Source organism: Streptomyces diacarni (assembly GCF_003323715.1).
GTDB lineage: Bacteria > Actinomycetota > Actinomycetes > Streptomycetales > Streptomycetaceae > Streptomyces > Streptomyces diacarni.
In genome coordinates this window covers 1-57,318 of record NZ_QOIN01000019.1, presented here as the reverse complement: position 1 = coordinate 57,318, position 57,318 = coordinate 1, and the positions used below count along the sequence as shown (strand labels likewise).

The 57,318-nt window shown below is 72.9% G+C and carries 48 protein-coding genes and 2 pseudogenes (1 of these 50 only partly in view); 27 read left to right on the top strand and 23 right to left on the bottom strand.

Going from position 1 to position 57,318, the window contains the following annotated elements:
* A pseudogene (locus DTL70_RS00360) lies at window positions 1–752 on the top strand (SigB/SigF/SigG family RNA polymerase sigma factor) (its annotated part extends 82 nt beyond the left edge of the window); the annotation flags it as partial.
* Between the two features lie 657 nt (window positions 753–1,409).
* A complete protein-coding gene (locus tag DTL70_RS33350; RefSeq protein WP_181860704.1) occupies window positions 1,410–1,580 on the top strand; it encodes a hypothetical protein in 171 nt (56 codons plus the stop codon).
* A 24-nt stretch (window positions 1,581–1,604) separates the two neighbouring features.
* On the opposite strand, the gene DTL70_RS00355 is transcribed toward DTL70_RS33350, so the two are convergent.
* Window positions 1,605–2,114, bottom strand: coding sequence for a DinB family protein (locus tag DTL70_RS00355; protein WP_114019769.1), 510 nt, complete (start codon window positions 2,112–2,114; stop codon window positions 1,605–1,607).
* Window positions 2,115–2,331: 217 nt separating this feature from the next.
* Between DTL70_RS00355 and DTL70_RS00350 the strand changes: the two genes are divergently transcribed.
* Entirely contained in the window at window positions 2,332–3,090 is a 759-nt protein-coding gene (locus DTL70_RS00350; RefSeq protein ID WP_181860703.1) for a S1 family peptidase, read from the top strand.
* Between the two features lie 120 nt (window positions 3,091–3,210).
* Here DTL70_RS00350 and DTL70_RS00345 read toward each other — a convergent pair whose 3' ends face one another.
* Window positions 3,211–4,977 (bottom strand): PucR family transcriptional regulator, encoded by a 1,767-nt coding sequence (locus DTL70_RS00345; RefSeq protein WP_114019768.1) that lies wholly within the window; start codon window positions 4,975–4,977, stop codon window positions 3,211–3,213.
* Between the two features lie 126 nt (window positions 4,978–5,103).
* Between DTL70_RS00345 and DTL70_RS00340 the strand changes: the two genes are divergently transcribed.
* From DTL70_RS00340 to DTL70_RS00325, 4 genes are all read left to right on the top strand, one after another.
* Window positions 5,104–6,606 (top strand): CoA-acylating methylmalonate-semialdehyde dehydrogenase, encoded by a 1,503-nt coding sequence (locus DTL70_RS00340; RefSeq protein ID WP_114019767.1) that lies wholly within the window; start codon window positions 5,104–5,106, stop codon window positions 6,604–6,606.
* A gap of 43 nt (window positions 6,607–6,649) precedes the next feature.
* The gene (locus DTL70_RS00335) at window positions 6,650–8,005 is read left to right on the top strand and encodes an aspartate aminotransferase family protein (RefSeq protein ID WP_114019766.1); all 1,356 of its coding nucleotides are present in this window, start codon (window positions 6,650–6,652) and stop codon (window positions 8,003–8,005) included.
* 196 nt (window positions 8,006–8,201) lie between these two features.
* On the top strand, window positions 8,202–9,941 hold the full coding sequence (gene ctaD / locus DTL70_RS00330; protein ID WP_114019765.1) for an aa3-type cytochrome oxidase subunit I: 1,740 nt from the start codon (window positions 8,202–8,204) through the stop codon (window positions 9,939–9,941).
* 5 nt (window positions 9,942–9,946) lie between these two features.
* Entirely contained in the window at window positions 9,947–10,306 is a 360-nt protein-coding gene (locus tag DTL70_RS00325; RefSeq protein ID WP_245978858.1) for a hypothetical protein, read from the top strand.
* A gap of 135 nt (window positions 10,307–10,441) precedes the next feature.
* Here DTL70_RS00325 and DTL70_RS00320 read toward each other — a convergent pair whose 3' ends face one another.
* The 3 genes from DTL70_RS00320 to DTL70_RS00310 all read right to left on the bottom strand — a co-directional run bounded on the left by DTL70_RS00320 (window position 10,442) and on the right by DTL70_RS00310 (window position 12,040).
* Entirely contained in the window at window positions 10,442–11,263 is an 822-nt protein-coding gene (locus DTL70_RS00320; protein ID WP_114019764.1) for a rod shape-determining protein, read from the bottom strand.
* Entirely contained in the window at window positions 11,260–11,634 is a 375-nt protein-coding gene (locus DTL70_RS00315) for a TraR/DksA family transcriptional regulator (protein ID WP_114019763.1), read from the bottom strand. The genes DTL70_RS00320 and DTL70_RS00315 overlap by 4 nt, the downstream gene beginning before the upstream one ends.
* An 82-nt stretch (window positions 11,635–11,716) precedes the next feature.
* Entirely contained in the window at window positions 11,717–12,040 is a 324-nt protein-coding gene (locus DTL70_RS00310) for a TraR/DksA C4-type zinc finger protein (protein ID WP_114019762.1), read from the bottom strand.
* A gap of 319 nt (window positions 12,041–12,359) precedes the next feature.
* Between DTL70_RS00310 and DTL70_RS00305 the strand changes: the two genes are divergently transcribed.
* Both DTL70_RS00305 and DTL70_RS00300 read left to right on the top strand, forming a co-directional pair.
* Window positions 12,360–13,322 (top strand): HAMP domain-containing sensor histidine kinase, encoded by a 963-nt coding sequence (locus tag DTL70_RS00305; protein ID WP_114019761.1) that lies wholly within the window; start codon window positions 12,360–12,362, stop codon window positions 13,320–13,322.
* The gene (locus DTL70_RS00300) at window positions 13,315–13,971 is read left to right on the top strand and encodes a response regulator (RefSeq protein WP_114019760.1); all 657 of its coding nucleotides are present in this window, start codon (window positions 13,315–13,317) and stop codon (window positions 13,969–13,971) included. The genes DTL70_RS00305 and DTL70_RS00300 overlap by 8 nt, the downstream gene beginning before the upstream one ends.
* Window positions 13,972–14,031: 60 nt before the next feature.
* Here DTL70_RS00300 and DTL70_RS00295 read toward each other — a convergent pair whose 3' ends face one another.
* The gene (locus DTL70_RS00295; protein ID WP_114019759.1) at window positions 14,032–14,457 is read right to left on the bottom strand and encodes a hypothetical protein; all 426 of its coding nucleotides are present in this window, start codon (window positions 14,455–14,457) and stop codon (window positions 14,032–14,034) included.
* Window positions 14,458–14,654: 197 nt separating this feature from the next.
* On the opposite strand from DTL70_RS00295, the gene secD reads away from it, so the two are divergent.
* Window positions 14,655–16,928: a protein translocase subunit SecD gene (secD, locus tag DTL70_RS00290; protein ID WP_114019758.1), complete on the top strand. Its 2,274-nt coding sequence runs from the start codon at window positions 14,655–14,657 to the stop codon at window positions 16,926–16,928.
* 73 nt (window positions 16,929–17,001) lie between these two features.
* Here secD and DTL70_RS00285 read toward each other — a convergent pair whose 3' ends face one another.
* From DTL70_RS00285 to DTL70_RS00270, 4 genes are all read right to left on the bottom strand, one after another.
* Window positions 17,002–17,376 (bottom strand): hypothetical protein, encoded by a 375-nt coding sequence (locus tag DTL70_RS00285; protein WP_114019824.1) that lies wholly within the window; start codon window positions 17,374–17,376, stop codon window positions 17,002–17,004.
* A gap of 67 nt (window positions 17,377–17,443) precedes the next feature.
* On the bottom strand, window positions 17,444–18,031 hold the full coding sequence (locus tag DTL70_RS00280) for a roadblock/LC7 domain-containing protein (RefSeq protein ID WP_114019757.1): 588 nt from the start codon (window positions 18,029–18,031) through the stop codon (window positions 17,444–17,446).
* A 38-nt stretch (window positions 18,032–18,069) separates the two neighbouring features.
* Complete coding sequence (locus DTL70_RS00275) at window positions 18,070–19,299, bottom strand: hypothetical protein (protein ID WP_114019756.1); 1,230 nt, start codon at window positions 19,297–19,299, stop codon at window positions 18,070–18,072.
* The gene (locus DTL70_RS00270) at window positions 19,299–19,700 is read right to left on the bottom strand and encodes a hypothetical protein (protein ID WP_114019755.1); all 402 of its coding nucleotides are present in this window, start codon (window positions 19,698–19,700) and stop codon (window positions 19,299–19,301) included. Before DTL70_RS00270 ends, DTL70_RS00275 begins: the two co-directional genes overlap by 1 nt.
* Before the next feature lie 465 nt (window positions 19,701–20,165).
* Between DTL70_RS00270 and DTL70_RS00265 the strand changes: the two genes are divergently transcribed.
* Window positions 20,166–20,987 (top strand): endonuclease I family protein, encoded by an 822-nt coding sequence (locus DTL70_RS00265; protein ID WP_114019754.1) that lies wholly within the window; start codon window positions 20,166–20,168, stop codon window positions 20,985–20,987.
* A gap of 126 nt (window positions 20,988–21,113) precedes the next feature.
* Here DTL70_RS00265 and DTL70_RS00260 read toward each other — a convergent pair whose 3' ends face one another.
* The 7 genes from DTL70_RS00260 to DTL70_RS00230 all read right to left on the bottom strand — a co-directional run bounded on the left by DTL70_RS00260 (window position 21,114) and on the right by DTL70_RS00230 (window position 29,095).
* A complete protein-coding gene (locus tag DTL70_RS00260) occupies window positions 21,114–22,265 on the bottom strand; it encodes an FAD-dependent oxidoreductase (RefSeq protein WP_114019753.1) in 1,152 nt (383 codons plus the stop codon).
* Window positions 22,266–22,337: 72 nt separating this feature from the next.
* Window positions 22,338–23,027, bottom strand: coding sequence for a TetR/AcrR family transcriptional regulator (locus DTL70_RS00255; RefSeq protein ID WP_181860700.1), 690 nt, complete (start codon window positions 23,025–23,027; stop codon window positions 22,338–22,340).
* A 110-nt stretch (window positions 23,028–23,137) separates the two neighbouring features.
* The gene (locus DTL70_RS00250) at window positions 23,138–24,298 is read right to left on the bottom strand and encodes an NAD(P)/FAD-dependent oxidoreductase (protein WP_114019752.1); all 1,161 of its coding nucleotides are present in this window, start codon (window positions 24,296–24,298) and stop codon (window positions 23,138–23,140) included.
* Between the two features lie 159 nt (window positions 24,299–24,457).
* Window positions 24,458–25,915: a sodium:solute symporter family protein gene (locus DTL70_RS00245; RefSeq protein ID WP_114019751.1), complete on the bottom strand. Its 1,458-nt coding sequence runs from the start codon at window positions 25,913–25,915 to the stop codon at window positions 24,458–24,460.
* A 342-nt stretch (window positions 25,916–26,257) separates the two neighbouring features.
* Window positions 26,258–27,412, bottom strand: a complete 1,155-nt coding sequence (gene solA, locus DTL70_RS00240; protein WP_114019750.1) for an N-methyl-L-tryptophan oxidase — start codon at window positions 27,410–27,412, stop codon at window positions 26,258–26,260.
* 51 nt (window positions 27,413–27,463) lie between these two features.
* Entirely contained in the window at window positions 27,464–28,177 is a 714-nt protein-coding gene (locus DTL70_RS00235; protein WP_114019822.1) for a GntR family transcriptional regulator, read from the bottom strand.
* 228 nt (window positions 28,178–28,405) lie between these two features.
* Window positions 28,406–29,095, bottom strand: coding sequence for a FadR/GntR family transcriptional regulator (locus tag DTL70_RS00230; RefSeq protein WP_114019749.1), 690 nt, complete (start codon window positions 29,093–29,095; stop codon window positions 28,406–28,408).
* 197 nt (window positions 29,096–29,292) lie between these two features.
* Between DTL70_RS00230 and DTL70_RS00225 the strand changes: the two genes are divergently transcribed.
* From DTL70_RS00225 to DTL70_RS00205, 5 genes are all read left to right on the top strand, one after another.
* Entirely contained in the window at window positions 29,293–30,252 is a 960-nt protein-coding gene (locus DTL70_RS00225) for a dihydrodipicolinate synthase family protein (RefSeq protein WP_114019748.1), read from the top strand.
* On the top strand, window positions 30,249–31,205 hold the full coding sequence (locus tag DTL70_RS00220; RefSeq protein ID WP_114019747.1) for an ROK family protein: 957 nt from the start codon (window positions 30,249–30,251) through the stop codon (window positions 31,203–31,205). Before DTL70_RS00225 ends, DTL70_RS00220 begins: the two co-directional genes overlap by 4 nt.
* Complete coding sequence (locus DTL70_RS00215; protein WP_114019746.1) at window positions 31,202–31,879, top strand: N-acetylmannosamine-6-phosphate 2-epimerase; 678 nt, start codon at window positions 31,202–31,204, stop codon at window positions 31,877–31,879. The genes DTL70_RS00220 and DTL70_RS00215 overlap by 4 nt, the downstream gene beginning before the upstream one ends.
* A gap of 72 nt (window positions 31,880–31,951) precedes the next feature.
* On the top strand, window positions 31,952–33,427 hold the full coding sequence (locus tag DTL70_RS00210; protein ID WP_114019745.1) for a sialate:H+ symport family MFS transporter: 1,476 nt from the start codon (window positions 31,952–31,954) through the stop codon (window positions 33,425–33,427).
* Between the two features lie 97 nt (window positions 33,428–33,524).
* A complete protein-coding gene (locus tag DTL70_RS00205) occupies window positions 33,525–35,615 on the top strand; it encodes a prolyl oligopeptidase family serine peptidase (protein ID WP_114019744.1) in 2,091 nt (696 codons plus the stop codon).
* 21 nt (window positions 35,616–35,636) lie between these two features.
* On the opposite strand, the gene DTL70_RS33345 is transcribed toward DTL70_RS00205, so the two are convergent.
* The 3 genes from DTL70_RS33345 to DTL70_RS00180 all read right to left on the bottom strand — a co-directional run bounded on the left by DTL70_RS33345 (window position 35,637) and on the right by DTL70_RS00180 (window position 38,092).
* Window positions 35,637–36,626: an ABC transporter substrate-binding protein gene (locus DTL70_RS33345; protein WP_181860699.1), complete on the bottom strand. Its 990-nt coding sequence runs from the start codon at window positions 36,624–36,626 to the stop codon at window positions 35,637–35,639.
* Between the two features lie 153 nt (window positions 36,627–36,779).
* On the bottom strand, window positions 36,780–37,667 hold the full coding sequence (locus DTL70_RS00185) for an NAD(P)H-binding protein (RefSeq protein WP_114019740.1): 888 nt from the start codon (window positions 37,665–37,667) through the stop codon (window positions 36,780–36,782).
* Window positions 37,664–38,092, bottom strand: coding sequence for a nuclear transport factor 2 family protein (locus tag DTL70_RS00180; RefSeq protein WP_114019739.1), 429 nt, complete (start codon window positions 38,090–38,092; stop codon window positions 37,664–37,666). Before DTL70_RS00180 ends, DTL70_RS00185 begins: the two co-directional genes overlap by 4 nt.
* Window positions 38,093–38,186: 94 nt before the next feature.
* On the opposite strand from DTL70_RS00180, the gene DTL70_RS00175 reads away from it, so the two are divergent.
* Window positions 38,187–38,822, top strand: coding sequence for a TetR/AcrR family transcriptional regulator (locus tag DTL70_RS00175; protein WP_114019738.1), 636 nt, complete (start codon window positions 38,187–38,189; stop codon window positions 38,820–38,822).
* A 95-nt stretch (window positions 38,823–38,917) separates the two neighbouring features.
* Here the strand turns inward: DTL70_RS00175 and DTL70_RS00170 are convergent, their stop codons facing one another.
* Complete coding sequence (locus DTL70_RS00170) at window positions 38,918–40,561, bottom strand: amidase (RefSeq protein ID WP_114019737.1); 1,644 nt, start codon at window positions 40,559–40,561, stop codon at window positions 38,918–38,920.
* A 222-nt stretch (window positions 40,562–40,783) separates the two neighbouring features.
* On the opposite strand from DTL70_RS00170, the gene DTL70_RS00165 reads away from it, so the two are divergent.
* The 7 genes from DTL70_RS00165 (at window position 40,784) to DTL70_RS00135 (ending at window position 50,536) form a co-directional block, all read left to right on the top strand.
* Window positions 40,784–41,767 (top strand): SGNH/GDSL hydrolase family protein, encoded by a 984-nt coding sequence (locus tag DTL70_RS00165; protein WP_114019736.1) that lies wholly within the window; start codon window positions 40,784–40,786, stop codon window positions 41,765–41,767.
* 203 nt (window positions 41,768–41,970) lie between these two features.
* On the top strand, window positions 41,971–43,254 hold the full coding sequence (locus DTL70_RS00160; RefSeq protein ID WP_114019735.1) for an ABC transporter substrate-binding protein: 1,284 nt from the start codon (window positions 41,971–41,973) through the stop codon (window positions 43,252–43,254).
* 64 nt (window positions 43,255–43,318) lie between these two features.
* Window positions 43,319–44,269 carry a carbohydrate ABC transporter permease gene (locus DTL70_RS00155; RefSeq protein WP_114019734.1) on the top strand — a complete coding sequence of 317 codons (951 nt, stop codon included), beginning with the start codon at window positions 43,319–43,321 and terminating at the stop codon, window positions 44,267–44,269.
* A gap of 11 nt (window positions 44,270–44,280) precedes the next feature.
* Complete coding sequence (locus DTL70_RS00150; RefSeq protein ID WP_114019733.1) at window positions 44,281–45,108, top strand: carbohydrate ABC transporter permease; 828 nt, start codon at window positions 44,281–44,283, stop codon at window positions 45,106–45,108.
* Window positions 45,105–46,151 (top strand): LacI family DNA-binding transcriptional regulator, encoded by a 1,047-nt coding sequence (locus tag DTL70_RS00145; protein WP_114019732.1) that lies wholly within the window; start codon window positions 45,105–45,107, stop codon window positions 46,149–46,151. The genes DTL70_RS00150 and DTL70_RS00145 overlap by 4 nt, the downstream gene beginning before the upstream one ends.
* A gap of 60 nt (window positions 46,152–46,211) precedes the next feature.
* On the top strand, window positions 46,212–48,146 hold the full coding sequence (locus DTL70_RS00140) for a cellulase family glycosylhydrolase (protein ID WP_114019731.1): 1,935 nt from the start codon (window positions 46,212–46,214) through the stop codon (window positions 48,144–48,146).
* Window positions 48,143–50,536 (top strand): glycoside hydrolase family 3 N-terminal domain-containing protein, encoded by a 2,394-nt coding sequence (locus DTL70_RS00135; protein ID WP_114019730.1) that lies wholly within the window; start codon window positions 48,143–48,145, stop codon window positions 50,534–50,536. Before DTL70_RS00140 ends, DTL70_RS00135 begins: the two co-directional genes overlap by 4 nt.
* Window positions 50,537–50,692: 156 nt before the next feature.
* On the opposite strand, the pseudogene DTL70_RS00130 reads toward DTL70_RS00135, so the two are convergent.
* Window positions 50,693–51,157: pseudogene (locus tag DTL70_RS00130) on the bottom strand (SDR family NAD(P)-dependent oxidoreductase); the annotation flags it as partial.
* Between the two features lie 236 nt (window positions 51,158–51,393).
* Between DTL70_RS00130 and DTL70_RS00125 the strand changes: the two are divergent.
* Window positions 51,394–52,947, top strand: a complete 1,554-nt coding sequence (locus DTL70_RS00125; protein WP_114019728.1) for a DHA2 family efflux MFS transporter permease subunit — start codon at window positions 51,394–51,396, stop codon at window positions 52,945–52,947.
* Between the two features lie 98 nt (window positions 52,948–53,045).
* Here DTL70_RS00125 and DTL70_RS00120 read toward each other — a convergent pair whose 3' ends face one another.
* A complete protein-coding gene (locus DTL70_RS00120) occupies window positions 53,046–53,912 on the bottom strand; it encodes an SAM-dependent methyltransferase (RefSeq protein ID WP_245978855.1) in 867 nt (288 codons plus the stop codon).
* Between the two features lie 419 nt (window positions 53,913–54,331).
* Between DTL70_RS00120 and DTL70_RS00115 the strand changes: the two genes are divergently transcribed.
* Together DTL70_RS00115 and DTL70_RS00110 are read left to right on the top strand one after the other, a co-directional pair.
* Window positions 54,332–55,279: an AurF N-oxygenase family protein gene (locus DTL70_RS00115; protein WP_114019727.1), complete on the top strand. Its 948-nt coding sequence runs from the start codon at window positions 54,332–54,334 to the stop codon at window positions 55,277–55,279.
* Between the two features lie 38 nt (window positions 55,280–55,317).
* Window positions 55,318–57,012 carry an FAD-dependent oxidoreductase gene (locus tag DTL70_RS00110; protein ID WP_114019726.1) on the top strand — a complete coding sequence of 565 codons (1,695 nt, stop codon included), beginning with the start codon at window positions 55,318–55,320 and terminating at the stop codon, window positions 57,010–57,012.
* The last annotated feature ends 306 nt before the right edge of the window (window positions 57,013–57,318 follow it).

Below are 57,318 nucleotides of genomic sequence, written 5' to 3'. Positions count from 1 at the left end.
AGGTCTCTCCCCGGGACGCGCGCACGCTGACGCAGGAGTTCCTCGCCCGTCTGGACGCGCTGGAGGAGGGCACCCGCGAGTACAGCTACGTCCGCGACACGCTGATCGAGATGAACCTGTCCCTGGTGCGCTACGCCGCCTCCAGGTTCCGCTCCAGCGGCGAGGAGATGGACGACATCGTCCAGGTCGGCACCATCGGACTCATCAAGGCCATCGACCGCTTCCAGGTCTCCCGCGAACTGGCCTTCACCACCTTCGCGGTGCCCTACATCGTCGGAGAGATCAAGCGCTTCTTCCGCGACACCACCTGGGCCGTCCACGTCCCCCGCCGCCTCCAGGAAGCCCGCGCCCAACTCGTGCGCGCCGCCGAGGAACTGCGCTCCCGACTCGATCGCGAACCGACGGTCGCCGAACTGGCCGCGCTCATGTCACTGGCGGAAAGCGAGGTCGTCGAAGCGCAGAAGGCCTCCAACGGCTACACCACCTCCTCCCTCGACACCACCTCGACCGGTGACGACGACACCGCCCTCGCCCACCGCATCGGCTCCCCCGACCCGGCACTCGCACTGGTCGAGGACTTCCACGCCCTCGCCCCTCTCATCTCCGCCCTCGACGAACGCGACCGGAAGCTCCTCCACTACCGCTTCGTCGACGAGCTCACCCAGACCGAGATCGGCGAACGCCTCGGGGTCACCCAGATGCACGTCTCCCGCCTCCTGAACCGGCTCCTCGGCCGCCTCCGCGACGGCATGACGCCCGCCGGAGAGGCGACCACCCAGCCGCCGCACCGGCCCGGCACGGCGGCCGCCCCGCCGGCCGCGGCCGCGTCGCCGCCCGCCCCGCGCAGGGAGCCGGCCCCTTCCTCCGACGCGCCGGCCGCCGACGCCCGCGACGACGGGGATCTGGTGGGTCTGCGCCAGGTCCCCGCGCACCTGCCCGAGACCACGCTGGCGGCACTGCGCTGGGCGCGCGCCAACGATCCCGCCTTCCCCTCCGCGTCGGGCAAGCGCGGCAACGCGCTGCTCTACGGCCTCGGCGACCTGCGGCACTGGGCGGCCAACCGGCCCCGTGCGGGGGCCTCGGGCGGACACCGGCGCGGACAGCCGTCCGGCCAGGTGGCGGCGGAACCCGGGGAGGGTTCCGGGCGGGAGTGAGCACGGCCGCCGAGGTCAGGTGATCTCGCGGACGGTCCCGGCGGCGGCCGGGTGCCGCGCCGTGTCCGGCCGGGTGCCGCGCCGTGTCCACGAGGGCGACGGTGAAGGGGTGGCGCGGCGAGGCCGGCAGTCGCGCTCCGGGCACACGCATGCGCGCTCCCGTGCCAGGGCACCCGGTGTCCGCCGTACGAGGCGACGTGCGGTGGAACGGACGGCGAGACGTGAGGCGGAATCGCCGCGGAAAGGAGTACGCAGGTGAACGAGCACGACAAGCCCACGCGCACCGCGGTGGAGGAGACGGAGGAGGAAGTGTGGGAAGCGCTGACCCACGTCGAGGAGGAAGACGAGCACACCGGCGAGGCGGGGGACGCGTTGCGCCCCGACCGTGAGGCCCAGGAGCAGGCGTACGGGGAGCCGGACGACTGACCTCTCCGGCTCCTCCCCCGCGGCTCAGGCGCCGACGGTCCCGTCGACACCCTCACGCAGAAGGTCCGCGTGTCCGTTGTGGCGGCCGTACTCCAAGAGCACGTGCACCATCACCATCCGCAGCCACACCTCCTCGCTCCATCTGGGCTGATACCCGGACTGATCCAGGGACCGCGCCTCCCGCTCGATACGGCGCGAGGCGGCCACCTCCGCGTCCCAGGCAGCCAACGCCTCGCTTCTGGTCGACGCGCTCGCGTCGTACGCCGCCTGGAAGTCGGTGTCCTCGGACCAGACCATGGGCGCGCCGTTGTCCTCGAACACCCGGCGGAACCACGCACGCTCCACCTCGGCCATGTGCCGCACCAGACCGAGCAGCGACAGCGTGGACGGCGGCATCGACCGCTGCCGCAGCTCCTCGTCGGTCAGCCCCTCGCACTTCATGGCGAGGGTCGCGCGGTGGTAGTCGAGGAAAGCCCGCAGCATGGCGCGTTCGCTTCCGAAACGGGGCGGTCCTGTACGGGTCTGGCTGGTCATGTGCCGTGCTCCTCATCCGCGCCTGCGTCGATGGCCCCGTCTCCCGCTGACGGAGGCCGGAAGCACCGCTGTGGCCGCGGCACCCAAGCCCCGGCCCATAACGCGGCGTTATGAGAAAACGGTATTACCCGCGTCCCCTCGGTTTCCGGAATCCTGGGCCCGTATTCCCCTGGCCTCCACGCGCCGGACACAGGCGCGTCTTCGGAAACGAGGAATCTTGCGGATCACCAGGCTACTCCCCACACTCATAGCCGCCTTACTCGCGGCTCTCACCCTCCAAACCGCCGCGGCGGCCGAGGACCGCTCTGCCGACGAGGGGGCGCGGGCCGCCGTCGCGACGAAGGCCCACGATCTCCAGGACGGGCAGCAGCCGATCATCGGCGGCGGCTACGCACAGAGCGGACCGTGGGCGGCGCGGTTGTTCTCGGGCGGCAGGCAGACGTGCAGTTCGACGATCATCGCCCCCACCTGGATCCTCACCGCCAAGCACTGCGTCAGCGGCGGCGCGCTGTCCTTCCGCGTCGGCAGCCTCGACCAGACGAGCGGCGGCACCACGGCGAACGGTACGCAGGTGAGCACCCACCCGTCGGCCGACCTGGCGCTGGTCCGCCTCGACCGGTCCGTCTCGACGACCTACGCGACGCTCGGCGACCCGGGCACCGTCTCGGTCGGCCAGACGGTGCAGGTCTACGGCTGGGGTGCGACCTCGCGGTGCGGTCAGGAGATCAACTGCCAGTCCCGCTACCTCAAGGTGGCGAACGTGGTGGTGACCGGGGGATGCAGGGACGCCTACAACGGCTCGGCGATCTGCGCCCGCCGCGGTGACGGCATCACCGCGGGCGGCGACTCGGGCGGCCCCATGATGGCGGGCGGCGCCCAGGTCGGTGTCGCCTCCACCAGCGACCGGCAGACCACCACGGCGTACACCAACGTGACCCAGTACCGCTCCTGGATACGGTCGGTCGCCGGCGTCTGACCCTCGCACCCCGCCGGCACGCGCCTCCCCTCCCCGCCGGCCCACACCCTCCTTGCCCGCGGCCCGCGCTCCGACAGCTCCCGTACGCCCGTACGAAGGCCTCGCCAGGCCTTGTGCCGCTCACGGCGTGCGGGTGTGCGGAGCGACCAGGTCGCGGGTGAGGAGGGCCACGTAAAGGCAGGCACGCGACTCGGGGTCCTCCAGATCCACGCCGAGCAGGCGCTCGATCGCGGCGATCCGGGTGTACAGCGTCGGCCTGCTGAGCCGGGTGCGCCGCGCCAGGGCGTTCTTGTTGCCGTTCACCGCGAGGTAGTCGCGCAACAGGCCGAGCAGTCCCGGACCGTTGCGCGCCTCGTCCTCCAGGATCCGGTACAGCTCCGTCTCCGCGAACGCCTGGAGGTGCCGGTTGTCCCGCAGCAGGGACAGCAGCCCCCGCAGCCGCAGGTCCGCGCTGCGGTGGAAGGGCCGCTCCGCGCCGTCCATCCCGGCGGCGACCTCCGCGATGTGGGCGGCCTCCGGCAGCCGCCGTGCGGCGGCCACGAGCGAGGAGGCGCCGTGTCCCACGCCGATGCGCCGGTGCTGTCCGTCCCCGTGCTGCCCCGAGCCGGGGAGCTGCTGGTCCAGTAGCCCGGCGAAGCGCTCCAGCAGCCGGTCCTCCTGTGTCGGTGCCGCGCAGGAGAACAGCACGCGGATCTCGCCGGTGTGGTTCGCGGTGACCAGGGCGGAGATACCGGCGGCCTTGGCGGCGCGGATGACGGCCTCCAGATGGCGCCGGTCGCGGCGCTGGACGTCGAGCGGGTCGGCGGCCGGCGGGTGGGCGAAGCGCAGCGCCAGCGGAAGGTAGCGGGCGCCAGGGCGCAGTCCGACCGCCTCGGCGCGGGCCAGTGCCTCCGGCTCTCCCGGGACGCGGCCCTCGGCGAGGTCGTTGAGGAGCCCGCCCTGGGCCCTCCGCTCGACGTCGGCCTGGTCCTGCTCGGCCATCAGGCGCAGCGACAGCGCCTGGGCCGCCCGTTCGAGGACCATCCGCACCCGGGGCGCCCGGCCGCCGTCCGTCCCCCGGGCGTCCGGCATCACGAGCCGGCCCCACACCCGCTGGTGCACGACGACGGGTGTGTGCAGCCAGTCCTCGCCGCCGCCGATACCGGTGCGGTCCAGCTCGGGCACCAGCCGGGACCGCCTCTCCCAGCCCGTCAGCAGATCGACGGTGGAGCCGCCGGGGCCCGGGGTGGAGGCGAGCACGCGGTGGGCGACGTCCTCGAAGACGACGGCCGTGCCCGAGAGCGCGGCGGCGCGTCCCACGACCGTCTCCAGCGCGGCGTGTTCGAGGCTCAGCGTGGTGAACGCCTCGTGCGTCCGCTGGGCGAACTTGAGCTCTTCGTAGTGCTCGTTGACGATCTGGCTGTGCACGGCCTCGGTCACGTCCACGAAGCGCACCTCATGGCGCAGGAGGATCACGGGGAACCGCAGCCCTTCGGCGGCCCGCGCGAGGGCCGCCGCCCGGTCCTCTCCGTCCCCGCCGCCTCCGCCGTCCCCGTCCGCGCCGCTCCCGCCGCCCGGCGAGGGACCCGCGCCGCTTTCCGGCCGCTCACTCGACCCGGCCAGGTGGCCGCCCGCCGCGCCCACGGCCTCGATCACCACTCCTGCCGCCCCCGCCGCGTCCAGCCGGGCGAGGTAGGCGGCCAGGCCCGGCTCGTCCCGGGCCCCGGCGGGTCCCTCCGCGGTGGTGAGCACGAGCTCGCCACCGCGCAGCAGCCCCGTCAAATCGGTGAGCTGGCTCACGTGCACCCACCGCACCGGCCGAGAGAGGTGCTCGGCACCGGCGATGACCTGCGGGAAGCCCGCGCGCAGCGGCTCCAGCGCGAGGACGTCACGGACGAAGAGAGGCATTGCCACAGTGTAAAAGAACGTCCGCACTTTCTTACGCTGTGCAGGAGAACGGCAGCCCTCTCGGCGCCCATAGTGGCCCGTGCGGCCCGCGGAGAGTCCCGGCCGCACGGGCTTGGGAGGTCCTGGATGAGCACGACTGTCACGACGATTCCGCACTGGGTCGGCGGCGAGGAGTTCCTGCCCGCCGCCACCCGCACGAGCGAGGTCTTCGACCCGGCGACCGGTGAGGCCACCAAGAACGTGGCGCTGGCCACCGAGGACGACGTCGCGACGGCGGTCGCCGCGGCCCGTGCGGCGTTCCCGGCCTGGCGCGACACCTCGCTGGCGAAGCGCACCCAGGTGCTCTTCGCGTTCCGTGAGCTGCTCAACGCCCGCAAGGGGGAGCTGGCCCGGATCATCACCGCCGAGCACGGCAAGGTGCTCGACGACGCGCTGGGCGAGGTCACCCGCGGTCTGGAGGTCGTGGAGTTCGCCTGCGGCATCGCGCACCTGATGAAGGGCGGGATGACGGAGAACGCCTCCACGAAGGTGGATGTGGCCTCCATCCGGCAGCCGCTGGGCCCGGTCGCGGTCATCAGCCCGTTCAACTTCCCCGCCATGGTCCCGATGTGGTTCTTCCCCGTGGCCGTCGCGACGGGCAACACGGTGATCCTCAAGCCGTCCGAGAAGGACCCGTCTGCCGCCAACTGGCTCGCGGCGCTGTGGGCCGAGGCGGGGCTGCCCGACGGCGTCTTCAACGTCGTCCACGGCGACAAGACGGCCGTGGACGCGCTGTGCGACCACCCGGACATCAAGGCGGTCTCCTTCGTCGGCTCCACCCCGATCGCCCGGTACGTCTACGAGCGCGGCACCGCGGCGGGCAAGCGCGCCCAGGCGCTGGGCGGCGCGAAGAACCACATGGTCGTCCTGCCCGACGCGGACCTGGACGTGGCCGCCGACGCCGCCGTCAACGCGGGCTTCGGCTCGGCCGGTGAACGCTGCATGGCCGTCAGCGCCCTCGTCGCCGTCGGGAACATCGCCGACGAGCTGGTGGCGAAGATCGCCGCGCGCGCCACGGCGCTGCGGACCGGCGACGGGCGGCGGGGCTGCGACATGGGCCCACTCGTCACGGGCGCCCACCGCGACAAGGTCGCCTCCTACGTCCAGGCCGGTGCCGAGCAGGGCGCCACCCTCGTCGTGGACGGCCGCGAGGTGACGGCCGACGGCGGCACCGAGGGCTTCTGGCTCGGGCCGACCCTCGTCGACCACGTGACACCGGACATGTCCGTCTACACGGACGAGATCTTCGGCCCGGTGCTCTCGGTGCTGCGCGTCGAGTCCTACGACGAGGCGCTGGAGCTGGTCAACGCCAACCCGTACGGCAACGGCACCGCCATCTTCACCAACGACGGCGGCGCGGCCCGCAGGTTCCAAAACGAGGTCGAGGTCGGCATGGTGGGCATCAACGTGCCGGTGCCGGTGCCCATGGCCTACTACTCCTTCGGCGGCTGGAAGAGCTCCCTGTTCGGTGACACCCACGCGCACGGTGCCGAGGGCGTGCACTTCTACACGCGCGGCAAGGTCGTCACCTCGCGCTGGCTCGACCCGAGCCACGGCGGCATCGACCTCGGCTTCCCGCAGAACGTCTGACACCTCTCGCGGAAGAGAGCACCCGCGGAAAGAGAGCACCCGCATGACCGAACCCCTCATCGACACCGCCGCCGCGGCACGCGCGTACGAGCTCGACCGCGCCCACGTCTTCCACTCCTGGTCGGCCCAGGCCCGGATCGACCCCATGGTCGTCTCCGCGGCACGCGGCAGCTATGTCTGGGACGGCGAGGGCACCAGGTATCTGGACTTCTCCAGCCAGCTGGTCAACACCAACATCGGACACCAGCACCCCCGGGTGGTCGAGGCCATCAAGGCGCAGGCCGACCGGCTGTGCACCATCGCCCCGCAACACGTCAACGACCAGCGCTCGGAGGCCGCCCGGCTGATCTGCGAGCTGACCCCCGGCGCGCTCGACAAGGTGTTCTTCACCAACGGCGGCGCCGACGCCATCGAGCACGCCGTGCGCATGGCCCGCCTGCACACCGGGCGCTACAAGGTGCTCTCGGGCTACCGCTCGTACCACGGCGGCACGAGCACGGCCATCAACCTCACCGGGGACCCGCGCCGCTGGCCCAACGACTACGGGGCCGCCGGCACCGTCCACTTCTTCGGTCCCTTCCCCTACCGCTCCCCCTTCCACTCCAGCAGCCCCGAGGAGGAGACCGAGCGGGCGCTGCGGCACCTGGAAGAGGTCATCGCCTTCGAGGGGCCCGACTCCTTCGCCGCGATCGTGCTGGAGTCCGTGCCGGGTACGGCGGGCATCATGCCGCCGCCGCCCGGCTACCTGGCAGGCGTGCGGGCGCTGGCCGACCGGTACGGCATCGTCTTCGTCGCGGACGAGGTCATGGCCGGTTTCGGGCGCACAGGACGGTGGTTCGCCATCGAACGCGACGGCGTCGTCCCCGACCTGATGACCTTCGCCAAGGGCGTCAACTCCGGCTACGTGCCGCTGGGCGGCGTCGCGCTGGGCGACCGGATCGCCGACACCTTCGCCGAACGGCCCTTCCCCGGCGGGCTCACGTACTCGGGCCACCCGCTGGCCACCGCGGCGGCCGTCGCCACGATCAACGTCATGAAGGACGAGGGCGTGGTGGAGAACGCGGACCTGATCGGCGAGACCGTGCTGGGCCCGGGGCTGCGCGAGCTGGCTGAGCGCCACCCCTGCGTCGGCGAGGTGCGGGGCATGGGCGTCTTCTGGGCCCTGGACCTGGTCGGCGACCGGGCGACGAAGGAGCCGCTGGCCCCGTACGGGGGCACGAGCGCCGCCATGACGGAGCTCGTCGCCGCCTGCAAGGCCGGCGGGATGATCCCGATGACCAACTACCACCGTCTGCACGTCGTACCGCCGTGCACCATCAGCGCCGACGAGGCGCGAGAGGGCCTGGAGGCCCTGGACAAGGCGCTCACCGTGGCCGACCGCCACACGGTGGACGGCTGATCCGCCCCCGGCCTCCTGCGCGCCCACGAATGGCCGAATGAGCGCGCGGGAGGCCGGGACACGCTGTAGTTGCCCGCGAGCACTGCTGGGCGCGCCCCACGTGCGAGGGCGACGCGCCGCGCTTCAATCCCCCGCTTCCGGCCGCGCCCGGCGAACAGTCCGCAACGGGCATCAGGACACGGGAAGAGGGCGGAAGGTGGCAGTACACACGGAGGCGACGGAGGCACACACGCCTCGGGAGCCTCGGCAGCGGAAGCCCGGAAACGTCGTGGTCGCGTGGCTCACCACGACGGACCACAAGAAGATCGGCTCGCTGTACATGATCAGCGCGTTCGTCTTCTTCCTGCTGGGCGGGTTGATGGCGCTGTTGATGCGGGCGGAGCTCGCACGCCCCGGCACGCAGGTGCTCTCCAACGAGCAGTACAACCAGGCTTTCACGATGCACGGCACCGTGATGATGCTCTTCTTCGCCACGCCCCTGTTCGCCGGATTCGCCAACGCCATCATGCCGTTGCAGATCGGCTCCCCCGACGTGGCCTTCCCCCGGCTGAACATGCTCTCCTACTGGCTGTACCTGTTCGGCGGGCTCATCGCCATCGCCGGGTTCCTCACCCCGCAGGGCGCCGCCGACTTCGGCTGGTTCGCCTACACCCCGCTCTCCGACGCCATCCGCTCCCCCGGTTTGGGCGCCGATCTGTGGGTGATGGGCCTGGCGCTCTCCGGCTTCGGCACGATCCTGGGCGCCGTCAACTTCGCGACCACCATCATCTGCATGCGTGCCCCGGGGCTGACCATGTTCCGGATGTCGATCTTCACCTGGAACGTCCTGCTCACCAGCGTCCTGGTGCTCATGGCCTTCCCCGTGCTGGCCGCCGCGCTGTTCGCGCTGGAGGCCGACCGCAAGTTCGGCGCGAACGTCTACAGCGCCGAGAACGGCGGGCCGCTGCTGTGGCAGCACCTCTTCTGGTTCTTCGGGCACCCCGAGGTCTACATCATCGCGCTGCCCTTCTTCGGCATCGTCTCCGAGATCATCCCCGTCTTCGCCCGCAAGCCGATGTTCGGATACGTCGGACTGATCGGGGCCACCATCGCCATCGCCGGGCTGTCGGTGACGGTGTGGGCCCACCACATGTTCGTCACCGGGGGCGTACTACTGCCGTTCTTCTCCTTCCTCTCGTTCCTCATCGCGGTACCGACCGGTGTGAAGTTCTTCAACTGGATCGGCACCATGTGGAAGGGTTCGCTGTCCTTCGAGACGCCCATGCTGTGGACCACGGGCTTCCTGGTGACGTTCCTGTTCGGCGGGCTGACGGGCGTGCTGCTGGCCTCCCCGCCGATGGACTTCCACGTCTCCGACTCCTACTTCGTCGTCGCGCACTTCCACTACGTCGTCTTCGGCACGGTCGTCTTCGCCATGTTCGCCGGCTTCTACTTCTGGTGGCCGAAGTTCACGGGCAAAATGCTCGACGAGTACTGGGGGAAGGTCCACTTCTGGCTTCTGTTCGTCGGATTCCACCTGACCTTCCTGGTCCAGCACTGGCTCGGCGCGGAAGGCATGCCCCGCCGGTACGCCGACTACCTGGACGCCGACGGGTTCACCGCGCTCAACACCCTCTCCAGCATCGGCGCCTTCCTGCTCGGCGCCTCGACGCTGCCGTTCCTGTTCAACGTGTGGAAGACCGCCAGGACCGCCCCCGTCGTGGACCACGACGATCCGTGGGGCTACGGCCGCTCCCTCGAATGGGCCACCTCCTGTCCGCCCCCGCGCCACAACTTCCTGGCGCTGCCACGCGTACGCTCCGAGTCGCCCGCCTTCGACTTCCACCACCCCGAGGTCTCCCAACTCGACCAGGCGGAGTGGGCAGGCCGCCGCGACGCCGTCGAACCCGGCGCGGGTGTCGCACCACCGCTCGGCCGCGACCAGGACCGGGACTGAGACCGGTGCGCGCCACCGCCCCCACCGCGCGGCAGACCGCGGCGGACATCAACCGGATCGAGGGATACCTGCTGCTCCAGGCCGAACGCGGCGAAGCCGAGGCACAGGCCGAGGCCTTCGCCGCGCGCATGCCCTGGCTCACCGCCGGACAGCGGGAGGAGGTCGTACGCCTCTACACCGCGGACCGGATGGCCCTCACCCGCCGCGTGCTGCACGGCCTCACCGAGCGCTGCGCCGAACTGCGCGAGGAGTACACCGCCCGCTACCTCCAGCTCCGGCGCCGGGTCCTGGCCCGCGCGACGCTCGCGCTGCTGCTGGGCGGCGCGCTGGTCACCGGCGCGTGCTTTCTCGACGGGCTCCGCTGAGACGGGGCGGGGCCGCCACGGCGTCGGCGGCCCCGCGCCCCGGGCCGCGGCGATCCGATGCCGTTGCGGCTCACGGTCTCGGGGAGCCCGCGGTGGCTCGGCGGTCTCGTGGCGTCGCGGCCCCGCGGCCGGGCGTCAGTTCGCCGGTGTGGCCGGCGGTGCGGTGCCCCTGAGGGAGGGGTGGTTGCGGGCGGAGCGCAGCAGGGTGGCGGCGCCGCGGACGGCCGCGGTGTGCGGTGCGGGGACCGCCGTGACGCGGGCACCCAGCCCCTCGGCAAGGCGCGGGGTGATGCCGGGGGACAGTGCGCCGCCCCCGGCCAGCACGACACCCCGCTCGAGCGCGTCCGCGGCGTTCGAGGTGCCGTCCTGCTCGCGCATCGCCCCGACCATGGTGGCCACCGCGTCGATCAACTGGGTCGCGGTGGTCGTCCCGTCGAGGTCGCCGGTGCCCAGCGCGGCGCGGCGGGCGTCGAACACCGCTCCCCGGGCCAGCAGCACCGCTTCGGTGAGATGGGCACCGATGTCCACGACGAGCAGGGGGCGGCTCAGGTCGGCTCCGGCGGCCAGCGCGACGGCCCGTGCGGTGGGGATGGTCAGCACGGTGCGCGGCCGCAGGACCTCGACCGCGGTGCGCGCGTCGTTCCGGTAGGCCACCCCGTCCAGCACCGGAGCGGTCAGCACGACCAGGGGCCGGCCGAACCGGGGCAGTCGGCGACTGAGCATACGGTCGAGCAGCCGGGCCGTTCCCGCCGTGTCCACGATGGTGCCCCGCTGGATGGGCCGGCTGGCCGAGGTCCCGGGGAAAGCGACCGTGGGCACGTCGAGAACGCGCTGGCGTCCCGCCACCAGCGCGCGGGTACGGGCGCTGCCCAGATCGAGGGCGACACCCGAGCACCGCAGGCACAGCGGCCAGACACTGCCGGGTCCCGTGGGCGGTACCCGGTGCGAGGCGGTCATCGGTCCCCTCCCCTCACCTGCTGGCAGCGGCCGCAGTAACGGGCCTGCGGCACGATCATCAGGCGTTCCAGCGCGATGGCACGCCGGCACAGGTGGCAGGTGCCGTAGCAGCCCTCTTCCATCCGGTGCAGCGCCGCCTCCACGTCGACGAGAACCATCCGGGCGCAGGCGGCGAGCTGGCGGCGGACCTCGGCCTGTGCCGCCACCTGCCGTCCGGGCCGCGGGCCTCTCCAGGGAGCGGGGGCCGCCGCGAGCCGGCGCAGCTGCTCGCGGCGGAAGAGCCGCTGCTCGCGCAGGTTCGCGGCGAGCGTCGCCAGGTCGTCCGCTCCCAGGGCGGTCCTGCGGTCGTCGATGGATGTGTTGTGCACCACGTCACCCCTTGGACAGGGCGGGAGAGTCATCGGAAGGCGGGAGAGTCATCTGGAGGACAGAGCGCGGAGGGCCGGGAAGCGGTCAGTTCACACGGCCCTGGCAGCCGACGCAGAAACGGACGTAGGGAAGGATCTCAAGACGCTCAGCCGGAATGGTCTTCGCGCAGGACATGCAGGTTCCGTAGGTGCCGGCGTGCACCCTTCCGAAAGCGGCTTCGATCTCCGCCAGTACGCGCTCGATGGCCTCCTTCTGCACGGAGCCGAGGTGGGCGTCCGCGTCGGAGCCGGCCGCGTCGAGAGCCTTCAGCTGGGTGAGGCGTGCGTTGCGCTCGTGTTCGAGGCGCTGGCCGGCCTCCTGTGTGGTGAGCCGTGCGGCAGCGGCGGGCCGGGCTGTCTCGAACGACATGGCGGTTCCTTGTCTGCGGGTGGGGCGTGGCGCCCGGTCGGTGCTGCGGCACTGCTGTGCCGCCATTCCACCGTGACCGATGCGGGCGGAAAGTCCCATGGGGCGCGGCACCCATATCCGCCGCGGATCAGGACCCATCTGCACCGGCCCGGGTCGAAGGGCAGGCGCGTCGGCGGCCCTGAGCCGGGGCCATCGGCGCAGGTCCGGCGGGCTTCGGGGGCGAACGGTCGAGCACTCCGGGCGGGTGGGCGTGCGCCGTGCCCGCACGGCGATGACGGATAGTGGGTGCCGTACCCGCGAAGAAGGAGGCGTGAGCCCGGTGTCCCTGTTCTGGCGGATCTTCGCCCTCAATGCCGTGGTGCTCGGCACCGCCACGGCATTGCTGCTGTGGGCCCCCGTGACCGTCTCCGTCCCCGTGGTGCTGACCGAGGCGCTGATCCTGCTGGGCGGCCTGGCCGTGATGCTGGTCGCCAACGCGGCGCTGCTGCGCGTCGGACTCGCCCCGCTGGACCGGCTGACGCGGCTGATGACGACCGTCGACCTGCTGCGGCCGGGACAGCGGCTGCCCGTTCCGGGACCCGGCGGGATCGCCGAGCTGATCCGCACCTTCAACGCGATGCTCGACCGGCTGGAGAGCGAGCGTGCGACCAGCAGCGCCCGCGCCCTCGTGGCGCAGGAGAGCGAACGGCGCCGGATCGCCCAGGAACTCCACGACGAGGTCGGCCAGAGCATGACCGCCGTGCTGCTGGAGCTCAAGCGGGCGGCGGACCGCGCGCCCGAACCGCTGCGCGAGGACCTCCTGCTGGCCCAGGAGACCACGAGGGACAGCCTGGACGAGGTCCGCCGGCTGGCACGCAGGCTGCGCCCCGGGGTCCTCGAGGACCTCGGTCTGGTCAGCGCCCTGACCTCTCTCGCCGGCGACTTCGCCACCCACACCGGGCTGGGCGTACAGCGCCGTCTGGCCACCGACCTGCCGCCGCTGGACTGGGAGACGGAACTGGTCCTCTACCGCATCGCCCAGGAGGGTCTGACCAACGTGGCCCGCCACTCCGGAGCCGACCGCGCCGAGGTGGCCGTGGACCGCACGGGCGAGACGGTCGTCCTCTCCGTCACCGACAACGGCCGCGGTATGGGCGTGGCCACGGAAGGCGCCGGCATCCGCGGAATGCGCGAGCGTGCCCTGCTCATCGGCTCTCACCTGGACATCACCCCCGCCCCTGGCGGCGGGACCCGGATCCGGCTGACCGTCCCCACCACAGGAAAGCGCCCCGCCCATGTCTGACAACCAGGTCCGGATCCTCCTCGCCGACGACCACACCCTCGTCCGCCGCGGCGTGCGCCTGATCCTGGACGGCGAGCCGGACCTGAAGGTCGTGGCCGAGGCGGGTGACGGGGCCGAGGCCCTCGCTCTGGCGCGCACCGAGGAGTTCGACCTCGCGGTGCTCGACGTCGCCATGCCCCGGATGACCGGGCTGCAGGCGGCGCGGGAGCTGTCGGCGCTCAAGCCGGGCGTGCGGACGCTGATGCTGACGATGCACGACAACGAGCAGTACTTCTTCCAGGCGCTGAAGGCCGGAGCCTCGGGCTACGTCCTCAAGTCGGTCGCCGACCGCGACCTGGTCGCCGCCTGCCGTGCCGCGATGCGCGACGAACCGTTCGTCTACCCGGGCGCCGTGACCGCGCTCATCCGCACCTACCTCGAACACGTCCGCCGCGGCGACGAATCGCCCGACCAGGTGCTCACGGCGCGGGAGGAGGAGGTCCTCAAGCTCGTCGCGGAGGGGCACTCCTCCAAGGAGATCGCCGCGCTGCTGTTCATCAGCGTCAAGACGGTGCAGCGGCACCGGGCGAACCTGCTGCACAAGCTCGGTCTGCGCGACCGTCTGGAGCTCACCCGCTACGCCATCCGGTGCGGCCTGATCGAGCCCTGAGCCGCCGGTGCCCCGCCGCGTACGCCCCACGGGCCGCGGCGTGCGGCACACGATCCGACATCACCGTGCGAGTCCGCTGCGAGGGAGGGGGCGGGGAATGAGCCGAACGTCGCGCCCCGCGCCACCGCGTGGCCGCGCCTGCCGGGTGAGGGCGCTTCTCGCCCTGTTCGCGGCTTTCCTGGCGCTCTGGGCGGGCCTGGCCGGCGACGCGGGTACGGGGAACGGGCCGCGGCCCACCCCTGCCGCACCCGTCTCCGCCACCTCGGCCTTCGCTGCCGCCTCCGCCTCGTCCGCCCCTTCGGCCTCTCCAGCCGCCTCGGCCTTCTCCGTCCCCTCGGCCTCGCCCGTCGAGGAGGCGTGCACGCAGCCGGACGAGGAGTGCGCGGCCCCGCGCGCCGCCGCGGCGTGGGCCCACTCCGCCGGCGGCAGGGAGCGACCGCACTCCCCGCCCCATCCGGCGGCCGCGCTCCCCTCCGCGCCTCTCATCCGTCCCGCACCCCCGAGCCCGTGGCCGACGTCCTGCGCCCGTGACGTGCCGGACGGAGAACAGCAGCCCACGCACCGGGGCCGCAGCCCTCCCCCTCCTCCAGGCAGCTGAACCTTTCGCTCTTACCCCACTTTCCCCTTTCTTCCTTCTGCCGCTGCGCCCTGCCGTGGCCGCGGCATGCCTGTTGGAGATCCCTGTGACGCGTTCCCTGCGCGTGAGGGCGTTGTGCGCACTCGCCGTGCTCGCTCTCTCCGTTTTCATCGCCGCCACCGTGCCGGTCCGCCTCGGACTCGACCTGCGGGGCGGCACCCAGATCGTCCTGGAAACCCGCTCCACCCCCACGGCGGCCGCCGACAGCGAGGCGACCGACCGCACCGTGGAGGTACTGCGGGGCCGCATCGACGCCCTCGGCGTCACCGAACCCACGCTCACCCGGTCCGGGGACAACCGGATCATCGTCGAACTGCCCGGGGTGCAGGACCCCGAGAAGGCGACCGAGGTGCTGGGCCGTACCGCGCAGCTGACCTTCCACGAGGTCCTCGGCGCCGCCGAGAAGCCCGACAAGAGCGCACAGAAGGGCAAGGACCGCGGCCCGCACCGCGAGCGGGTGCTCAAGGACGACTCCGGCGATCCCCTGCGCCTGGCGGCTGCCTCACTGACCGGAGAGGACGTCAAGAGCGCCGACGCCCGCATCGACCAGCAGCGCGGTACGGGCTGGCACGTCACCGTCGACTTCGAAGGCAAGGGGCGTGCCGGGTGGGCCGGGCTGACCGGTCAGGCAGCCTGCCAACCGCCCGGCGATCCCGCGCGCCGGGTGGCGATCGTCCTCGACGACAAGGTCATCTCCTCGCCCCAGGTCGACCCGTCGGTCACCTGCCGTACCGGCATCACGGGGGGCTCCACCGAGATCACGGGACGGTTCAGCCACGAGGAGGCACGCGAGTTGGCGCTCCTCATCAACGGCGGGGCCCTGCCCGTGCCGGTCGAGACCGTCGAACAGCGCACCGTCGGTCCCACATTGGGCGCGGAGGCCATCGAAGCCAGCGCGTGGGCCGCCGTCGTCGGCACCGGGCTGACCGCGCTGTTCATCGTCACCGTCTACCGCCTCATGGGGGCGCTCGCCGTCGTCGCACTGGCCTGCTATGGCCTGCTGTCCTACGCGGCGCTGGCCGCTCTCGGCGCCACCTTGACCCTGCCGGGTCTGGCCGGATTCGTCCTGGCGATCGGCATGGCCGTGGACGCCAACGTCCTGGTGTTCGAACGAGCCAGGGAGGAGTACGCGGCCCGCAGCAGGCCCAGTACCCGCACCTCACTCGCGGCCGGCTTCCGCAACGCGTTCAGCGCGATCGCCGACTCCAACATCACCACGCTCATCGCCGCGGCGCTGCTGTTCTTCCTGGCCTCCGGGCCGGTGCGCGGCTTCGGAGTCACCCTGGGCATCGGCGTCATCGCGTCCATGTTCAGCGCCCTGGTGATCACGCGGGTGCTCGCCGAGTTCGCCGCCTCCCGGCGCGCGGTGCGGCAGCGTCCCCGGCTGTCGGGTATCGCGGGGGCGGGAGCGGTGCGGGCCCGGCTGCTGCGCCGCGACCCGCACCTGATGCGCCATCCGCGGCGGTGGCTGGCCGCCTCGGCGGCCGCCGTCCTCCTGGCCACCGCGGGCATCGCCGTCCGCGGCCTGGACCTGGGCGTCGAGTTCACCGGCGGCCGGCTCATCGAGTACACCACCACCGAGTCCGTCGACCCGGACAAGGCGCGGGCCGCCCTCGCCGACGCCGGCTTCCCGCGCGCGGTCGTGCAGTCCTCCGGGGACGACAACCTCACGGTGCGCACGGACGAGTTGTCCAACGCCGACGAGGAAGAGGTCACCGCGACGGTGAGCGGCCTGGCCGGGGAGGCGGAGAAACTGCGCGACGAGGTGGTCGGGCCCAGCATCGGCGAGGAACTGCGCCAAGGAGCGCTCATCGCCCTGGCGGTGGCCCTGGGCTCGCAACTCCTCTACCTCGCGGCGCGTTTCCGCTGGCTGCTCGGTTCGGCCGCGGTGGTCGCCATGGCGCACGATGTCCTCGTGCTCGTCGGGGTCTTCGCCTGGCTCGGCAAACCACTCGACGGCGTGTTCCTGGCCGCGCTCCTCACCGTCATCGGTTACTCCGTCAACGACTCCATCGTCGTCTTCGACCGGCTCAGGGAGCTGAGCCGGGGCCGCCGCACCGCGCCCTTCCCCGAACTGGCGAACCGAGCGGTGCTCCAGACGCTGCCCCGCACCGTCAACACCGGTCTCGGCGCGGTGTTCATCCTCTCCGCGCTGGCCGTCCTGGGCGGCGACTCCCTCACCGACTTCGCCCTGGCGCTGCTCATCGGGATCGTGGTCGGCACCTGGTCGTCCGTCTTCACCGCCACGCCCCTGGCAGTGACACTCACCGGCGACACCGGGAAGAGGTCCCGCTCGGCGAAGCCGGTGCGGCGCTCCTGAGCCCGCCCGCCACACCGCACCGCGCCTCCCCTACCCCGGCGGAAGGGGAGGCGCGGTGGGTTCCGCCGGTCTCTCACACCTCCAGGTGCGCCTCGATCCGGCGCAACTGGTGCCGCGCCATGGCGAGGTTGGACTTGCCCGCGTCCAGGGCGATGTAGAGGAACAGCCCGTTGCCGCTCTTGGCTCTCAGCAGGCGGATCAGGTGGTACTGCGTGCCGAGGGTGATCAGGATGTCCTCGATCTCGTCCTGGAGTCCGAGGTGTTCCATCGTGCGCAGCTTGGCGCGCACGACGTCCGTGTTCCCGGCGGCGGCGACCTCCAGGTCGAAGTTCTTGCCACCGCCGACGGTCCCCAGGGCCATGCCGCTGGTGTAGTCGACCAGGGCCACCCCGATCGCGCCGTCGATGCTGCCCATCGCTTCCTTGAGGGAGGCTTCGGTGTTGGCCATGACGCTGTGCTGCCTTTCGTCGGGTGGGTGGTGCGGTTCGCGGGTGGTGGTGCGGTGCGCCCGCACGTCACATCGGTGACGGCGGATTCCGTCTGCGCCTCTCGAGCGGTGGCCTGCGGGGCTCGTCCTCGGGAGGGGTGCGGGCGCCGCCGGCCTCGCCCCAGCCGCCGGCGGGAGCCGGGGGCGAGGTGGGCGGCGGGGGCGGTGAGTGCCGGGAGGCGGCGAGGGCTTCTCCGATGCGCCCCGCGGTGCGCCGCCCCTCCAGATGCAGACGGCCGACGTTGGCGCGGTCGTCCGCCAGGAGTGTGAGCACGGCGGAAGGGCCCGCCGCGTAGGTGGCGACATACCCCAGCTCCCCGTGGATCAGCAGCTCGCGGAAGGCGCCGCGCCCGGTCGCCTCGTTCATCCGGAAAGCCAGCCCCAGCGCGGCGGCGGTGAGAGCGGCCAGCGGTTCCGCGTCTGGTCGCTGCGCGGTCTGAGCGGCCTGCGCGGGCCGGCCGGTCTGTGCGGGCCGGCCGGTCTGTGCGGGCCGCGCGGGGCCGAGGGCCTCGGCGAGGACGAAGCCGTCGACGGTGGCCGCCAGCGCCCCGCCGATCTGCGGAGCCCTGGCCAGCAGTCCGTGCAGTTCCTCGCTCACGCCCGGCTCCGCCACCACGAGCACTCTCCTTTCGGCACGCTGCCTGAACCTGCTGATCACAGGGCCTCCAGTGCGTCCCTGAGCCTGCGCAGCAGCGCGACGTCCGGGTCGGGGAACACGGCGGGCGGCGCCACAGCGGCCCCCTCCCCCGGAGCGCCCGCGGGGGGTTCAGCCATCGTGGTCTGCGACGGTTCAGCCGCCGCGGCCCGCGGCGGGGCGAGCCTCGGGTCCGAGGGCGGAGCGATCGCCGAGGTCGGCCGCGGGGTGGCCTCCGGCGTCCGGACGGGCACGAGGTCAACGGGCCGGCCCCCGGTGTCCGTGCGGGCTCCGGCGCCCTGCGCTACGACCAGTCCCGCGGCCGCCAGTCTGCGCAGGTCCACGAGGGTGTGGAAGGCGGGTCGGCCCAGGGCCCGCGCCAAGTCGGTGGCGTTGCGCACGCCGTCGGCCAGTTCCAGCACCGCGAGGCGGCGTGCGGGCACCAGCCCGGCGCCGCCGCCCGCCGCCGTGCGCGCCGGGGCCCCGGACGCAGCCGGCGGCGTGTCGGTGCGGGCCACCGCCGCGGTCGGTACGGGCGGCAGGACGTCCAGGCGGGCGTCGGGCCAGATGCGGTCGAGAAGCGCCCGGCGGCGCGCCGTCTCCCGTTCCGCTGCCGCGAGTGTCACGGCACCGGCGGCGCCTGGGGTGCCCCCGAGCCAGTGCCGCACCCCTTTGCGGAAGCGTCCGGGACCGCCTGCGGACTCCAGCACGAAGAACGCCGCGTCGTACAGGGCGAGGCGCGCGCACAGCTCCAGCGTCCCGCCCGGCACGCGTCCCGCCTCGACGAGGCTCCGCATCGCGTGCGTGTCCATCTCAGCCGGTGGGGCGGAAGCCGAGGGGGCGACATCCGGTGGGGCCGCGGGGTGGCGCCGGCCTGTGCGGGAGGGACACCCGGCGCCCGTCAGCAGGAGTTCGAGCGCGGGCGCCGCCGGGCTTTCCGCGTGTGCGATCCGCCCTTCGACGAGGAAGAGGGTGCCTCCTGCCCGCGTGAAGGCGCCGGTGGCACGCTCGTGAGCGAGCCGGTGCAGCATCGAGGGGGCGCTGGTGCGGGGTACGGCGTCGCGCGGAGGGACGCCGTGAGCGGGTCCCGCCGGGGCCCGTTGCTCCTCGGGGGAGGGGACGCCGCCCGCACGGCGGGCCTGCGGCTGGGGACGGGAGGGGCGCTGCCGGCCGGACTCGGGCGGCATTCTCAGCAGTGGTGCGGCCGCGGGCCCGAGGACGGGGACGGGCAGTGGGACGGCGTAGCGCATCACAGCACCATCCGATCCGCTATCTCACCGAGCCGGATGCGCGCCAGTGCGAGGTTCCCCTCGTCGCGGGCGAGCCACAGGTGGAGGAAGAGGGTGCCTTCGAGCGCGCCGGTGACGAACCGCAGCAGGTGGTAGCTGTCGCTGTTCGTCGCGATGACGTCCTCGACGGACGGTGCGGTGTCGAACTCCTGCGGCGTCGGTGCGGCGAGCGGTCCGAACGAGCGGTTCTCGGCGACCATGCGGGCCAGTTCGGCCGTCTCGCAGGCGGCCGCCTCGTGGTCGCCTCCTGGCGCGTCCCCCGCGACCCCCAGTGCCAGCCCGCTGATCCAGTCGACGACGGCGGCACTGCGCGCACCGGGTAAGCGCATCACCTCGAGCAGGCATGCGTCGATTCCGGACACGCTGTACCCCCTCCCCGGAACGGCACGGAACAGAACGGCACAGCACGGCAGCGCCCTGCCCTGCCACGCCACGCCACGCGGACGACGGTTGATACCGCCCGGACACGGACGGTGAGGCTGACGCTACGCATTTGCATGCCAGGGGTCGCCCGTTCCGGCAAATTCCACGGGAACATGCCAGGGATGCGCGCAAAATGACCGGCACACTTTCGGAACTGACCACTCAGTGACCGCATTTGAACGCGCCGACGACCAGTGAGCGCACCCCGTGCGGACCCGTGCGGACCCGGGCCGACGCGCACCGCAGGCGCCGCCGGGGCACGCGCGAGACCCCACTGCGAACACGTGCCCCCTCTTGCACGTGTTCGAAAGTGTGGCAGGCTGCCCGGTCACATGCCCAATGCGGGCCGCTCCCGGAGCCGTTGACGCCCCGGAGGCGGAACCGCACCGTCGAGAGGACCCCCCATGCGTGCTCTTCGCGCTCCTCTGGCTGTCACCCTCGGTACCGCGACGCTGCTAGCGCTGGCCCAGGCGCCGGTGGCGGCGATGCCACTCAGCCCCGACTCCCCCCACTCCCCCGCGGCCTCCCCCTACGCCGCGCCCGACGACTACTACAACGACGCCGACGGCAAGACGGGCCCCGAGCTCAAGACGGCGCTGCACGGGATCATCAAGGAGTCCGAGACGCTCTCCTACGACCAGGTGTGGGACGCGCTCAAGGCCACCGACCAGGACCCGGCAGACTCCTCGAAAGTCGTCCTCCTCTACTCCGGCCGCTCGCAGAGCGCCGACGACAACGGAGGAGGCGCCGACCAGTGGAACCGTGAGCACGTGTGGGCCAAGTCCCACGGCGACTTCGGGACCTCGCCAGGGCCCGGCACGGACGTCCACCACCTGCGCCCCACGGACGTCAGCGTGAACAGCCAGCGCGGCAACAAGGACTTCGACGAGGGAGGCGAGGAAGTCGGCGAGGCGCCGGGCAACTTCACCGACGACGACTCGTTCGAGCCCCGTGACGAGGTCAAGGGCGACGTGGCCCGCATGGTGCTGTACATGGCCGTCCGCTACGAGGGCGACGACTCGCACCCCGACCTGGAGCCCAACGACAAGGTGGACAACGGCTCAGCGCCCAACCTGGGACGCCTGTCCGTGCTGAAGCAGTGGAGCGAGCAGGACCCGCCGGACGACTTCGAGAAGCGGCGCAACGACGTCATATACGACCAGTTCCAGCACAACCGCAACCCCTTCGTCGACCACCCGGAGTGGGTCGGCGAGGTCTGGTCCTAGAGCACCTCGCTCCGTCGGGACGTGGGGCGCCTCTCACCGTAGGCCGTGGGGCGCCTCTCACCGAAGGCGGCGGCCGGTCCTGAGCGGACCGCGGGATGCCCGCGGCGAAGGCCCCGGCGGTCCGCTTCAGGGCCTGCGCGGTTCCGCGTCGAGGCCGTCGAACATCTCCAGCAGCGGCCGGGGCGCGTCGGGGGAGAAGAGGATCTCCAGGCCCCGCGCGGATTCCCCGGCCGCGTGCGCCGCGCGCGAGAAGAGCGTCTCCTCGTACGCCGCCAGCGCCGCCTCGACGTCCCCCGGATGACCGGCCAGGCAGCGGCCGAGGTCGGCGCCGTCGATGAGTGCGAGGTTGGCGCCTTCCCCGGCGAACGGGGACATCAGGTGGGCCGCGTCACCGAGAAGGGTCACCCCCGGGACGCGGGCCCACCGGTGCCCGACGGGCAGCGCGTGGATGGCGCGCGGCACGGGACGGCCGTCCGCCTCGGCGACGAGCCGGCGCAGGGCGGGGTCCCAGCCCTCGAAGTACCGCAGGAGGGTGGTCTTCACCGTGTCGCCGCCGTCGGTGCGGTCGAGGGCCGCCAGCCAGGCCTCGTCCGCCCGGAGGGCCACGTAGATGTGCAGGCAGCCGTCGGTCTCGCGGTGGGCGAGCAGCCCCTTCTCCTCACCGAGCGCGAAGAGCATGCCGCGGCCGATCGTCTCGGCGCACGCGGGGTGGCGCGCGTCCGCGTCCAGCAGGTCGAGTTCGACGAAGGAGACCCCGGTGTAGGCAGGCGTCGCCCCGCTGACGAGGGGGCGGACCCGGGACCAGGCCCCGTCGGCGCCGACGAGCAGATCCGTGGTGAACGCCGTGCCGTCGGCCAGCGTCACCTCGTGCCGGCCCTCCCCCAGTGCGCGGCAGGAGAGCACCCTGGCCTTCCAGCGCACGGTGTCCCCGGGCAGTGAGGACAGCAGCAGGTCGCGCAGGTCGCCCCGGTCGATCTCGGGCCGTCCTCCCGTGTCGTCGCCGTCCTCGCGCAGGACGCGGCCGTGTTTGTCCATGACGCGCAGCTCCTGGCCTCCGGGGTGCACCTTCGCCAGGAAGTCCTCGTGCAGACGCGCCGCACGCAGCGCCGCCTGTCCGGTGTCCTCGTGGATGTCGAGCATGCCGCCCTGGGTGCGGGCGCGCGGGGAGGCGTCGAGGTCGAAGACGGGCACGTCGATGCCGTGGACGTGCAGCACGCGGGCGAGCGTCAGGCCGCCGAGCCCGCCTCCGACGACGGCGATGGGGAAATGAGGGGTCATGTGCTGGACCTTTCTGGGGCGGTGCGTTCGGTACGGGGATTCAGGTCGGTGCTCGTTCCGCCGGGGCGCGGGTCAGGTCGCCTCCCGTGGTGTGGCCGACGTGCCGTTGACGACCGCCTGGAAGATCCAGCGCAGGCGCTGGTGCGGGGTGCCGGAGGTGAGGTCGTCGCCGAGCGCGGCGATCCGGGGGTGGGTGCCGGGCGGCGCCTCGGCAAGCGCCCGCACCAGTGCGTGGTGCTCCTCTTTGGCCGCGTCGTCGTCCTGGCGTGCGGACTGTTCGGCCGCGGTGGCGGTGGCCACCTGGAGGAGCACGTCCACGCCCCACGCCGCCTGCCCCCCGGGGACGCCTCCCTCGTGGAGCAGCGCCAGCACCCCCTCGACCAGGGCCAGGTAGTGGGGCCCCGCAGGGCGGGCCACGAGGGCCGAGTGCGCGAGCTCGGGGTGGGCGAAGAGCACGCGGGTGTAGGAGACGAGCACGGCGGCGAGCCGCTCGCGCCACTCCCCCGGAGCCGCCACGGGGCCGAGGTCCACCTCGCCCAGGAGTTCCTCCAGGACGGCGGCGTGCAGTGCGGCCGTGTTCGCGACGTAGACGTACAGCGAGGCGGGACCCGTGTCCAGCTCCGTGGCCAGGCGCCTCATGGTGACGCGCCGCAGCCCTTCGGTCCGCATGACGCGGACGGCCGCGGCGACGATGCGGTCGTGGCTGAGCGCGGGTTTCGCCGGGCGCTCCCGGCGGCTCTCGTGGGTGGGGCGGGGTGTCATACTCGAGACGATAACGAACATGTTCGTCACGAACAAGTTCGTCGGCGTCTCGGCTGCCGGCCCCCGCGCCGCCACGGGAGGAGGTGCGCCTCCCGTGGCGGCGCCGGCCACTACTGCTGGCCCGCGAACCGCGCCGGAGCGAGCGGGGCGAAGGCGCCCTTGTCGACACCCGCGAACCGGCCGGGCCGGAACTCCGTGAGCAGCGGGCTCTCCCTGCCCCTCACGATCTCCTCCGCGGCCAGCCGGCCCAGGAGCGGACCGAGGGTGATCCCGCTGTGCGTGGCGATCGCGTACACGGAGCCACCGTCGTTGAACCCGGCGGCCGTCCTGCCGTCGGCGGGCATCGCCCTCTGCCCCACGCGGAGGGACTCCAGGCGGGCCCCCTCTGCGCCCGCCAGCAGCACGCGCAGCCGCGCGACCAGCTCACGGGCGTGCGCGCCGTCGGGCGGCGGTGGGGCGGCGGGGTCGGCGTCCGCGTCGAGGTCGAGGCCCTGCACGACCAGGCGGCCGCCTCCCTCGGGACGCACGTTCAGCTCCGGAGTGGTGAGCACCCGCCCCAGGCGGGTGGCCAGCGGCGCCGTGTAGCCGAGCAGGCCGACGGTGGCCGATCCGGCGGCCTGCGGGTCGGCCATCGGCAGGGCGAACCCGGACTCGCCCGCCAGGCCCTCGCTCCAGCGGCCCGCCGCGAGAACGGCCACGTCGTGGCACTCGCTCTCGCCGGACGCCGAGGTCAGGCGGGCACGCCCGCCCTCGTCGGTGACGGCGACGACCTCCTCGGGGCAGCGCAGTACGGCACCGTGGTCGCGCGCCTCCCCCCACAGCCGGCCCAGCAGCGCGGCCGGCAGCACGTGACCCTCCAGCGGATACCAGGCGATGTCGCTCACCTCGTCGGGTACGCGCAGGTCCGGGACCAGTCTCCTGGCCTGCGCGGGCGTGATCCACTCCGCGGGGTAGTCGCGGCGGCGCAGTTCCGCGAGCGCCGCGGCGAGGTGCGCCTGGCCGCTCGGGTGCGCCCACTCCAGGTTGCCGCCACGGAAGAACCACTGGCCGCCGGGTCCCTGGAGAGCCTCGTGCTCGGCGATCCCGGCGACGTTGAGCTCGTGGTAGGGCAGCGGGTTCTTCTGGTGGGAGTTGATCCAGGCGAACGTGGTGCCGGTGGTGCCGGCCGCGGGCGCGGTGCGCTCGAAGACCGTCACCTCCGCCCCGGCCAGCGCCAACGACCTCGCGGCGGCGGCCCCGATGACTCCCAGTCCCACGACAGCGATACGCACTGATGTCTTCCTTTCGCGTCTTTCCGGCCTTTGCGGCTCCTGCCCGCCTTGTGGCTTCGGCCGGCCACTCGGCTTCGGCCGGCCGGGCGGGGGCATGTCGACCGGGCGTCTCCTGCCGAGCGGCCGGCTCTGCCCGACCGGTCGACGACGCCCCCTCCGTCACCCCTTCTGGACGGACAGCGGCTCGGCGGAGTCCGAGGCGCGTGGCCCGGTGGAACGGCCGCGCGCGCCCGGCACCAGCAAGGCCAGCAGCGCGAGCACCGACGCGGCGATGCCGTAGACCGCGTACGGCACGGTCGTGTCGAGGAGTTGGGCGCTCGCGCATCCGGCGATTCCGGCGAGCATGCTCGCCAGGGCGGCGGCCGGCCGCAGAGGGAACCTCCGGCGCAGCAGATATCCGCCGAAGACGGGTGCGGCGAGGGTGGCGGCCGAGTACGCGTAGCTGGCGACCAACCAGTCCAGCGCGCTCGGGAAGAGGATGGCCAGGGTGGCGGCGAGCGCGGCCACGAGCACCGTGACGATCCGGGAGAGCGACACGGTCTCGCGGTCTCCGCGGCCCCGGCCGAAGACGTTCTGGTAGAGGTCGCGGATCACGTTGGCGACGACGGACTGCAGCGCGGCGCCCGTGGTGGAGATGATCGTGGCGACCAGGAAGGCTCCGTAGACGACGAGCAGTACCGCGGGCAGCCGGGTGATGAGCCAGCCCGCCGCGTCCTCCGGGTTGTCGAGGCCGGGGTTCATGGCGCGCACGGCCAGGCCGATGCACCCGGCGTACAGGCCGCCGACGAGGATCGTCACTCCGGACAGCACCAGGCCACGGCGGGCGTCGGAGACCTTCTTGGTGGCGAACACCCGCTGGAAGTAGAGCTGGTTGGTCAGCGTTCCGGGGACGATGGCCGCCACCCACAGCCAGATCTGTTCACCGCCGGCCGCGGTCAGCCCGCTGGGCTGCCACAGGCGTGCGGGAACGCTGCCGGTCACTCCGCTCCAGCCGCCCGCGAGGTGGATCGCGTAGCCGGCCACCACCAGCGACATGACGATCTTGAAGATGCCGAAGACGAAGTCCGTCCACACCACGGAGGTCAGTCCGCCCGGCAGGACGAAGACGAGCGAGCCCGCCGTGATGGTGAGGATGAGCACCGTCGAGGAGATGCCGGTCAGTTCGCCGAACAGCTTGGCGAAGGCCACGAACTGGGTGGCCAGCCAGCCGAACGGCACGATGAGCGCCGCGACTCCGGCCATCGCGGTGACCGGCCTGCTGGCGCCGAACAGTCTGCTGACGATGTCGGGCACGGTGGTGAACCGCTGTTCGCGCAGCCAGCGGGCGATCAGGGTGAGCCCCAGGAAGCCCAGCAGGACGCAGCCCTCGTAGGCGAAGACGGACCAGCCCGCCGCGTAGGCGATGCCGACGTGGGCGATCAGCACCCCGCCGCCGACAGCGGTGGCGAACTGTGTGATCACGACGACGCCGAGCGGGAGCGACTCGGGTGCGGCGAGCCAGTCGTCCGAGTTCTTCGCCCGCTTGCCGAAGTACAGGGACAGCAGGGCGCCGAGCGCGATGATGAGCAGGCTCGCGAGGACGATGGCGACGATCTGGCCGGTGGAGTTTCCGGGCATGGCATGCCTCCAGGGACATGGCGGGACCACCACCCGGACCCGGACGGGCACACGGGCGGTGCGGGGAGGGCGCTCAGGGGGCGGGGACGGTGGGTGCGGCGGATCGGTGACGGTGCCCGGTGAGCGGGAGGGGCACGGTCTGGCGGGGGTGGTGCGCCTGCGCGCAGACGCTCGGGAGTGGGAGGTCCCAGCGCTGCGGCGCGGACCGGGTGCGCGGCGGCGGTGGTGCGGCCGAGGGCGGGACGGGCGTGGGGAACCGGGGCGAGCGGGATGCGGGCTGAACAGGGACGGTTGCCGCGGGACGAAGGGGCGGGGTACCGCGGCGCCCGGCAGCGGCGGTGGTTACCGCCGCGCGGCCGCCGGGGCGAACCGCCGCGGGTCGAGCGGTGTGATGTCGTGCTCCGTGCTGCCGTTCAGGGCGAGATCGGCGGCGATCTGGCCGAAGACCGGCGCGAGCTTGAACCCGTGCCCGGAGAAGCCGGTCGCCACGGTGGCGTTCGCCGCGCCGGGGAGCGGGCCGACGACGGGGTGCTCGTCGGGGGTGAACCCTTCCGCGTACGTGCTGATGCGGACGGGGTCGGGTGCCAGTCCCGGCAGCAGGCGCCGGACGGCGGCGGAGGCCGCGCGGGCGAGGTCGGGGGCGGCGCTGCGCGGGAGTGCCGCGGGGTCGTCGAGTCCGGGCCAGCCGAGGTGGTGCGGCACGATCTTGACGGCCACGCCGTCGAGGACGGGGAAGCAGGAGAAGCCCGCGTCCGGGTGGCGGCGAATGGCGATGGGCAGGCGCTCCGGCTGGTGGGCGGGCACGTCACGGGCGGCGAACCAGCACGCGGTGATCAGCCGCGCCCGCACGGGGATGCCGCTCGTGGGCGCGAGGTGCGGTGACCACGGTCCCGGCGTGAGCACGAGGTGGTCGACCTCGTGGGTCTGCCCCTCGGCCGTGACCCGCCAGCCGGCCGCCGTTTCGGCGCACTCCTCCACGCGGTGGTAGGAGAGGACCCGCGCGCCGTGGCGCTCGGCCGCGTCGAGCGCGCCCTGGACCGAGGGTTCGGGGCGCAGGACGCCCGCGTCGGGGTCGCGGACGGCGATCTCGCCCGGGTCGAGCCGGTGTTGCGGGTAGCGCTCGGCGGCGGCCGCCGCGTCGAGGACCTCGTGCGGGAGCCCGGCCTCTTCGGCGCAGCGCCGCACCGCCGCCACGTCGGGCTCGTCGGGCGCTCCGATGGTCAGGCCGCCGCACAGGGTCAGCAGTGAGCGGCCGCAGTCCGCCTCCAGGGCACGCCACAGCCGGTGGGATCGGCGCAGCAGCGGGACGTAGGAGGCGCCCTCCTTGTAGACGGTGCGGAAGATGCGGGACTCGCCGGCCGAAGCTCCCCGGTCGTGTCCGCGCCCGTAAGCGTCGAACGCGAGGACGTCGGCGCCCCGCATGGCCAGCTGCCAGGCCGTCATGGCGCCGATGACGCCGGTTCCGACGATCGCCACACGAGGTGCGGAAGCCGTCATGAGCAAGCTCCTTACGGAGGATCGCGTGAGCACGCGGTACGGGTGGGGTGGTCAGTCACCGCTGACCGACTGCTCGATGTAGAACTCCATGAGGCCGGGCCGCAGCAGGTACGCCGCCGCCTCGGCGAGCTCCCCGTTCGCCAGCCAGGTCAGCCTGCGTTGCCGCAGCACGGGGATGCCGGGGTCGCAGGCGAGCAGCCCGGCGTCCCGCTCGTCGAGCAGTACGGGGTCGAGGTACATCCGCGAGGTCGCCACGGGGACGCGGTGTGCGCGGAAGTAGGAGAGGAGGGTCAGGTGGGCCAGGTCCTCGTCGAGCAGGTGCGGGGCGAGCGCGAAGGGGACGGTGGTGTACTCCAGGGCGAGAGGGGTCTCCTCGACGTCGAACTTGCGGCGCACCAGGTGGTTGACCGGCGTGTCGTCCGCCAGTCCCGCCACCGGCGGTGTCACCTCCGCGGCGCGGACGACGGCGGCGCTGCGGACCTCGTGCCGTCCCGGGATCTCCGGTCCTGTCAGCCGGGGGTTCACGAATCTGAGCAGATTCTCCTTGCGGGCGCTGTCCGCCACGAAGGTGCCGCGGCGGCGGTGCCGTTCGACGAGCCCTGCCTGGGCCAGTTCGTGCAGGACCCGCTGCGCGGTGGCGCGGCCGATCCCGTACTGCTCCTGCAACTCGGCCTCGGTGGGGAGCCGGGAGCCGGGGGGCAGTTCGCCGGATCTGATGCGGGCTTCCCACTCGCTGCGGATCCGGAGGTACAACGGCGCTGACATGAAAGGACCGTAGTAGTGGCTCAAATGACCGGTCAATACCTCGGACACGGGTATCGGGAGCCGGTGGCTCCGCCCGCGCGCTCCCCCCTGGAAGGCCGGCTGGCGGCCAACTGCCACGGTGGGGCAGAGTGTTCGCTCACCGTCTCGCAAGGCGGAGGATGGGGGTCCCCCCGGCCGCGAGAGTGCGTGCCGGGGCCCGCGAGCCCAGCAAGATCCGAACGAGACGCCCTAGCCCGCGAGGAGCCGTTCGCGGATGCCGTCGAAGTGGGTGCGCATCGCGCGTTCGGCGCGCGGGCCGTCCCCGGCCGCGACCGCGTCCACGATCTCCCGGTGGTGGGCGCAGGTGATCAGCGGGTCCTGATGGCCTCCGTCGAAGTCGCCGCGCACCTTTTCCATGGCCGCCCAGAAGGCGTCGAGCACCTCGCTCAGCAGGTGGTTGTCGAGCGACCTGTAGAGGGCCAGGTGGAAGGCGCGGTCGGTGGCCCTGGCGATGCCGCCCTCGTCGCGAGCCTCGCGCTCCATGGCGGCGACGATCCCCCGGAGGACGTCGAGGTCCTCGGCGGGCACGGAGGCGGCCACACCGACGATGAGGCCGGCTTCCAGCGCCTCGCGCACCCGCATCAGTTCGTACAGCCCCGCCTCGCCGTGGCGGTGGCGCACCGCCGCGCGGAACGCGAGCCCCTCGGCGAAGGGCGCCATGGAGAGCGAGCCGACGACCGTGCCCGAGCCGCGCCGGATCTCGACCACGCGCAGGGCCTGAAGGGCCTTGAGCGCTTCGCGCACCGAGACCCTGCTGACGTCGAAGAGCTCCACGAGCTCGGTCTCCGTGGGCATCGGCGAGCCCGGGCCCAGACCGCGGTCCAGGATCAGCTGCCGGATCCGCGCCTGCAGATCCTCAGACACCGTGGTGCGTGGCACGCGTGCGTTCCTTTCTCGGGTGACCCGGCTGCGGTGACCCGTTCTCCGACGGCCCGCTGTGGATTGTGACCCATTACCTCTTGATGACACGTGTCGGGGCCACCTAGAGTACAGACATAAGACGTCTTACATCCTATGTTCGCGGGTGCCCCGTCGGGCAACCGGCCGCCCGCTTCAGCGACTTGTGGAGTACCACCATGCCTGTGACCGCGCCCCTGAGCGGGATCGTCCCGCCCGTGTGCACCCCGCTCGACAGCGCCGGAGAGGTCGACACCGCATCCCTCTCCCGGCTGGTCGAGCACCTGCTGGGCGGCGGAGTGCACGGGCTCTTCACCCTCGGCTCGACCAGCGAGGTCGCCTACCTCACCGACCGCCAGCGCGGCACCGCCCTCAAGACCGTGGTGGAGACCGTCGGCGGCCGGGTACCGGTGCTGGCCGGCGTCATCGACACCACGACCCACCGGGTGCTCGACCACGCACGCGAAGCGGAGAAGCTCGGCGCTGACGGCCTCGTGGCGACCGCCCCCTTCTACACGCGCACGCACCTGCGCGAGACCGCCGGACACTTCCGCCGCGTCCGCGACCGCGTCGACCTGCCGCTGTTCGCCTACGACCTGCCCGTCTCCGTGCACAGCAAGCTCTCCCCCGCCCTGGTGCGCGAGCTCGCGGCGGACGGCACCCTGGCAGGGCTCAAGGACAGCAGCGGTGACGAGGGGTCGCTGCGCCGCCTGCTGGTGGAGCTCGGCGGCCGCGAGGGGCGGGCCACCGGATGCGCCCCCGGCTTCTCCGTGCTCACCGGCTCCGAACTGACCGTGGACGCGGCGCTGCTGGCCGGCGCCGACGGCGTGGTCCCCGGCCTCGGCAACGTCGACCCGGCCGGCTACGTGCGCCTGTGGGAGGCGGCCAGGTCGGGCGACTGGCTGCTGGCGGCCAAGGAGCAGGAGCGGCTCACCTCCCTGTTCGCCCTGGTGGAGGCAGGCCCCGAGGCGGACATGGGGCGCAGCTCCTCCGCGCTCGGCGCCTTCAAGGCCGCCCTGCGGCTGCTGGGCGTCATCGAGTGCGGCGACACCGCCTTCCCGCAGATCCCGTTGGACGCCACGGCGATCGCCGAGGTCGGCGCGCGGCTGCGCGACGCCGGTCTGACCACCGTCCGATGACCACGGCCCGCACCTCGCAGCCCGCCGCCCGCGCCACGGCGGTGATCGGCCTCGACCTGGGCGGCACCAAGATCGCCGCTGCGCTCGTCGGTCCCGACGGTGCGGTACTGCGGCACCACCACCGGCCGACCCCCGCCCGCGAGGGGGCCGAGGCGGTCCTCGACGCGCTGGCCGCCGCGGCGCGCGAGGTCGACGACGGCGCGGCGGCGATCGGCGTCGCCGCCGCCGGCGTGATCGATCCGCGCACCGGCACCGTCACCAGCGCCACCGACTCCCTGACGGGATGGGCCGGTACGGCGCTGGCGGCGGGCCTCAGCCGCCGCACGGGACTGCCGGTCGCCTGCGACAACGACGTGCGCGCCACCGCCGCCACCGAGCTGCCGGCGCCGGATGATACGCAGGACTCCTTCGTCTACGCCGCGATCGGCACCGGCATCGGGGGCGCGGTGGCCGTGGACGGCCGGATGCTGCACGGCAGCGCGGGCATCGCCGGGCACCTGGGCCACCTGCCGAGCCCGGAGGCCGCCGGTCTGCCGTGCACCTGCGGCGGCACGGGGCATCTCGAGGTGATCGCCTCGGGGCCCGCCATGACGGCGCTGTACGAGCGGCTGAGCGGTCGCCGCGCCGACCGCCTGGAGACGGTGGCCGCGCACGCCTCGGCGGGCGACACCGCCGCGGAGCGCGCCCTCGCCACCGGGGCCCGCGCCACCGGCCGGGCCCTGGGCGGGCTCGCGAACGTCGTGGGCCCGCACCGGGTCGTCGTCGGCGGCGGTGTCCCGCGCGTCGGCGACCGCTACTGGTCCGCGCTCACCGACGCCTTCCGCGCCGAGCTGATGCCGCCGCTGCGCGATCTGCGCCCCGTGCGCCCCCGCTTCGGCCCGGACGCTGCCGTCCTCGGCGCCGCGCTGCTCACCCGCACCGTCACCCTCCACCACCCGGGAGAAACACGATGACCTCATCCGTCGCAGACGCCGTCAAGGGCCGGTTGATCGTCTCCTGCCAGGCGCCGCCCGGCGACCCGATGCGGGAGACCGGCACCCTCGTGCGGCTCGCCCACTCCGCGGCGGCCGGCGGGGCCGCGGGTATCAGGGTCAACGAGCCCGAGGTGGTCGCCGCCGTCACCGCCGCCGTCTCCCTGCCCGTGATCGGCCTGTGGAAGGACGGCGACACCGGCGTCTACATCACGCCGACGGTGCGCCACGCCGTGGCCGTCGCGGACGCCGGGGCCCACGTCGTCGCCGCCGACGCCACGGACAGGCCCCGCCCAGACGGCAGCACGTTCGCCCAGCTCGTCACGGCGGTCCACCAGGCCGGCGCCCTGGTCATGGCGGACGTCTCGACTTTCGAGGAGGGCGTCACCGCGGCCCGCGACGGCGCCGACCTGGTCTCCTCCACCCTGTCCGGCTACGTGCCGGGAACGCCCCGGCAGGCCGGCCCCGACCTGCGGCTGGTCGCCGCCCTCGCCGAAGCGCTCGACGTGCCCGTCGTCGCCGAGGGCCGGATCAACACCCCCGACGAGGCGGCCGAGGCCCTGGCCCTGGGCGCTCACAGCGTCGTGGTCGGCACCGCCATCACCGCACCCACGGCGCTGACGGGCCGTTTCGTGGAGCGCCTCGCCCGCCCCTGACGCAGCCGCGCCGCAAGCCGCTCGTTCCCGACGGCGCTCGACGACGAGTCCGTCCGGCATCATGGAGTCACCGTGCACCACACCGCCCCCGCTCAGCCGCCCTGGTACCGCCAGGTGGGCCGCAGCCAGTGGAAGGCCTTCTTCGCCGCCTGGATCGGTTACCTCCTCGACGGCTTCGACTTCGTCCTGATCACGCTCGTACTGACCGAGATCAGCGACGACTTCGGCCTCGACACCGTCCAGGCCGCGAGCCTCGTCTCGGCCGCTTTCATCACCCGCTGGCTCGGCGGCGCCCTGCTGGGTGCCCTCGGCGACCGCTTCGGGCGGAAGCTGTCGATGGTGGTCAGTATTCTGCTGTACTCGCTGGGCACCTTCGCCTGCGGGTTCGCCTGGGACTACACCAGCCTGTTCGTCGCCCGGCTCGCCATCGGCATGGGCATGGCCGGCGAGTACTCCGCCAGCGCCACCTACGTCATGGAGAGCTGGCCGGTGCGGATGCGCAACCGGGCCAGCGGCTTCCTGATCTCCGGTTACTCGGTGGGCACCGTCCTGGCCGCGGAGGTCTACAAGTGGGTGGTGCCCACGCTGGGCTGGCGCTGGATGTTCTACGTGGGGCTGATCCCCATCGTCATCGCGCTGTGGATGCGGCGTGCGCTGCCCGAGGCGGCGGACTGGAAGGCGGAGGTGGGCGAGCGGGAGGAGCGCCCCAACCCGTTCCGTCCGCTGTTCGCCACCCGGGCCAGGGGGACGGCCAACGTGGTACTGGCCGTGGCGGCCACCGTCTCGCTCTTCGCCGTCTTCACACCGCTGGGCGAGGGCCTGGTTCCGGTGCTGTCGGTGATCGCCGGACTCGCCCTGGTGGCCTTCGCCGTGCAACTGGGCGGCCGGCGCGGCTGGCTGCTCTACGTGTCGATGATCGTCACGATCTTCTTCGCCTTCCTGTACTCCTGGCCCATCCAGGCGCTGCTGCCGACCTATCTCAAATCGGACCTCGGCTACAGCCCCGACCAGGTCACCAACGCGCTGTACTACGCGGGCTTCGGCACGATGGTCGGCTGCTGGCTGGCCGGTTTCGTGGGCGACTGGATCGGCACCAAGAAGGCCTACGCGTTCACCCTGGTGGCCTCGCTGGTCTTCGTCTTCCCCGTCTTCGCGGTCGAGGGCAACCTGCTGCTGCTCGGCGTCCTGCTGTTCTTCCTGCAGGCCACCAGCTTCGGCATCTCGGGGCTGCTGCCCCGCTACATCGGCGGCCACTTCCCCACCCGCAGCCGGGCCGCCGCGCTGGGCTTCACCTACAACGTGGGGGCACTCGGCGGCGCCGTGGCCCCCGTGCTGGGGGCCAAACTCGCCTCCGGCATGGACCTCGGCCAGTCCCTGGCCCTCCTCACCTTCGCCGGGACGATGATCGTGGTCCTGCTCGTCGGCTTCGACGTGCCGGGCCGCCTCGGCAGGCTGCTCGACCCGGAGGGACCCGCCGACCATCTCGTCGACGAGGGTCCCGCGCCCCGCGATCAGGCGCGGCCCCCGTCCGCGCGCGCCGGCGCCTGACGCGGCGCTCCGAAACGCCGGAGTGGGCCCCCGCCACGTGCCCCGTGCGGGGCGCGTGGCGGGGGCTCACCGCTGCGGGGCCGACAATGGCGGGGTGATGGAGGATGACGACCCGTATCTGTGGCTCGAAGAGATCGAAGGCGACGCCGCGCTCGACTGGGTGCGCGAGCGGAACGCCGAAACCGTGGCGGAGCTGACCGCCGACCCGGGGTTCGAGGCGCTGCGCCAGGAGGTGCGCGAGGTCCTCGGCGACTCCGCGCGCATCCCGTATGTGGTGCGACGCGGCCCGCACCTGTACAACTTCTGGCGCGACACCACCCGCCTGCGCGGGGTGTGGCGGCGCACCACCCTGGAGGAGTACCGCACGCCCGATCCGCACTGGGAGACGGTGCTGGACGTGGACGCGCTGGCGGACGAGGAGGGCGTGCCGTGGACGTGGGCGGGCGCCGCCGTCCTGCGGCCTGAGCACAGGCGGGCGCTGGTGAAGCTCTCCAGGGACGGCGCGGACGCGACCGTCGTGCGGGAGTACGACATGGACGCCGCCGCGTTCGTGGCGGACGGGTTCCGGCTGCCCGAGGCCAAGACCTCTGTCAGCTGGATCGACGAGGACCACCTCTTCGTCGGCACCGACGCGGGCCCTGGCGACCTCACGGCCTCCGGCTATCCGCGCACGGTGCGGCGCTGGCGCCGCGGCACCCCGCTCGCGGCTGCTCCTGTCGTTTTCGAGGGGGACCACGAGGACGTGTCCGTCAGGGCACGGCACGACCCCACGCCCGGCTTCGAGCGCGATCTGGCCGTGAGAAACCGCGACTTCTGGCACAGCGAGCGCTTCCTCCTCAGCCAGGACGGTCCCGCGGTGCGCATCGAGGCGCCCGAGGACGCGCTGGTCGGCGTGCACCGGCAGTGGCTGCTGATCACGTTGCGCTCGCCGTGGCTGGAGCGGCCCGCCGGGGCGCTGCTGGCGTTCGACTTCGACGGCTTCCTGCGGGGCGAGCGCTCCCACGAGGTGCTGTTCACGCCCGACGAGCGCACCGTCCTGGAGGGGTACGCCACCACCCGCCACCACCTGGTCCTGGAGACACTGACCGATGTCTCCTCCCATCTGCACCTGTTGACCCCCTCGGGCTCGGGCACCTGGTCGCGTCGCCCACTGGGTGAGGTGCCCGCGCTGTCGTCGGCCGGGGTGACGGCGACCTCGCCCGACGAGGACGGTGACAGCGCGGAGGAGGTCTTCTTCGCGGTCTCCGGATTCACGCAGCCCGCCACCCTGTGCCGCACCCTGGCGGGCGTTTCGGAAGTGGAGACGCTGAAGCGGGCACCGTCCCGCTTCTCCACCGAGGGGCTGCTGGTGCGGCAGCACTTCGCCGTCTCGGCTGACGGGACGAGGGTGCCCTACTTCGTGGTCGGGGCCGCAGGACAGGAGGGTCCCCGGCCCGTCCTGCTGTACGGCTACGGCGGCTTCGAGGTCTCCCTGACGCCCTTCCACTCGGCCGTGACGGGCCGGGCGTGGCTGGAGCGCGGCGGCACCTACGTGATCGCCAACATCCGCGGCGGCGGCGAGTACGGGCCCGCCTGGCACCAGGCCGCGCTCGGAGCCGACCGCGACCGGGCGTTCGACGACTTCGCGGCGGTGGCCCGCGACCTGGTCCTGCGGGGCGTCACCACGTCCAGCAGGATCGGCATCTGCGGCGGCAGCAACGGCGGACTGCTGACGGGCGTCATGCTCACCCGCCACCCCGAACTCTTCGGCGCGGTCGTCGCCAAGGTGCCGCTGCTGGACATGCTGCGCTTCCACCGGCTCCTGGCCGGGGCGTCCTGGGTCGCCGAGTACGGCGACCCGGAGGACCCCCGCGACCGCGCCCATCTGCTGCGCTGGTCGCCGTATCACAATCTGCGCCCCGGGATGGGCCGGGAAGCGGGCGGCACCTGCCCGCCGCTGCTGCTGACCACCTCCACCCGCGACGACCGCGTCCATCCGGGCCACGCCCGCAAGATGGCCGCGCGCATGCGGGAACTCGGGCTGCCCGTCCATTACTACGAGAACACCGGCGGCGGCCACGCCGGGGCCGCCGACCCCGAGCAGGCCGCCTACGTCGATGCCGTGGTGCACACCTTCCTGTGGCGGACGCTCAGCGACGACGGCCGGGTACCGGCGAAGGGCGAGGGAGGCCGTGCTGACCCCGCCTGAGCGCGGCTGCGACGGGGCGGGCTACGGCGTCGCGGCCCTGTGCAGCGCGTCGGCCACCGCGTCCAGGAAGGAGGCGACCGCGTCGGCGGTGAAGGGCAGTTCGGGGTTCCAGGACAGCACCTGGGCGCGGCGACTCATCCGCCGCCAGGCGGCCACGTCCGCCAACTGCGCGTCGGGGGTCGCGTTCGCCCGGATGTCGCGCAGGATGACGTCGGGCTCGAGACCGGCCAGCTCCTCCCAGCCGCACGTCGCCCAACTGGCGCCCGCAGCGGGCCGGTCGAGCATCCGCACGCCCGCCCGGGTGAGCTCTTCCAGCAGTGGCCAGCCGGCCGGGCGTGCCACGTGCGCCTGGCCGGTGCCGGCGGGCGAGAGCGCCAACACCCCCACGTGCGGGGCCGCCTGCGCCGCGCCGCCGAGCCGTCCCACGCTGCCGTCCAGCCCTTGACGCTGTTCCTGTTCCTGTTCCTGTTCCTGTTCCTGCTCCTGTTCCTGCTCCTGTTCCTGCTCCTGTTCCTGTCCCCGTCCCTTTTCCCGCCCCTGTCCCGTCGCGGGCGGCGCCGTGGCGTCCTGGTGGGCCGGGCCCAGCGTGCCGGCCAGTGCTGCGAAGCGATGCCGTACGTCCGCCAGGTGCGTGCCAGGGCCGACGTGGAGGGCGACCAGGGGTAAGGACGGTTCGAGCGCCTTGTGCAGGTCGGGCCCTATGCCGTAGAGCCGTTCGCCGTCGTAGGTGACGGTGACCAGCAACTCCGGCTCGGCCCTCGCGATGTCCTGCGCGGTCAGTTCCGCTCCGGCGCCCAGGTAGGCGACGTCCCGGAGGCCGGGGGTCTCCCGTTCGACGGGGTCGGTGCCCGGCTCGTCGTGCGGTGAGCCGAAGACCGCGGCAACGGGCACCCCGTGCTCGGCCAGCACGGCCGCCGCCTGCGCGTAGGCGACGAGGCGCCGGGGCGTGCGTGCGGCTGTCACCTCCTGCCCCCGGTCGTCGCGGAAGGTCCACAGATCGCTTGCGACCACAGTGCCTCGCTTCCTTGGGAGTTGGTTGCGGGCCGGTGGGGGTGCGGCCGGGCGGCCGCCTCGGCGCGCCGGGTTGCCCGTCCGGCGCGGGGCGCCGCCCGCCCCCTCCCCTCGGGCCCGCGGGGGCGGCGTCCGCTCCCCCGGGCTTACGACTTAGGTGAGCCTAACTTCCTTGTTCCCGGGTGTCACTGCCTCCGCAAGGTGCGTGCGCATACTGCGGGCATGACGTCCCGTGACGCGGGTGACGGTGTCGGTGGTGCGGTCCTCGGCACCCCCGGCGATGGCCAGGTCCATGCCGGCGAGCACGGCGGCGAAGTCGGCCGGCACCTGGGTCGACAGGTGGTCCCGCATCTGCTCGTACGTCAACGCGCTGTGGGTGACGGCACGCCCTGTCACCTCGGTGAGCAGGTGCGCGACGTCGGTGTAGCTGAGCGCCTCGGGGCCTGTGAGCACCAGGTCGGTGTCCGGGCTGCGGGCGTCGGTCAGCGCGCGGACGGCGACGGCCGCGATGTCCTCGGCGTCGACGAAGCCGACGCGCCCCTCGCCCGTGGCGGTCCGGATCACGCCCTCCGCGCGGAGGGTGGCGGCGTGGAGATGGTCGCCGGTGAAGTTCTGCATGAACCACGAAGGCCGCAGGACCGCCCACTCGTCGAAGAAGGAGGGCAGCATCTCGTGGACCTGTCCGACCGCCGGCCCACCGGCGTCGACCGCCGAGGCGCTGAGCAGCACGGCCCGGCGTACTCCGCTCGCGCGCGCCTGCTCCAGGAACGGGCGCATCACGGCGGCCGGTCCGGTGGATCCGACGGGCGGCACCAGGTAGAGGCGGTCGGCTCCGCGCAGGGCCTCTGGGTAGGTGCCGGGTTCGTACCAGTCGAAGCGGACGGCTCGTGCGCCGTGCACCGGGGCGGCGCGGCGGCCTGCCGCCTTGACGTGGTGTCCGTCCGCCGCGAGGCGGGCGGCCACGCGGCTGCCGGTGGTGCCGGTGGCCCCGATGACGAGGACGGCGGGCGGCGCGTCGGAGTGGGTGTCGCGCGAGGTCATCGGGTCCTCCGGGTGAAGTCGGCTCCGCCGTCCCGCGGGAGGGCCAGCGGATTCCAGTAGTCACGGTAGTGCGTGATGCGGCCGTCCACGGCCGTGACCACGGCGATGTAGGTCATGTCGAACGGGGCGCCACTGCTCACCAGCCGTCCCACTCCGCGCATCTCGACGACGACGGTGTCCGGCTCGCCGGTCTCGTGGATGCGTACGCGGGGGAAGGCGTGGAGGTCGATGTGGTCGGGGTAGTGGCGCATGTAGTCGGCCACGGCGGCCTTGCCTTCCAACCGCTCGGGCCACCCTTCGGGCGCGAAGGGGAACTCGAAGACGCCGTCGTCGTCCCACAGGTCGACCCAGGCGGGGATGTTCTTCTCCAGCAGAAGTCGCAGGCCGTGGCGGAAGAGGTCCGCAGGGCGCGGATGCGTGGGCATGGGTGTTCCCTCCGGGATAGAATGCGGACCCTGGGTCCGTTTCTGTCGACGACTATACGGACCGAGGGTCCGCTTAAGCAACTGGAGGAGACCCGTGCCCGAGCGCAAGCCCCGCGCCGACGCCGCCCGCAACCGGGAAGCCGTACTCGAGGCCGCCGACCGGCTCATCGCGAACCGCGACAGACCCGCGCAGGTCACCATGGCCGACATCGCGGCAGCGGCCGGCGTCGGCAAGGGCACCCTCTTCCGCGGCTTCGGGGACCGCACCGGCCTGATCCACGCCCTCTTCGAGGCCCGGCTCGAACCGGTGCGCCAGGCCGTCACCGAGGGGCCGCACCCGCTCGGACCCGCCACCCCGCCCAGGGAGAGGGCCCTGGCTCTGCTGGACGCCCTCCTGTGCTTCAAGCTCGACCACCGGCACCTGTCACTGGCGCTGGAGGAGGCCGGGTCCGACAGCCCCTACGGCGCCGCACACTACGACTGGTGGCACGGGACGCTCAGCGGCGTACTGGAGCGGCTTCCCGGCTTCACGGGAAGCGATTTCGCCGCACACGCGCTGCTCGCCGCCGTGCGCGCCGACCTCGTCGATCACCTGACCGGCCGGCGGAACCTGTCCCGCGAGCGACTACGGGCGCAGCTGGCCGACTTCGCCGGACGCGTGCTGGGCGGCCCGGCATCGGACGGGACGGCAGACGGCGCCGAGCCGACGAGCGGGACCGGAAACCGCTGACGGCGAACAGCGCCGGTCCCCGACGCGTCGGGGACCGGTCTCCGGCGCGTCGCGCCCGGTCAGCCGGCGGCACTCGATCAGCGCGCGGCACTCGGTCAGCGAGCGGCGCCGGACCCCACTGACGGCAGATAGCGGGGTGCGCGCCAGGCGTCCAGCCTGCGCTCCACCGACGCGCCCAGCGACAGGAGCCTCGCGTCCTGGTGGTCACCGGCCATCAGGAGCAGGCCCACGGGCAGTTCGCCCACGGATCCCGCGGGCACCGACAGCGACGGGTACCCGGCGACGGCCGCGGGGGTGGAGGACGGGATCACGTCGTCGTCGCCCCGCGCGCAATCGGTCGTCCAGGCGGGCGGGTTCGTCGGAGAAGCGAGGGCGTCCAGGTCGTGGGCCGCCAGGGTCTCGTCGATGGAGCGCCGGGAGAGGTCCTTGAGCTCGGCGCGCGTCGCCCGGTACTCCGGGTCGGTGGTGGGCGGTGCGGCCAGCGCCCGCTCGAACAGCTCCTGCCCCGCGAAGCAGCTGCGCTCCGCCGGGTGGGCGCGGTTGAACTCGATCAGCTCGGCGAGGTCGTCAGGCCCGTCGCGGGTGGCGAGATAGGCGTTGATGTCCCGGTGGAACTCGCTGAGCAGCGCCGGGAACTCCAGCTCGGCCAGCCGGTCCTGGTAGGGCGGGGTCACCTCGACGACCTGCGCCCCGGCGGCGCGCAGCTTCTCGGCCGTGCGGCTCATCACGGCGTCCACCTCGGGGCCCAGCGACGGCAGCCGCCACAGGCCGATCCGCTTGCCGCGCAACCCATCGGGGTGCGTCAGCTCCGCCGCGCGGTCGCCGAGCACGCCGCCCGACGCGTGGCCCGAGCTGTCGGTGCTCCCGCCGCTCCTTACGTCTCCGTTGCTCCCCTCGCCGCTGAGTACCGCCAGCGTGAGCGCCGTGTCGGTCACGTTGCGGGCCATGGGCCCGGCGGTGTCCTGCTCGGCGGAGATCGGCACCACGCCGGACCCGCTGACCAGCCCGAGGCTGGGCTTGTGCCCGACGACGCCGTTCATCCCCGCCGGGCAGACAATGGATCCGTCCGTCTCGGTCCCGATCGCCACCTGGGAGAGCGACGCGGCGAGCGCGGCGGCCGACCCCGCGGAGGAGCCGCACGGGTTCCTGTCCAGTACGTACGGGTTGTGGGTCTGGCCGCCGACGGCCGACCAGCCCGAGGTCGGCTTCTCGGCCCGGAAGTTGGCCCACTCGGACAGGTTGGTCTTGCCGAGGATCACCGCCCCGGCCTTCCGCAGGCGGGTCACCAGCGCGGCGTCGGTCCTCGGCGGGTGCTTCGCCAGTGCCAGCGATCCCGCGGTGCTCGCCAGGCCGCGGGTGTTCACGTTGTCCTTGAGCAGGACGGGGATACCGTCCAGCGGGCCGCGGGCCCTGCCGTGCCGGTGCCGCGCGTCGCTGGCCGCCGCCTGCCGCAGGGCCGTCGGGTCGGTCCGGAGCACCGCGTTGATCGTGGGGTCGATGCGTTCGATCCGCCGCAGGTAGGCCCGGGTCAGGGCGGAAGAGGTCAACGAGCCCTTCGCCATGCGGTGCTGGAGCTGCGGAATGGTGACCGTGTCGAGGTCGAATCCCAGCGCGTCGGCCGTGGTGGGCGCCTCACCCGTCGCGGTGTCGGCCGCCTCCGCGCGCGGATTCGGCGTGCCCGTCAGCAGGGTCCCCGCGACCAGGGCTGCGATCAGTGCGGCAACACTCCTCTTCCCCATGGAGGTCAGCCGACTACACATCTTTCCGGCGCGCAAGAGGGCCCCTCCCGCGGCGCGCCTCCCGGGGCCTTGACGGCGGGGGAGCGATGGCCACTCTTACTGCTCGGTAGAACCGGTCTTCTCCCCAGAAGAACCGGTTCCGCCGCCTTTCCGCCCCTCGGCTCCACCACGACCGCGTCTCATCCCGTCGATTCCGTCGTCCAGTTGGTCTGCGAGGTGGTCATGTCCGCATCCCCTTCTTCGTTCGCGCGCACCGCACCCAGACGGCCCTCACCGGCCCGCCACCCGGCCGTGAGGCGCGTGCGCGCCGCGCTGTCGGCCGGCGTGTCGCTCCCGGTGGCCGCCGCACTCGTCCTCGCCGGCGCCCCCACCGCCTCCTCGGTGGGGGCGCACGGCAAAGCGGGGGCCCACGGCGAAGCGGGGGCCCACGGCAAGGCGGAGGCCGTCGCCCGCTACGTTGCCCTGGGCGACTCCTACACCTCGGGTCCCGGCATCCCGGAGCAGACGGATGAGAACTGCGGCCGTTCCGACCACAACTATCCGACGCTGGTGACGGCCGCGCTGGCTCCCGGGACGTTCGCCGACGCCAGTTGCGGTGGCGCGACGACAGCCGAGATGACGGCACCGCAGGGCACAGCGCCCCCGCAGTTCGACGCGCTGAACGAGTCCACCGACCTGGTCACCGTCGGCATCGGCGGCAACGACATCGGGTTCGGGGGCATCGTCGCGCGCTGCGTCCTGCTCGGCGCTCTCGTGCCGAACGGAGCGCCGTGCAAGGCCAGTTACTCTCTCGGTGGCAGCGATGAGCTGGCCGCCCGCATCGAGGCCACGGCCACGAAGATCGACGAGGTGCTGCGCGGCATCCAGGACAGGTCACCCGGCGCGCGCGTGCTGGTCGTCGGCTACCCCGCGCTGCTGCCCGAGGACGGCAGCAACTGCCCGCGGACCGTCTCGCTCGCCTCGGGCGACGCCCCCTGGCTCAGGGACACGGAGAAGAGACTGAACTCCATGCTCGCCGAGCGCGCCGAGGCGTCAGGGGCCGAGTACGTCGACACCTACACCGGCTCGGTCGGACACGACCTGTGCAAGCCCGTGGGCACCCGCTGGGCGGAACCGCTCCAGGCCGTGGACGCCGCGGGCTTCCACCCCAACGCCGCGGGTCACCAGGCCATGTCGCAGGCGGTGCTGGCGGCCGTACGGCGCTGAGCGTCCGTGCCCGCCCTCCCGGCGGGCACGGAAAGGCCACACACGTATGAGGGTGGCCCCACCCGGTGGGGCCACCCTCGACGTGTGTGACCGCTCCTCCCGGGAGGGTCTTGACCACAGCCCCGCGGAGGTCTAGGTTCCTCGCACCTCCAGAGGTACATCGATTAACCACTCGTTAACCGCCTGGTTGGAGACCTCCCGCTGTGCGCTCGTCCCCGCTGACCCGACGCGGCCTCCTCGCCGCAGGCTGCGGCCTCGCCGCGACCACCCTCCCCGCCCTGTCCGGCTGCTCCGCGCTGGCCGCCGCGGAAGACGACCCCGACACGCTCGTGGTGCACAGCCAGCTGGGCACCACGGCTCCGGGCTCCGCCACCTACCTGCGGGCGCTCGACCGCTTCCGGGAGGAGAACCCGGGGCTGAAGGTCAAGAACCTGGTCAACGGCGACGACCTCGCGCAGGTCTACGAGACCGCGCGCCTGGCCCGCAAGGAGCCGGACGTCGTCATGGTCAACCTCTACGACAAGACGCTGGCGTGGACGGACGTCGGCGCCACCGTCGACGTCAAGGACTACCTGGACGACTGGGGGCTGCGCGAGCGGGTGATGCCCCAGGCACTCGCGGCGTGGACCGACGGCAAGGGCAGGCTGCGCGCCTTCCCGTACTTCGCCACCAACTGGCCCGTGGCCTACAACAGGGCGCTGCTGGACCGGGCAGGTGTGGCGGAGATACCGACCACGGGCGACGAGCTCATCCGCGCCGCGCGCAAGCTGCGCGCGAAAGGGACCGCGCCCGTGACCGTCGGCGGCAACGACTGGACGGGGCAGAAGCTCCTCGCCCAGATCATCCAGACCTTCCTCACCGAGGACGAGGCCCGGCACGCCTACGCGACGGGGGACTTCGGGGCCAGGGGCGCGCGGCAGGGCATCGACTACTTCGTCGAACTGCGCGACTCGGGCGTCTTCACCGACAAACCGCAGGGCCTCACCTCGGACTCGATGATGACGCAGTTCAACACCCAGTCAGCGGCGATCGAGTCGGCGATGTCCTCGGCGCTCGCCGAAGTGCCCGAGCGGGTGGCGCGCCACACGGACGTCGGCGGCTGGCCCCTGGCGGACGGGGCCGTCCACGACAAGCCCACCATCCTGCGCTCCTACACCCTCATCGGGTTCTGGATCAGCCCCAACGGCACCAAGAAGATCGACGCCGTCGAGAAGTTCCTCCGCTTCATGTACAGGGCCGACACCGTCTCGGCGTTCATCACCGAGAGCGGCCGCGACATGGCCGTGCGCTCCGACGCGCTGAGCACCGACTTCCCCCTCGTGGCCGCGGCGCAGCGGCTGGGTTCCGACGTGGGCCAGGTGCTGCTGCCCGACGTGTACGTACCGCCCACAGCCAACCAGCCGCTGATCACCGCGACCAGCACGTCCTTCACCCGCGGTGTGAGCGCGGCCCGGGTACGTGCGGCGCTCGAGGCCGCGTACCGCTGAGCATGAGCCCGCGCCCCGCCTCCCCTCCCCCACGTCCCGAGCCCCAGCCCACGGGAGTCACCTCATGACGACGCTGACGCCGACACCCGGCGCGGCAGAGCCCGGCCTGACCGGTACGCCGCCCCGCACCGCCGGGCGCCGCCCACGGCCGCGCCCGCGCAAGCAGGGCGGAACGATCCTCGCCGTGCCCGCACTGGTGTGGTACCTGGTCTTCATGGTCGGCCCGATGGTGGCCATCTTCGTGATCGCCGCACTGCGCTGGCCCGGCATGCTCCAGCCGGTCTCCTTCGCGGGGCTCGGCAACCTCCGTGCGGTGCTCGACGACCCGGTCTTCTGGGCCGCCGTGCGCAACACCGCCGTCCAACTCGCCGTGGCCCTGCCGATCATGATCGTGTGCGCCTACATGGTGGGCTACTACGTGGCGCAGCGGCCGCCGGGGCACCGCGTCATCCGCTACCTGCTGTTCGTACCCGGGCTGATCTCCACCCCGGCGAAGGCCATGGTCTTCTACGCCGCGCTCTCCCCCGACGGGCTGCTCAACGGCGCGCTCGAATCCGCGGGGCTCTCCTCGCTCACCGACGCCTGGCTCGCCTCCCCTTCCACCGCGCTGGCCTGCCTGATCGCGCTGGACGTCTGGGCCGGGATCGGTTTCACCGCGGTGCTGTTCGCCGCGCGTCTTGGCAGTGTGCCGGACGAGCTGGGAGAGGCCGCGCAGTTGGACGGCGCCGGGCACTGGCGGACGATGTGGCGGGTCCACTTCCCCGTCATCCGCGACTACGTGGGCGTGGTCACCATGCTGCAGTTCCTGTGGACGCTCTTCGGGTCGGCGCAGCACGTGCTGCTGCTCACCCAGGGCGGCCCCGGCAGCTCCTCCACCACGCTGTCGTTCCTCGTCTACCAGAAGGCGTTCATCGCGGCCGACCTTGGCTACAGCCAGACCGTCGGTGTCCTCCTCTTCCTGGCCGGGCTCGCCGGACTGCTGACCATCCGCCGCCTCTTCCGGCAGACCTACTGATCGGACGCACCATGAAGTTCGGCAAACGCTGGATACCCGCACACCTGCTGGTGTGGAGCTACGCGGTGCTGCTGCTCGTGCCGCTGTACTACTTCCTCGCGTCGGCGTTCAAGAGCAACGAGGAGATCTTCGCGCACCCGTTCGCGCTGCCGGAATCCTTCGGCCTCGGCAACTTCTCCACGGCCTTCACCAGCGCCGACCTCGGGCTCGCCGTCGTCAACTCGGCTCTGGTCACCAGCGTCGCGCTGGTGCTGACGCTGGCGCTGGCGCTGCCCGCCGCCTTCGCCCTCGCCCGCTCGACGGGCCGCCTGGCCTCGGTGGTGGAGAAGGTCTTCTCGCTGGGGTTCCTCATCCCGACCTTCGCCGCCCTCTTCCCCACCTTCCTGCTGGCCGCGGCGAGTGGCCTCTTCCACACCCGTACGTTCATGGTGCTGTTCCTGCCCGCGACGGCGATGCCCCTCTCGGTCGTCATCCTGGTCCAGTTCATGCGGACCGTACCCAAGGAGATGGAGGAGGCCGCCAGGATGGACGGGGCCTCCACGTACGCGGTGCTGCGCCACGTCTACGCGCCGATGTGCCTGCCGGGCATCGCGACGGTCCTGCTGCTGAACTTCCTCACCTTCTGGAACGAGTACCTGTACTCCCTGGTGATCATCGGTCCCGATCCCGCCCAGCGCACCGTCCAGGTCGCCCTGCCGACACTCAAGGCCATCACCGGCACCGACTACGGCGTCCTCACCGCGGGAACGGTGCTCACCCTCGTCCCCGTCTGGATCGTCTACACGGTGCTCCAGCGACGCATGCAGCAGGCCCTCGTCAGCGGGGCGGTGAAGATGTGAGCGCCTCCACCGGACAGCCTCCCGCCAAGCGCCCCACCATCAAGGCGGTGGCGGCCGCGGCCGGAGTGTCGACCGCAGCCGTCTCGCAGGCCTTCAACGACAAGGGCCGCCTGGCCGAAGCGACCCGGCAGCGCATTTTGGCCACCGCCGTCGAGCTGGGCTGGTCGCCCAACGCGCCCGCCGCCGCGCTGCGCAGCGCCCGCACCCGCACCCTCGCGCTCGTCGTGCGGCGCCCCACCGACGTGCTGGGCGCCGACCCGCACTTCAGCGAACTGATCACCGGCATCGAGGGCGAGCTGTCGCCCCGCGGCTACGGGCTCCTCCTCCACCTGGTCGCCGGAGTGCGCGAGGAGACCGCCCTCTACCAGCGGTTCGCCGCCGAGGGGCGGGTCGACGGCGCCCTCCTCACCGACGCCCGCGCCGACGACCCCCGCCCCGCGCTGGTGGCCCGCCTGCGGCTGCCCGCCGTGGTGCTGGGACCGCCCGACGGAACCGGACCCGTGCCGAGCGTCGGCCTGGGCCACCAGGGCGCGGGCGTCGAGGAGGTGGTGGCGCACCTGTCCGGGCTCGGGCACCGCCGCATCGCCTACGTGGCAGGGCCTGCCGAGCTGCACCACACACGGCTGCGGCGCGACGCCTTCGAGACGGCTCTCAAAGCGGCCGGGCTGCGGCCGTGGGCCGTGCTGCACACCGACTTCACCGAGGTGTCGGCCACGGCCACGACCGAGGCGCTGCTGGCCGCCCCCGACCGGCCCACCGCGATCGTCTACGCCAACGACTCCATGGCCGTGTGCGGCGCCGGCGCCGCACAGCGCGCCGGCCTGCGCGTGCCGGACGACCTGTCCGTCGTCGGCTACGACAACCTGCCGCTCGGCCGCTGGCTGCACCCCCGGCTGACCACGGTCGACCAGCAGGTGCAGCGGGTCGGTGGCGCGGCCGCCCGCGCCCTGCTCGCCCGGTGCGGCGAGGACGTCGCCGCACCGGTACTGGAGGACCGGCCACGGCTGGTCGTCCGCGAGTCCACAGGGCCCGCACCCGGCTGACCGCCTACCGACCACCGAGCCACCGGAACCACCCACCGCACCACGAGGACGAGAAGGACCATGCGACGCCACAGCGCCCGACTCACCCACGACCCCGCCGTCCTGCCCTGGCTCGGCGCCAACTTCTGGTCGCGCACCGGCGGGCCGCTCATGTGGCGCGACTACTGCCCCAAGACGGTCCGCGAGGAGCTGCGGGTCCTGCGCGAGCACGGGCTGAACATGACCCGCTCGTTCTTCTACTGGCCCGACTTCCACCCCGAACCGCACCGCGTCGACGAGGCACTGTGCGCGCGCTTCACCGACTTCCTCGACGCGCACACCGAGGCGGGCATGGCAACGGTGCCCACCTTCATCGTCGGCCACATGTCCGGCGAGAACTGGGACCCGGCCTGGCGCGGCGGCCGCGACCTGTACGAGGACGTGTGGATGGTGGGCAGGCAGGCCTGGTTCGTCTCCGAGATGACCCGCCGCTTCAAGGACCACCCCGCGGTGACCGGCTGGCTGATCACCAACGAGATGCCGGGGTACGGCCGCGTGTACCAGGTCGACCCGCCCTCATGCGACGTCGTCACCGCCTGGGCGCAGGCCATGTGCAACGCGGTGCGGGCGGCGGGCGGCACCCAGCCGGTCTCCCTCGGGGACGGCGCGTGGGGCATCGAGGTCACCGGACGGGACAACGGCTTCTCCCTGCGGGAGACCGCCGAGTACGTCGACTTCGTCGGCCCGCACGTCTACCGCTCCGACACCGACCGCGCCCGCCAGCACCACCGCGCGGCCTTCGAGTGCGAACTGGCCGCCGTCACCGGACAGCCCGTCGTCCTGGAGGAGTTCGGCGTCTCGACGGACACCGTCTCCGCCCGCAACGCGGGCGTCTACTACCGGCAGACGCTGCACACCTCGCTGCTGGGCGGCGCCACCGGCTGGATGGCGTGGAACAACACCGACTACGACGACCTGTGGGACCGCGCCCCCTACGACCACCACCCCTTCGAGATGCACTTCGGCATCACCGACCGCACCGGAGCCCCCAAGGCGCCGCTGCGGGAACTCGCCGCGTTCGCCGACACCCTGGAAGCGGTCGACTTCGCCCGCTGCCGCCGCACGGACGCGGACGCCGCCTTGGTCGTGCCCGCCTTCCTGGAGCGCGACTACCCCTACAGCCGCCCCGCCGACCGCCCGCTGATCTTCACCTCGCTGCACCAGAGCTACGTGACGGCTCGCGCCGCCGACCTGCCCGTGGGCCTCACCAGGGAGGCCGACGGGCTGCCCGGAGACGCCGCCCTGTACCTGCTGCCCGCGACCCGGCAGTTCACCACCCGCACCCGGCGGACGCTCCAGCGCAGGGCCGAGGAGGGAGCGACGGTCTACCTGTCGTTCTGCTCCGGTGAGCACCCGGGCACCCGCGGCCCCTGGTTCGACGACCTCGACGGCCTCTTCGGGGTGGAGCTCCAGCTGTCCTACGGGGTCGCCGAACCCATCGAGGACGACGAACTGGAGATGACGTTCACCCAGGACTTCGGTCCCCTGGCCGCCGGGGACGTGCTGCGCTTCCCCGTCGCCGGCAACGAGGACAGCCGGGCGTACCTGCCCGTCGTGGAGCGCGGAGCCCGCGTGGTGGCCGTCGACGCACACGGCCGCCCCGCGCTGCTGGTCCACGAGACCGGCGCCGGGCGGACCGTCCTGGCCACCTATCCGCTGGAGCACATGGCCGCCCGCACCGCACGCGTCAACCCCGAGGACACGCACCGGCTGTACGCGGCGCTCGCGCACGTCGCGGGGGTCCACCGCGCCGTGACGGTCGACGACCCGTACGTCGGCGTCGACGTCCTCGTCCACGAGGACGGGCGGCGCTTCGTGTGGCTGATCAGCCAGTGCGACGAGGAGCGCACCGTCCGTCCGGCCACCGACGGCACACTGCACGAGCTGCGCACCGGCGCCCCGGAGCCCGTCGTGACGCTCGCCCCCTGGGGCGTGCGGGTGCTGGAGCTGAGGTGAGCGGGCCCCGCTACCGCGACCCGTCCGCTCCGGTGCCCGAGCGGGTGCGCGACCTGCTCGCGCGCATGACGCTCAGGGAGAAGGTCGGCCAGGTCAACCAGCGCATGTACGGCTGGCACGCCTACACCCGCACGCCCGAAGGGCACCGGATCAGCGACGCCTTCCGCGCCGAGGTCGCCGCCTACGACGGCATGGGCGCCCTCTACGGACTCCAGCGCGCGGACGCCTGGTCCGGCGTCGGCTACGCGGACGGCATCACGGCCGCGGACGCGGCGGGCGTGGCGAACGCGGTCCAGCGGCACGTCGTGGACAACACCCGCCTGGGCATCCCGGTGCTCCTGGTGGAGGAAGTGCCCCACGGCCACCAGGCGCTGGACGGCACGGTCCTGCCCGTCAACCTGGCCGTGGGCGCCACCTGGGACCCCGAGCTCTACGAGGCGGCGGCCGCCGGAGCCGGGGCCGAACTGCGCGGGCGCGGCGGCCACGTGGCCCTCGTCTCCGCCCTCGACCTCGTCCGCGACCCGCGCTGGGGCCGCACGGAGGAGTGCTTCGGCGAGGACCCGTACCTGGCCGCGCGGTTCACCGAGGCCCTCGTACGCGGCATGCGCGCCGCGGGTGCGGCCGTCGTGCTCAAACACTTCGCGGGCCAGGGCGCGACGCTCGGCGGCCGCAACAGCGCGGCGACCGAACTCGGCGCACGCGAACTCCACGAGATCCATCTGGCGGCGGCCAGGGCCGGTGTCCGGGCGGGCGCGGCGGGGGTGATGGCGGCCTACAACGAGTTCGAAGGGCTGCCCTGCGTCGCCCACCGCGGGCTGCTGAGAGACCTGCTGCGGCGGCGGTGGGGCTTCGACGGCCTCGTCATGGCGGACGGTACCGCCATCGACCGCCTGGTCAGGCTTACGGGCGACCCCGTCGCCGCGGGCGCGCTGGCGCTGGACGCGGGCTGCGACCTGAGCCTGTGGGACGCCTGCTTTCCCCGTCTCGCCGAGGCCGTCACCCGCGGGCTGGTCGCCGAGGAGACCCTGGACGGTGCCGTGGCCCGCGTGCTGACGCTGAAGTTCCGCCTGGGCCTGTTCGAGCAATCCCCCGCCCACGGCGCGCCGCCGCAACCCGTGCCGCCCCCGCACCCGCCGCTGCGGGAGCTGAGCGAGCGCCTCGCCCGCGCCTCGATCACGCTGCTGGCCCACGACGGGCGGACCCTGCCGCTCACCGAGCGGGCGCGCCGGATCGCCGTCCTCGGCCCCGGCGCCGACTCCCTCCCCCAGCAGCTCGGCGACTACACCGCACCGCAGCGGCCCGGAGTCGGCCACACGATCCTGGACGGCGTCCGCGCCGCCGCGCCGCCCGGCACCGACGTCACCCACGCGCCCGGTTGCCGGCTGGTCGGCGCCGACCTCGACGGCGTCCCCCGCGCCGTGGCACTGGCGGCGGACGCGGACGCCGCCGTCCTCGTCCTGGGCGGATCCAGCGCCCGAGGCGAGGACACCGCCTTCGCCGCCAACGGCGCCGCGCTGCCGCCGGGGGGCGACCTGTCGAGCACCACCGCGGGCGAAGGCGTCGACCTCGCGGACCTGCGGCTGCCCGCGGGCCAGCGGGAACTGCTGCGGGCCGTGGCAGCCACCGGGGTACCCGTCGTCGTGGTCCTCGTCCAGGGCCGGCCGCACGCGCTGCCCGAACTGTCCGGCACGGTGGGCGCCCTGCTGAGCGCCTGGTACCCGGGCCCCTGGGGCGGACGCGCCGTCGCCGACGTCCTGTTCGGCGCGGCCGATCCCGAAGGGCGCCTCCCGGTCTCCGTGCCCCGCTCGTCGGCCCAACTCCCCGCCTACTACAACGGCAAGGACCACGGCTACCGCGGCTACGCCGACCAGAGCGCCCGCGCCCGCCACGCCTTCGGCCACGGCCTGTCCTACACCACGGTCGGCTACGCACCGCCCCGGCTGTCCCGCTCACGCGTCACCTCCGACCACCCGTCCCTGACGTGCCGCGTCACCGTGCACAACACCGGTGAGCGGCCCGTGCGCGAGACGGTGCAGCTGTACGTACGGCGCGTGTGGGGCGGCTCGTCGTGGCCGCGCGCCCGCGAACTGCGCGGCTTCACCCGGCTCACCCTGGCCCCCGGGCAGGCGGCGGAAGCGGTCTTCGAGATCGGCCACGAGACGCTGGCTTCGCTCGACCGCGACCTCGAATCGGCCGTCGAACCCGGCGAACTCGCCCTGGAGACGGGCCCCTCGTCCGACCGCACACAGGAAGTACGGCTGCTCGTCGAGACGGAGCCCGCCCGCGTACCGGGGCCGGGCCGGCGACCGGCCCCGGAGCAACCGTCCGCTGCGGGCAGCAGGACCCGTCATCCCCCGGAGGGAGGGACATACCGGAACGGGGGAACGTGACCCCTTGCCACCCCTCGGCCCGCGTGCCGTGACCAGGATGCGGGGCTTGGCTCAGTTTCGTCTCCGCTCCCCCGCCCGGCTGTCCCTGCCCTCGTCGTGGCGGCACAGGCACTCCGGGGCAGCGGCCGCGGCCGCTGCCCCGGCGGATCCGGCGCACGCCGACTGTCCCCAGCAGGCCCGCGGCCGCTCGGTCATGGAACGGACTGCGGACACGAACACGGACGCGGCTCTTCGGCAGGCGGCCCCGAACATCAACTCGTCGCCGGCCCGGGTCTCCTGCCGCGGGGGCCGGTCGAGCGCGACCCCGGCGTTGTGCACGACCGCGTCGAGCCGCTCCAGTCCGAGGGCCTCCACCGAGGCACGCAGGGACGAGGGATCGGCCAGGTCGAGCCGCACAGTCCGCAGGCGCGCGTCGGGAACCCGGCTCCGGACGGCTCGCACGGCGGCCTCGGCCCTGACCGGGTTCCGGCTGCCCAGCACGACGACGGCGCCCGTCCCGGCCAGCTGCTCCGCGACGAAGTAGCCGATGCCGGCGTTGCCACCGGTGACCAGGACGGTGCGGCCCTCGGCGCGGGGCAGCCGGTGGACGTCCCACGGCGGGACATTGGACGCGGACGGCATGGCGGCGACTCCCCGGACCCGAGCGAACGAACCACATTCCCGGCCGCCCCGAAAGCTCGGAGCGACCTGTGCCCACACGGTGGCAGCGGCCACCGACATCTTCTCGACAGATCCCCGACAGCGACGGCCACACAGCCGGCAGTGGGCTGCACGGAAAGCCCTAGGTCGAAGGAGCGGGGCGAGCCGCGGCTTTGTGCCGATGCCCGGGCGCGGCGCGGGCCCGCACGATGGCCACCATGTCTTCCATACCCTCACCCTCAGTGCCCGGGACCGGCAGCGGCTCCGGAACCGGGAGCGGGAGCGCGCCCGGCGCTGTCGGGGCCGACGCCCCGCACGGTCCAGGGCACCCGACTGGTCTCGGCACGGTGCCTCGGCCCGGGCCGCCCGCCTCGCACATCTGGGCCGTCGTGCTGGCCTCCAGCATCGGTCAGTTCCTCGTCGTGCTGGACGTCTCCGTCGTCAACGTCGCGCTGCCGAGCATGCGCGAGGGGCTGGCGCTGAGCGGCGCGGCGCTGCAGTGGGTCGTCAACGCCTACGCGCTGACCTTCGCGGGCTTCCTGCTGCTGGGCGGGCGGGCCGCCGATCTGTTCGGGCGCAAGCCCGTCTACCTCGTGGGGCTGGGCCTGTTCACCGCGGCGAGCCTGGTGGGCGGCCTGGCACAGAACGCGGAGATGCTCGTCGCGGCGCGTGCCGCGCAGGGGATCGGCGCCGCCGTCCTCGCGCCCGTGACCCTCTCGCTGCTGACCTCCACCTTCCCAAAGGGGCCGGCGCGCACGCGGGCGATCGCCACCTGGACAGCGGTGGGGACGGCAGGCGGCGCGGCAGGTGGTCTGGTCGGCGGGGTGCTGACGGATCTGCTGTCGTGGCGTTGGGTACTACTGGTCAACGCGCCGGTCGGGGTCTTGGTCGTCGCGGTCGTCGTGTTCGGGTTGCGGGAGCGGGGCGAGCGGGCCGGCCGACGGGGGCTTGACCTGCCGGGTGCCGCTCTGGTGACGGTGGGGGTCGCGACCCTCGCCTATGGTGTCGGGCAGACGGAGTCGCACTCGTGGGCGGCTGCCGACGTGGTGGCGCCGCTGGTGGTCGGGCTTCTCGCGCTGGCCGCCTTCGTCGCGGTGGAGGCACGCTCCGCCGCGCCGCTCGTGCCGCTGCGGCTGGTGCGGCTGCGTGCCGTGGCGGCGGGGAACGTGGTGACTCTCGTCGCGATGACCGGCGCCTTCGCGATGTGGTACTTCCTCTCGCTGTACATGCAGAACGTGCTCGGCTACTCCGCGATCCGGGCCGGGCTGTGCTTTCTGCCGCACACCGCGGCGGTCATCGTCGGGTCCAAGGCCGCACCCTGGCTGATGCACCGGTTCGGCACCCGCCTGATGGTGGCCGCGGGCGGCGTGGTGGCGACGGCGGGATTCGGCTGGCAGGGGCTCGTCCTGACGGCCGACGGCACGTTCTGGGGCGCCCTCCTGGGTCCCGGTGTCCTGATGGCGGGCGGCATCGGCCTGTTGATGACACCGCTGACGGACGCGGCGACGACCGGGGCCGCTGCCCGCGAGGCGGGGGTGGTGGCCGGGCTGGTCAACACCTCACGGCAGATCGGCGGCGCGCTCGGGCTGGCTGTCCTGGGCGCCGTCGTCGCCGCCACGGCCTCGCACGGCGCTCGTCCTTCACCGGGCGAACTCGCCGACGGCTACGCGGCCGCCTACCTGGCGGCGGCCGCGCTCACGGCCGTCTCGGTACTGCTCGTCGGGCTGCTGCCGCGCGCCGCCGGACCCGCGCGCGGGGTGAGCGGGAGGTGAGTGCGGTCGGCGGGCGCTGACAGCTCGTCAGTGCCCGCGACACCGCGTGCGCCGGAGGCGGCCCGCCAGCCAGGTGGCCGGTCGGGCCAGGCGGCCCGTCAGGCGAGGCGGCCGATCCCGCCGTACCAGGAGACCTCGGCGTGGGAGGGGCGTTCGGCTTCCGGCACGGTGGAGCGCCAGTCGGAGACCACCTGGATACCGGGGTCGACGAGTTCGAAGCCGTCGAAGAGGTCTGTCAGCGCCGAGCGGTCGCGCAGGGTGAGGGGGACGCCCTGGGCGCGGTAGGCGGTCTGGACGCCGAGCGCCGTGCTGGGGGAGATCTCGGCGGTGGCGTGCGAGAGGACGAGCATGCTGCCGGGGGCGAGCGCCCCTCGGAGCTGCTCGACGACGCCGCCGGGGTTCTCCTCGTCGGACAGGAAGTGCAGGATCGCCACCGCGAGCACCGCCACCGGCTGGGTGAAGTCGAGGAGGGCCTGGGTCTCGGGGTGCTCGATGATCCCGCGGGGGTCGCGGATGTCGGTCTGGATGACGGTGGTGCGCTCGTCGGTGCTCAGCAGTGCCCTGCCGTGGGCGAGGACGATGGGGTCGTTGTCGACGTAGACGACGCGCGCGGAGGGGTCGTGGGCCTGGGCGACCTGGTGGACGTTGTGCGCGGTGGGCAGGCCGGATCCGATGTCGAGGAACTGGCGTATGCCGGCTTCCTCGACGAGGTACCGCACGGCCCGGCCGAGGAACTTGCGGTTCTCCCTGGCCGCGGTGCGCAGCGTCGGGAAGGCCGACACCGCCTTCTCCGCGGCGCTCTGGTCGGCGGGGTAGTTGTCCTTGCCTCCGAGGAGGTAGTCGTACATGCGGGCCGAGTGCGCCTCCCCGATCCGCAGGCTGGCTCCGCTCGACTCCTGGGCACCCGCGGCGCCCTCCGCCGCTCCCGGGGCGGTCTCGTCGTGCATGTTGCCGGTGTGCGTCATTCTTCCTCCGCCGCTCGCTCCAACTCCCGCCACGCGCCGGGCACATGCCCCGCCTGGACGGTACGCAGCCTATCCGGCCCCTGAGCGGCCACAACACCGACACCGCCACATTCACCACGCCCGCGAACAGCTCGGCGGGGTCGTCCGCCGGTTCGTCCGCCGGTTTGTCCGCGAGGACGCGCGTACGTGGGGCCACGAGGCGGTTTCTACTGGAGGGTAGGCACGGCCTGGCGCTTGTTATACAGTCCGTCTAACAAGAGGCGTGGGGCACCTCCGGGGACGCCTCACGAGATGCCTGCCAGCGGCCGGTCCTCACACCGCGAGGTCCGGCGCAGGGCGGCCGACCGACGGCCGGCATCGGCCAGCACGCGCCGGCGGCCGACCGGGAAGGCCCGAGATCCGATCCGAGGAGTCGCAGCATGGCAAGCAGCACCACCCGGCCGGACACTCCCGCGAGCGCCGACCCCGCGAGCACGGACCGGCACCCCGCAAACGACGAACACGACGTCGCCCGCCGCCTGTTGGACTCCTCCGCCAAGCTGTCGTACGACCCCCGGACAGAGGTCGACTGGGACACGCCGCTCGACGAGAGCTACCACGGCGCGAGCCCGGAGTGGAGCACGCTGTACGGAACCGCCTACTGGCGGGAGATGACCGAGGCGCAGCGCAAGGAGCTGACCCGCCAGGAAGCCGCCTCGGTGGCGGGCACCGGCATCTGGTTCGAGATCATCCTCCAGCAGATGATCCTGCGCGACGTCTACGCCAAGGACCCCTCGCAGGAGAAGGTCCAGTGGGCCCTGACCGAGATCGCCGACGAGTGCCGGCACTCGATCATGTTCGCCCGCGGTGCCAAGAAGTTGCGGGCCCCCGCCTACCAGCCGCGTTTCCTCGCCCGTGAACTGGGCCGCGCCTTCAAGACCCTGGCGTTCGGCGAGGCCGCCTACGCGGCGATCCTCGTCGCCGAGGAGGTCCTCGACGTCATGCAGCGGGACTGGATGCGGGACGAGCGGGTCGTCCCGTTCGTCCGCACCATCAACAACATCCACGTCGTGGAGGAGTCGCGGCACATGAAGTTCGCCCGCGACGAGACGCGCAAGCGGCTGGCGAAGGCGGGATGGGTGCGCCGGCAGATCAACGCCTTCGTCATCTCCATCGCCTCCTACGTCATCGTCACCAGCATGGTGAACAAGAAGGTGTACGCCACCGCCGGGCTCGACGAGGAGCGCGCGCTCGCCGAGGCTGCCGCGAACGAGCACCACAAGTCGATGATGCGCTCCAGCTGCGCGGGGCTGATGGAGTTCCTCGCCTCGGCCCGGCTGCTGACCAAACCGGCGCTCGTCTTCTACAAGCGCGCCCACCTGATCTGACCCCCTCCGCCGACGCAGGCGCCGACAGAACTGGCCCCATGACCTACGCCATCAGTCAGAACTGCTGCAACGACGCGACCTGCGTGTCCGTCTGCCCGGTCAACTGCATCCATCCGGCCCCCGGGGAGCGGGACTTCGGCAGCACCGAGACGCTGTACATCGACCCCGCCGCGTGCATCGACTGCGGTGCCTGCGCCGACGCCTGCCCCGTGGACGCGGTCTTTCCCGTGGAGAGCCTCACAGGACCGCAGCGCACCTACGCCCGGATGAACGCCGACTACTACGCGGACGCACCGACACCCCAACCGGCCGCCGACAGCCCCAACTTCCACAGCTGGAGCGAACCGGCCTTCACCCGGACCCTGCCCGCCGACTTCGCCGCACCCCGGGTCGCGATCGTGGGGACGGGTCCGGCCGGCATGTACGCGGCCGAGGACCTGCTGCTGCACACGGCGGCCGAGGTCACCCTCCTGGACCGGCTGCCGGTGGCCGGCGGACTCGTGCGGTACGGCGTGGCACCCGACCATCCGGCGACGAAGAAGATCGGTGAGACCTTCGCCAGGTTCCACCAGCACCCGCGGGTCCGGATGCTGCTGGGCGTGGAGATCGGCGAGCACCTCACGGCGCAGGAGCTGGCCGCCCACCACGACGCCGTCGTCTACGCGGTGGGCGCCCCCGGCGACCGGCGGCTGGAGATACCCGGCGAGGAGGCGGTCGGCAGCATCTCCGCCACCTCGTTCGTCGCCTGGTACAACGCCCACCCCGACATCCCCGCGGACACGATTGATCTGTCCGCTCCGCGTGTCGTCGTGGTCGGTACAGGGAACGTCGCCCTCGACGTGGCGCGCATCCTCCTCACCGACCCGGAGGAACTGGCCGGCACCGACATCGCCGACCACGCACTGGAGGCGCTGCGGGCCAGCGCGGTGCGCGAAGTCGTGCTGCTGGGGCGCCGCGGCCCCGAGGACGCCGCCTGCACCCGGCCCGAGCTCCTCGCCCTGACCCACCTGCCCGGCGTCCACCTCGTCGTCGACGACCACGACGCCCGCATCGGTCCCGCACTCGACGCCGCAGACCCCGAGGACAAGGCGGTGCTGCTGCGGGGAATCGACCGCGAGCAGGTCGACTACACGGAGCCACCGCGCGATGACAGGCGGCGCCTGGTCTTCCGCTTCCACTCGGCCCCCGTCGAGGTGCACCCCTCGGCCCCCGCCGGGGAGCACTCCGACGGCGAGGGCCGGGCCGCACCCGGCGTCGCGGGGGTGCGGGTCACGGGGAGCGCGGGTCAGGTGGACATCGGCGCGGGCATGCTGCTGCGGGCCATCGGCTACCGGGGAGCGCCCGTGCCCGGGCTGCCGTTCGACGAGAGTGCCGGGACGGTTCCGCACGAGAAGGGCCGGGTCGCCGGCCGGCCCGGTACCTACGTGGTCGGATGGATCAAGCGCGGCCCCAGCGGCGGCATAGGCGCCAATCGTGCCTGCGCGGCCGAGACCGTGACCACCCTCCTCGACGACGCCGCGAGCGGTGCACTTGCGCAGCCCGCGCACTCGGCCAAGGCGTTCCGGCGCCTGGTACGCCGCCGCAACCGCCACGTGGTGGACGCGCGCGGGATGGCCGCCATCGACCGTGCCGAGCAGGCCCGGGGCAGCCGCAACGGCAGGCCGCGCAGCAAGCTCGCCACCGTTCCCGAACTGGTGGCGGCCTCGAAGACACGCCTCCCCCTTCCCCGCTGACCACGAGCCGCCTCTCCGCCCGAAGTGCCGACGGTGGGTGTGGGGTCGGTGTGCTGTGGGTGAGGGCGGCGGGGGCCGGATGTGAGGGCACCCATAGGGGCCAGATCACATACGAAGCACCTTCGCATGTCCGCTTTGCCGGGATCGGGGGTGGGGGTGGAGCGGCTCGCAGCGACGAGTGAAGGGGACGAAGCGGGATAGTACGTCACATAGTTGTCGGGGCGGGGAGCCGGTCCGCAGGGTGGGCCCAGGTCGCGACGAGACCGGGCACCGAGCCCCGGGAGCGCGGCCGGATGTGTCCCCCTT

Coding starts and splice junctions, on each gene's coding strand:
- DTL70_RS00355 (WP_114019769.1), bottom strand. CDS start 2,114: ATGACCAGCCAGACCCGTACAGGACCGCCCCGTTTCGGAAGCGAACGC.
- DTL70_RS00345 (WP_114019768.1), bottom strand. CDS start 4,977: ATGCCTCTCTTCGTCCGTGACGTCCTCGCGCTGGAGCCGCTGCGCGCG.
- DTL70_RS00340 (WP_114019767.1), top strand. CDS start 5,104: ATGAGCACGACTGTCACGACGATTCCGCACTGGGTCGGCGGCGAGGAG.
- DTL70_RS00335 (WP_114019766.1), top strand. CDS start 6,650: ATGACCGAACCCCTCATCGACACCGCCGCCGCGGCACGCGCGTACGAG.
- DTL70_RS00320 (WP_114019764.1), bottom strand. CDS start 11,263: ATGACCGCCTCGCACCGGGTACCGCCCACGGGACCCGGCAGTGTCTGG.
- DTL70_RS00310 (WP_114019762.1), bottom strand. CDS start 12,040: ATGTCGTTCGAGACAGCCCGGCCCGCCGCTGCCGCACGGCTCACCACA.
- DTL70_RS00300 (WP_114019760.1), top strand. CDS start 13,315: ATGTCTGACAACCAGGTCCGGATCCTCCTCGCCGACGACCACACCCTC.
- DTL70_RS00295 (WP_114019759.1), bottom strand. CDS start 14,457: ATGAGAGGCGCGGAGGGGAGCGCGGCCGCCGGATGGGGCGGGGAGTGC.
- DTL70_RS00285 (WP_114019824.1), bottom strand. CDS start 17,376: ATGGCCAACACCGAAGCCTCCCTCAAGGAAGCGATGGGCAGCATCGAC.
- DTL70_RS00275 (WP_114019756.1), bottom strand. CDS start 19,299: ATGCGCTACGCCGTCCCACTGCCCGTCCCCGTCCTCGGGCCCGCGGCC.
- DTL70_RS00265 (WP_114019754.1), top strand. CDS start 20,166: ATGCGTGCTCTTCGCGCTCCTCTGGCTGTCACCCTCGGTACCGCGACG.
- DTL70_RS00260 (WP_114019753.1), bottom strand. CDS start 22,265: ATGACCCCTCATTTCCCCATCGCCGTCGTCGGAGGCGGGCTCGGCGGC.
- DTL70_RS00255 (WP_181860700.1), bottom strand. CDS start 23,027: ATGACACCCCGCCCCACCCACGAGAGCCGCCGGGAGCGCCCGGCGAAA.
- DTL70_RS00245 (WP_114019751.1), bottom strand. CDS start 25,915: ATGCCCGGAAACTCCACCGGCCAGATCGTCGCCATCGTCCTCGCGAGC.
- solA (WP_114019750.1), bottom strand. CDS start 27,412: ATGACGGCTTCCGCACCTCGTGTGGCGATCGTCGGAACCGGCGTCATC.
- DTL70_RS00235 (WP_114019822.1), bottom strand. CDS start 28,177: ATGTCAGCGCCGTTGTACCTCCGGATCCGCAGCGAGTGGGAAGCCCGC.
- DTL70_RS00225 (WP_114019748.1), top strand. CDS start 29,293: ATGCCTGTGACCGCGCCCCTGAGCGGGATCGTCCCGCCCGTGTGCACC.
- DTL70_RS00220 (WP_114019747.1), top strand. CDS start 30,249: ATGACCACGGCCCGCACCTCGCAGCCCGCCGCCCGCGCCACGGCGGTG.
- DTL70_RS00215 (WP_114019746.1), top strand. CDS start 31,202: ATGACCTCATCCGTCGCAGACGCCGTCAAGGGCCGGTTGATCGTCTCC.
- DTL70_RS00205 (WP_114019744.1), top strand. CDS start 33,525: ATGGAGGATGACGACCCGTATCTGTGGCTCGAAGAGATCGAAGGCGAC.
- DTL70_RS00185 (WP_114019740.1), bottom strand. CDS start 37,667: ATGACCTCGCGCGACACCCACTCCGACGCGCCGCCCGCCGTCCTCGTC.
- DTL70_RS00180 (WP_114019739.1), bottom strand. CDS start 38,092: ATGCCCACGCATCCGCGCCCTGCGGACCTCTTCCGCCACGGCCTGCGA.
- DTL70_RS00170 (WP_114019737.1), bottom strand. CDS start 40,561: ATGGGGAAGAGGAGTGTTGCCGCACTGATCGCAGCCCTGGTCGCGGGG.
- DTL70_RS00165 (WP_114019736.1), top strand. CDS start 40,784: ATGTCCGCATCCCCTTCTTCGTTCGCGCGCACCGCACCCAGACGGCCC.
- DTL70_RS00155 (WP_114019734.1), top strand. CDS start 43,319: ATGACGACGCTGACGCCGACACCCGGCGCGGCAGAGCCCGGCCTGACC.
- DTL70_RS00150 (WP_114019733.1), top strand. CDS start 44,281: ATGAAGTTCGGCAAACGCTGGATACCCGCACACCTGCTGGTGTGGAGC.
- DTL70_RS00140 (WP_114019731.1), top strand. CDS start 46,212: ATGCGACGCCACAGCGCCCGACTCACCCACGACCCCGCCGTCCTGCCC.
- DTL70_RS00125 (WP_114019728.1), top strand. CDS start 51,394: ATGTCTTCCATACCCTCACCCTCAGTGCCCGGGACCGGCAGCGGCTCC.
- DTL70_RS00120 (WP_245978855.1), bottom strand. CDS start 53,912: ATGACGCACACCGGCAACATGCACGACGAGACCGCCCCGGGAGCGGCG.
- DTL70_RS00115 (WP_114019727.1), top strand. CDS start 54,332: ATGGCAAGCAGCACCACCCGGCCGGACACTCCCGCGAGCGCCGACCCC.
- DTL70_RS00110 (WP_114019726.1), top strand. CDS start 55,318: ATGACCTACGCCATCAGTCAGAACTGCTGCAACGACGCGACCTGCGTG.